The organism is Micromonospora vulcania (assembly GCF_042658605.1).
GTDB classification, from domain to species: domain Bacteria; phylum Actinomycetota; class Actinomycetes; order Mycobacteriales; family Micromonosporaceae; genus Micromonospora; species Micromonospora vulcania.
Genome location: NZ_JBHSQS010000009.1, coordinates 55,019 through 109,418, shown reverse-complemented (window position 1 = coordinate 109,418; position 54,400 = coordinate 55,019). Strand labels below are relative to the sequence as shown.

At 69.5% G+C, this 54,400-nt stretch carries 58 protein-coding genes (2 of these 58 cut by a window edge); 34 read left to right on the top strand and 24 right to left on the bottom strand.

The genetic code is table 11. The annotated features are described in order from the left end of the window. Positions 1–1,725, top strand: partial view of a malto-oligosyltrehalose trehalohydrolase gene (treZ, locus tag ACFQGL_RS17010; protein WP_377512828.1) — the 3' portion only. 6 nt of this gene lie to the left of the window's left edge; 1,725 of the gene's 1,731 nt are visible here — the last part of the coding sequence; its start codon lies off the left edge, out of view; the stop codon is at positions 1,723–1,725. Positions 1,726–1,795: 70 nt separating this feature from the next. Here the strand turns inward: treZ and ACFQGL_RS17005 are convergent, their stop codons facing one another. The 4 genes from ACFQGL_RS17005 to ACFQGL_RS16990 all read right to left on the bottom strand — a co-directional run bounded on the left by ACFQGL_RS17005 (position 1,796) and on the right by ACFQGL_RS16990 (position 7,033). Continuing rightward, positions 1,796–3,046 (bottom strand): hypothetical protein, encoded by a 1,251-nt coding sequence (locus ACFQGL_RS17005; protein WP_377512826.1) that lies wholly within the window; start codon positions 3,044–3,046, stop codon positions 1,796–1,798. 327 nt (positions 3,047–3,373) lie between these two features. Continuing rightward, the gene (locus tag ACFQGL_RS17000) at positions 3,374–3,985 is read right to left on the bottom strand and encodes a hypothetical protein (protein WP_377512824.1); all 612 of its coding nucleotides are present in this window, start codon (positions 3,983–3,985) and stop codon (positions 3,374–3,376) included. A gap of 1,118 nt (positions 3,986–5,103) precedes the next feature. Next, complete coding sequence (locus ACFQGL_RS16995) at positions 5,104–5,634, bottom strand: NUDIX domain-containing protein (protein WP_377512822.1); 531 nt, start codon at positions 5,632–5,634, stop codon at positions 5,104–5,106. Positions 5,635–5,674: 40 nt separating this feature from the next. Continuing rightward, entirely contained in the window at positions 5,675–7,033 is a 1,359-nt protein-coding gene (locus ACFQGL_RS16990; protein ID WP_377512820.1) for a hypothetical protein, read from the bottom strand. 187 nt (positions 7,034–7,220) lie between these two features. On the opposite strand from ACFQGL_RS16990, the gene ACFQGL_RS16985 reads away from it, so the two are divergent. The 9 genes from ACFQGL_RS16985 to ACFQGL_RS16945 all read left to right on the top strand — a co-directional run bounded on the left by ACFQGL_RS16985 (position 7,221) and on the right by ACFQGL_RS16945 (position 13,720). Further along, positions 7,221–7,415 carry a hypothetical protein gene (locus ACFQGL_RS16985; RefSeq protein ID WP_377512818.1) on the top strand — a complete coding sequence of 65 codons (195 nt, stop codon included), beginning with the start codon at positions 7,221–7,223 and terminating at the stop codon, positions 7,413–7,415. Further along, positions 7,405–8,568, top strand: a complete 1,164-nt coding sequence (locus ACFQGL_RS16980) for a helix-turn-helix domain-containing protein (protein ID WP_377512816.1) — start codon at positions 7,405–7,407, stop codon at positions 8,566–8,568. The genes ACFQGL_RS16985 and ACFQGL_RS16980 overlap by 11 nt, the downstream gene beginning before the upstream one ends. Positions 8,569–8,807: 239 nt before the next feature. After that, entirely contained in the window at positions 8,808–9,506 is a 699-nt protein-coding gene (locus ACFQGL_RS16975) for a DUF6218 family protein (protein WP_377512814.1), read from the top strand. 17 nt (positions 9,507–9,523) lie between these two features. Then, positions 9,524–10,747, top strand: coding sequence for an exonuclease domain-containing protein (locus ACFQGL_RS16970; RefSeq protein ID WP_377512812.1), 1,224 nt, complete (start codon positions 9,524–9,526; stop codon positions 10,745–10,747). A gap of 14 nt (positions 10,748–10,761) precedes the next feature. Continuing rightward, complete coding sequence (locus ACFQGL_RS16965) at positions 10,762–11,310, top strand: hypothetical protein (protein WP_377512810.1); 549 nt, start codon at positions 10,762–10,764, stop codon at positions 11,308–11,310. A gap of 80 nt (positions 11,311–11,390) precedes the next feature. Beyond that, positions 11,391–11,561, top strand: coding sequence for a hypothetical protein (locus ACFQGL_RS16960; RefSeq protein ID WP_377512808.1), 171 nt, complete (start codon positions 11,391–11,393; stop codon positions 11,559–11,561). Positions 11,562–11,775: 214 nt separating this feature from the next. Continuing rightward, on the top strand, positions 11,776–12,255 hold the full coding sequence (locus ACFQGL_RS16955; protein ID WP_377512806.1) for a MarR family winged helix-turn-helix transcriptional regulator: 480 nt from the start codon (positions 11,776–11,778) through the stop codon (positions 12,253–12,255). A 110-nt stretch (positions 12,256–12,365) separates the two neighbouring features. Continuing rightward, on the top strand, positions 12,366–13,286 hold the full coding sequence (locus ACFQGL_RS16950) for an LLM class flavin-dependent oxidoreductase (protein WP_377513154.1): 921 nt from the start codon (positions 12,366–12,368) through the stop codon (positions 13,284–13,286). A 92-nt stretch (positions 13,287–13,378) separates the two neighbouring features. Beyond that, on the top strand, positions 13,379–13,720 hold the full coding sequence (locus tag ACFQGL_RS16945) for a GlsB/YeaQ/YmgE family stress response membrane protein (protein ID WP_377512804.1): 342 nt from the start codon (positions 13,379–13,381) through the stop codon (positions 13,718–13,720). A gap of 15 nt (positions 13,721–13,735) precedes the next feature. Here ACFQGL_RS16945 and ACFQGL_RS16940 read toward each other — a convergent pair whose 3' ends face one another. Continuing rightward, on the bottom strand, positions 13,736–14,125 hold the full coding sequence (locus tag ACFQGL_RS16940; RefSeq protein ID WP_377512802.1) for a hypothetical protein: 390 nt from the start codon (positions 14,123–14,125) through the stop codon (positions 13,736–13,738). Positions 14,126–14,404: 279 nt separating this feature from the next. Between ACFQGL_RS16940 and ACFQGL_RS16935 the strand changes: the two genes are divergently transcribed. Together ACFQGL_RS16935 and ACFQGL_RS16930 are read left to right on the top strand one after the other, a co-directional pair. After that, the gene (locus ACFQGL_RS16935) at positions 14,405–15,589 is read left to right on the top strand and encodes a low temperature requirement protein A (protein WP_377512800.1); all 1,185 of its coding nucleotides are present in this window, start codon (positions 14,405–14,407) and stop codon (positions 15,587–15,589) included. 49 nt (positions 15,590–15,638) lie between these two features. Then, positions 15,639–16,022, top strand: coding sequence for a VOC family protein (locus ACFQGL_RS16930; protein ID WP_377512798.1), 384 nt, complete (start codon positions 15,639–15,641; stop codon positions 16,020–16,022). Positions 16,023–16,052: 30 nt separating this feature from the next. Here the strand turns inward: ACFQGL_RS16930 and ACFQGL_RS16925 are convergent, their stop codons facing one another. Further along, positions 16,053–16,697 (bottom strand): dihydrofolate reductase family protein, encoded by a 645-nt coding sequence (locus ACFQGL_RS16925; protein ID WP_377512796.1) that lies wholly within the window; start codon positions 16,695–16,697, stop codon positions 16,053–16,055. A gap of 317 nt (positions 16,698–17,014) precedes the next feature. Between ACFQGL_RS16925 and ACFQGL_RS16920 the strand changes: the two genes are divergently transcribed. Beyond that, a complete protein-coding gene (locus tag ACFQGL_RS16920) occupies positions 17,015–17,341 on the top strand; it encodes a hypothetical protein (RefSeq protein ID WP_377512794.1) in 327 nt (108 codons plus the stop codon). A gap of 66 nt (positions 17,342–17,407) precedes the next feature. Here the strand turns inward: ACFQGL_RS16920 and ACFQGL_RS16915 are convergent, their stop codons facing one another. Beyond that, positions 17,408–18,469 carry a glycoside hydrolase family 43 protein gene (locus ACFQGL_RS16915; protein WP_377512792.1) on the bottom strand — a complete coding sequence of 354 codons (1,062 nt, stop codon included), beginning with the start codon at positions 18,467–18,469 and terminating at the stop codon, positions 17,408–17,410. A 124-nt stretch (positions 18,470–18,593) separates the two neighbouring features. On the opposite strand from ACFQGL_RS16915, the gene ACFQGL_RS16910 reads away from it, so the two are divergent. After that, positions 18,594–19,052: a GNAT family N-acetyltransferase gene (locus ACFQGL_RS16910; protein ID WP_377512790.1), complete on the top strand. Its 459-nt coding sequence runs from the start codon at positions 18,594–18,596 to the stop codon at positions 19,050–19,052. 91 nt (positions 19,053–19,143) lie between these two features. Beyond that, the gene (locus ACFQGL_RS16905; protein ID WP_377512788.1) at positions 19,144–19,467 is read left to right on the top strand and encodes a hypothetical protein; all 324 of its coding nucleotides are present in this window, start codon (positions 19,144–19,146) and stop codon (positions 19,465–19,467) included. Here ACFQGL_RS16905 and ACFQGL_RS16900 read toward each other — a convergent pair. Further along, positions 19,464–20,522, bottom strand: coding sequence for an IS630 family transposase (locus ACFQGL_RS16900; protein ID WP_377512786.1), 1,059 nt, complete (start codon positions 20,520–20,522; stop codon positions 19,464–19,466). The genes ACFQGL_RS16905 and ACFQGL_RS16900 overlap by 4 nt on opposite strands. A gap of 60 nt (positions 20,523–20,582) precedes the next feature. After that, positions 20,583–21,209 carry an RICIN domain-containing protein gene (locus ACFQGL_RS16895; protein WP_377512784.1) on the bottom strand — a complete coding sequence of 209 codons (627 nt, stop codon included), beginning with the start codon at positions 21,207–21,209 and terminating at the stop codon, positions 20,583–20,585. Between the two features lie 493 nt (positions 21,210–21,702). Here ACFQGL_RS16895 and ACFQGL_RS16890 point away from each other — a divergent pair, with 493 nt between their 5' ends. Then, positions 21,703–22,089 carry a hypothetical protein gene (locus tag ACFQGL_RS16890; RefSeq protein ID WP_377512782.1) on the top strand — a complete coding sequence of 129 codons (387 nt, stop codon included), beginning with the start codon at positions 21,703–21,705 and terminating at the stop codon, positions 22,087–22,089. A 23-nt stretch (positions 22,090–22,112) separates the two neighbouring features. Here the strand turns inward: ACFQGL_RS16890 and ACFQGL_RS16885 are convergent, their stop codons facing one another. The 9 genes from ACFQGL_RS16885 to ACFQGL_RS16845 form a co-directional block, all read right to left on the bottom strand. Beyond that, positions 22,113–22,553, bottom strand: coding sequence for a GNAT family N-acetyltransferase (locus ACFQGL_RS16885; protein WP_377512780.1), 441 nt, complete (start codon positions 22,551–22,553; stop codon positions 22,113–22,115). A 43-nt stretch (positions 22,554–22,596) separates the two neighbouring features. Further along, positions 22,597–23,850: an RNA polymerase sigma factor gene (locus ACFQGL_RS16880; protein ID WP_377512778.1), complete on the bottom strand. Its 1,254-nt coding sequence runs from the start codon at positions 23,848–23,850 to the stop codon at positions 22,597–22,599. Between the two features lie 37 nt (positions 23,851–23,887). Continuing rightward, entirely contained in the window at positions 23,888–24,259 is a 372-nt protein-coding gene (locus tag ACFQGL_RS16875; RefSeq protein ID WP_377512776.1) for a YciI family protein, read from the bottom strand. Between the two features lie 70 nt (positions 24,260–24,329). Continuing rightward, positions 24,330–25,022: a DUF998 domain-containing protein gene (locus ACFQGL_RS16870; RefSeq protein WP_377512774.1), complete on the bottom strand. Its 693-nt coding sequence runs from the start codon at positions 25,020–25,022 to the stop codon at positions 24,330–24,332. Between the two features lie 373 nt (positions 25,023–25,395). Next, a complete protein-coding gene (locus ACFQGL_RS16865; protein WP_377512772.1) occupies positions 25,396–26,661 on the bottom strand; it encodes a WD40/YVTN/BNR-like repeat-containing protein in 1,266 nt (421 codons plus the stop codon). Further along, positions 26,648–27,169: a sigma-70 family RNA polymerase sigma factor gene (locus ACFQGL_RS16860; RefSeq protein ID WP_377512769.1), complete on the bottom strand. Its 522-nt coding sequence runs from the start codon at positions 27,167–27,169 to the stop codon at positions 26,648–26,650. The genes ACFQGL_RS16865 and ACFQGL_RS16860 overlap by 14 nt, the downstream gene beginning before the upstream one ends. Before the next feature lie 162 nt (positions 27,170–27,331). Then, positions 27,332–27,772 (bottom strand): VOC family protein, encoded by a 441-nt coding sequence (locus tag ACFQGL_RS16855; protein WP_377512766.1) that lies wholly within the window; start codon positions 27,770–27,772, stop codon positions 27,332–27,334. Between the two features lie 11 nt (positions 27,773–27,783). Beyond that, positions 27,784–29,280, bottom strand: coding sequence for a peptidase M16 family protein (locus ACFQGL_RS16850; RefSeq protein ID WP_377512763.1), 1,497 nt, complete (start codon positions 29,278–29,280; stop codon positions 27,784–27,786). A gap of 100 nt (positions 29,281–29,380) precedes the next feature. After that, positions 29,381–30,106 (bottom strand): SDR family oxidoreductase, encoded by a 726-nt coding sequence (locus tag ACFQGL_RS16845; protein ID WP_377512760.1) that lies wholly within the window; start codon positions 30,104–30,106, stop codon positions 29,381–29,383. Positions 30,107–30,202: 96 nt separating this feature from the next. Here ACFQGL_RS16845 and ACFQGL_RS16840 point away from each other — a divergent pair, with 96 nt between their 5' ends. After that, the gene (locus tag ACFQGL_RS16840) at positions 30,203–31,042 is read left to right on the top strand and encodes a LysR family transcriptional regulator (RefSeq protein WP_377512757.1); all 840 of its coding nucleotides are present in this window, start codon (positions 30,203–30,205) and stop codon (positions 31,040–31,042) included. 53 nt (positions 31,043–31,095) lie between these two features. On the opposite strand, the gene ACFQGL_RS16835 is transcribed toward ACFQGL_RS16840, so the two are convergent. Beyond that, positions 31,096–31,809, bottom strand: coding sequence for a GntR family transcriptional regulator (locus ACFQGL_RS16835; RefSeq protein WP_377512753.1), 714 nt, complete (start codon positions 31,807–31,809; stop codon positions 31,096–31,098). A gap of 134 nt (positions 31,810–31,943) precedes the next feature. Here ACFQGL_RS16835 and ACFQGL_RS16830 point away from each other — a divergent pair, with 134 nt between their 5' ends. Genes ACFQGL_RS16830 through ACFQGL_RS16785 form a run of 10 tightly spaced genes read left to right on the top strand, consistent with a single transcriptional unit; the run spans position 31,944 to position 42,378 of the window. Next, on the top strand, positions 31,944–32,993 hold the full coding sequence (locus ACFQGL_RS16830; RefSeq protein WP_377512750.1) for a sugar ABC transporter substrate-binding protein: 1,050 nt from the start codon (positions 31,944–31,946) through the stop codon (positions 32,991–32,993). After that, positions 32,993–34,081: a mandelate racemase/muconate lactonizing enzyme family protein gene (locus ACFQGL_RS16825; RefSeq protein WP_377512747.1), complete on the top strand. Its 1,089-nt coding sequence runs from the start codon at positions 32,993–32,995 to the stop codon at positions 34,079–34,081. Before ACFQGL_RS16830 ends, ACFQGL_RS16825 begins: the two co-directional genes overlap by 1 nt. Continuing rightward, positions 34,078–35,151 (top strand): ABC transporter permease, encoded by a 1,074-nt coding sequence (locus ACFQGL_RS16820; RefSeq protein WP_377512744.1) that lies wholly within the window; start codon positions 34,078–34,080, stop codon positions 35,149–35,151. The genes ACFQGL_RS16825 and ACFQGL_RS16820 overlap by 4 nt, the downstream gene beginning before the upstream one ends. Beyond that, positions 35,148–36,098 (top strand): ABC transporter permease, encoded by a 951-nt coding sequence (locus ACFQGL_RS16815; protein ID WP_377512741.1) that lies wholly within the window; start codon positions 35,148–35,150, stop codon positions 36,096–36,098. Before ACFQGL_RS16820 ends, ACFQGL_RS16815 begins: the two co-directional genes overlap by 4 nt. Further along, a complete protein-coding gene (locus ACFQGL_RS16810; protein ID WP_377512737.1) occupies positions 36,095–37,627 on the top strand; it encodes a sugar ABC transporter ATP-binding protein in 1,533 nt (510 codons plus the stop codon). The genes ACFQGL_RS16815 and ACFQGL_RS16810 overlap by 4 nt, the downstream gene beginning before the upstream one ends. Then, on the top strand, positions 37,624–38,601 hold the full coding sequence (locus ACFQGL_RS16805; RefSeq protein ID WP_377512735.1) for an aldo/keto reductase: 978 nt from the start codon (positions 37,624–37,626) through the stop codon (positions 38,599–38,601). Before ACFQGL_RS16810 ends, ACFQGL_RS16805 begins: the two co-directional genes overlap by 4 nt. After that, positions 38,598–39,446 (top strand): amidohydrolase family protein, encoded by an 849-nt coding sequence (locus ACFQGL_RS16800; RefSeq protein WP_377512732.1) that lies wholly within the window; start codon positions 38,598–38,600, stop codon positions 39,444–39,446. The genes ACFQGL_RS16805 and ACFQGL_RS16800 overlap by 4 nt, the downstream gene beginning before the upstream one ends. Further along, positions 39,443–40,282, top strand: a complete 840-nt coding sequence (locus ACFQGL_RS16795; protein ID WP_377512729.1) for a fumarylacetoacetate hydrolase family protein — start codon at positions 39,443–39,445, stop codon at positions 40,280–40,282. Before ACFQGL_RS16800 ends, ACFQGL_RS16795 begins: the two co-directional genes overlap by 4 nt. Beyond that, positions 40,282–41,586 carry an enolase C-terminal domain-like protein gene (locus ACFQGL_RS16790; protein ID WP_377512726.1) on the top strand — a complete coding sequence of 435 codons (1,305 nt, stop codon included), beginning with the start codon at positions 40,282–40,284 and terminating at the stop codon, positions 41,584–41,586. The genes ACFQGL_RS16795 and ACFQGL_RS16790 overlap by 1 nt, the downstream gene beginning before the upstream one ends. A 36-nt stretch (positions 41,587–41,622) precedes the next feature. After that, positions 41,623–42,378: an SDR family NAD(P)-dependent oxidoreductase gene (locus ACFQGL_RS16785; protein WP_377512723.1), complete on the top strand. Its 756-nt coding sequence runs from the start codon at positions 41,623–41,625 to the stop codon at positions 42,376–42,378. Positions 42,379–42,404: 26 nt separating this feature from the next. Here ACFQGL_RS16785 and ACFQGL_RS16780 read toward each other — a convergent pair whose 3' ends face one another. Further along, the gene (locus ACFQGL_RS16780) at positions 42,405–43,418 is read right to left on the bottom strand and encodes a S66 peptidase family protein (protein WP_377512720.1); all 1,014 of its coding nucleotides are present in this window, start codon (positions 43,416–43,418) and stop codon (positions 42,405–42,407) included. Between the two features lie 214 nt (positions 43,419–43,632). On the opposite strand from ACFQGL_RS16780, the gene ACFQGL_RS16775 reads away from it, so the two are divergent. Beyond that, a complete protein-coding gene (locus tag ACFQGL_RS16775; protein ID WP_377512718.1) occupies positions 43,633–44,214 on the top strand; it encodes a GNAT family N-acetyltransferase in 582 nt (193 codons plus the stop codon). A gap of 10 nt (positions 44,215–44,224) precedes the next feature. On the opposite strand, the gene ACFQGL_RS16770 is transcribed toward ACFQGL_RS16775, so the two are convergent. Continuing rightward, a complete protein-coding gene (locus ACFQGL_RS16770; RefSeq protein WP_377512716.1) occupies positions 44,225–45,703 on the bottom strand; it encodes a glutamate-cysteine ligase family protein in 1,479 nt (492 codons plus the stop codon). 134 nt (positions 45,704–45,837) lie between these two features. Here ACFQGL_RS16770 and ACFQGL_RS16765 point away from each other — a divergent pair, with 134 nt between their 5' ends. Further along, complete coding sequence (locus tag ACFQGL_RS16765; RefSeq protein WP_377513152.1) at positions 45,838–46,176, top strand: DUF3817 domain-containing protein; 339 nt, start codon at positions 45,838–45,840, stop codon at positions 46,174–46,176. Positions 46,177–46,188: 12 nt separating this feature from the next. On the opposite strand, the gene ACFQGL_RS16760 is transcribed toward ACFQGL_RS16765, so the two are convergent. Beyond that, positions 46,189–46,728: a hypothetical protein gene (locus ACFQGL_RS16760; RefSeq protein WP_377512713.1), complete on the bottom strand. Its 540-nt coding sequence runs from the start codon at positions 46,726–46,728 to the stop codon at positions 46,189–46,191. Between the two features lie 152 nt (positions 46,729–46,880). Between ACFQGL_RS16760 and ACFQGL_RS16755 the strand changes: the two genes are divergently transcribed. Genes ACFQGL_RS16755 through ACFQGL_RS16745 form a run of 3 tightly spaced genes read left to right on the top strand, consistent with a single transcriptional unit; the run spans position 46,881 to position 50,882 of the window. Beyond that, positions 46,881–48,005 carry a baeRF2 domain-containing protein gene (locus tag ACFQGL_RS16755; RefSeq protein WP_377512710.1) on the top strand — a complete coding sequence of 375 codons (1,125 nt, stop codon included), beginning with the start codon at positions 46,881–46,883 and terminating at the stop codon, positions 48,003–48,005. Then, entirely contained in the window at positions 47,998–49,752 is a 1,755-nt protein-coding gene (locus ACFQGL_RS16750; RefSeq protein WP_377512708.1) for a thiamine pyrophosphate-binding protein, read from the top strand. Before ACFQGL_RS16755 ends, ACFQGL_RS16750 begins: the two co-directional genes overlap by 8 nt. A gap of 50 nt (positions 49,753–49,802) precedes the next feature. Beyond that, a complete protein-coding gene (locus tag ACFQGL_RS16745) occupies positions 49,803–50,882 on the top strand; it encodes an iron-containing redox enzyme family protein (protein WP_377512705.1) in 1,080 nt (359 codons plus the stop codon). Positions 50,883–50,891: 9 nt separating this feature from the next. Here the strand turns inward: ACFQGL_RS16745 and ACFQGL_RS16740 are convergent, their stop codons facing one another. Further along, positions 50,892–51,122: a CDGSH iron-sulfur domain-containing protein gene (locus ACFQGL_RS16740; protein WP_377512702.1), complete on the bottom strand. Its 231-nt coding sequence runs from the start codon at positions 51,120–51,122 to the stop codon at positions 50,892–50,894. Positions 51,123–51,241: 119 nt separating this feature from the next. Here ACFQGL_RS16740 and ACFQGL_RS16735 point away from each other — a divergent pair, with 119 nt between their 5' ends. Together ACFQGL_RS16735 and ACFQGL_RS16730 are read left to right on the top strand one after the other, a co-directional pair. After that, positions 51,242–52,654: a hypothetical protein gene (locus tag ACFQGL_RS16735; protein WP_377512699.1), complete on the top strand. Its 1,413-nt coding sequence runs from the start codon at positions 51,242–51,244 to the stop codon at positions 52,652–52,654. 226 nt (positions 52,655–52,880) lie between these two features. Beyond that, complete coding sequence (locus ACFQGL_RS16730; RefSeq protein WP_377512696.1) at positions 52,881–54,017, top strand: SigB/SigF/SigG family RNA polymerase sigma factor; 1,137 nt, start codon at positions 52,881–52,883, stop codon at positions 54,015–54,017. Between the two features lie 84 nt (positions 54,018–54,101). Here ACFQGL_RS16730 and ctaD read toward each other — a convergent pair whose 3' ends face one another. Continuing rightward, positions 54,102–54,400, bottom strand: partial view of an aa3-type cytochrome oxidase subunit I gene (gene ctaD, locus ACFQGL_RS16725; protein WP_377512693.1) — the 3' end only. The gene runs 1,693 nt beyond the window's last position; only the last 299 of its 1,992 coding nucleotides appear in the window; its start codon lies beyond the right edge, outside the window — the gene reads right to left on this strand; the stop codon is at positions 54,102–54,104.

Below are 54,400 nucleotides of genomic sequence, written 5' to 3'. Positions count from 1 at the left end.
GAATTCACGGTGTGGGCGCCGGACGCCACCCGGGTGCGACTGCACCTACCCGGCGCCACCGACCACGAGATGCGCGCCGGCACGGACGGCTGGTGGCGGGTCGACGTCCCGGACGCCGGCCCCGGCACCGACTACTCCTTTCTGCTGAACGACGACGAAACCCCACTGCCCGACCCCCGCTCACCGTGGCAACCTGCTGGAGTGCACGGGCCCAGCCGCCGCTATGACCACGCCGCCTTCGAATGGACCGACGGCTCGTGGACCGGCCGGCAACTGCCCGGCGGCATCCTCTACGAGCTGCACATCGGCACGTTCACCCCGGAGGGCACCTTCGACGCGGCCATCGACCGCCTCGACCACCTGGTGGCGCTCGGCGTCGACTTCATCGAGCTGCTGCCGGTCAACGCCTTCAACGGCGAACACAACTGGGGGTACGACGGGGTCTGCTGGTATGCGCCACACCAGCCCTACGGCGGCCCGGACGGGCTGAAACGCCTCGTCGACGCCGCCCACGCCAAGGGCCTGGGGGTGATCCTCGACGTCGTCTACAACCATTTCGGGCCCTCCGGGGCCTACGCGCCGCGGTTCGGGCCGTACCTCGCCGAGCAGAGCAACACGTGGGGCCGCTCGGTCAATCTGGACGGCCCGCACTCCGACGAGGTCCGCAGCTACATCATCGACAGCGTGCTCATGTGGCTTCGCGACTACCACGTCGACGGGCTACGCCTGGACGCCGTACACGCCCTGCCCGACTCGCGGGCTGTTCCTCTGCTCGAAGAACTGGCCGTCTCGGTGGAGTCGCTGTCGACCCACCTGGGTCGGCCGCTGTCGCTGATCGCCGAGTCGGACCTCAACGATCCACGGCTCATCACCCCTCGCGAGGCTGGTGGGTTCGGGCTGCACGCGCAGTGGAACGACGACGCCCACCACGCGCTGCACACGCTGCTGACGGGGGAGCGGCAGGGCTACTACAGCGACTTCGGCTCGCTGGAGACCCTCGCCGACGTGCTGACCGGCGGGTTCTTCCACGCCGGCACCTGGTCGAGTTTCCGCAACCGGCATCACGGACGGGCCCTGGACCCGCGCGTACCCGGGCACCGGCTGGTCGCCTACTTGCAGAACCACGACCAGATCGGCAACCGGGCTACCGGTGATCGGATCTCGGCTTCCCTGTCGCCCTCGCTGCTCCGCGTTGGGGCTACGTTGCTGTTGACCGCGCCGTTCACTCCCATGCTGTTCATGGGGGAGGAGTGGGCGGCTTCCACGCCATGGCAGTTCTTCACGTCGCACCCGGAGCCTGAACTGGCTACCGCCGTGGCTGACGGTCGACGGCGCGAGTTCGCGGCGCACGGGTGGCCGGAGGGGGACGTTCCCGATCCGCAGGATCCGCAGACGTTCGTACGGTCGCGGTTGGACTGGGCGGAGCTGGACAAGCCGGAGCATCGGGAGATGTTGGCGTTCTACCAGCGGTTGATCGGGCTGCGTCGGTCGCTTCCTGACCTGTCGGATCCTCGGATGCACGCGGTGTCGGTGCAGCACGGCGACCAGTTTCTGCTGATGCGGCGGGGGGAGACGCTGGTCGTGGCGAACCTGGCTGGGCGGGGGCAGGGGGTGTCGCTGCCGGGGGTGGTGCGGCGGGTGCTGTTGGCGTCGGGGGAGGGCGTCACGGTGATGCGGGACCGGATCCAACTGCCGGCCGAGACTGCGGCGATTGTGGCGCTCTGAGGCACGCGAACTCGCGTTGTAGGAACGTCGCTTGGGGTGGGCCGGCATTCACAACCTTTCGCGTTTTAGTTCAGCCTGGGTAGTCCTCAACGGTGAAGATCGCTTCTTCCGGATTGTCTATAGCGGACCTAATGTTCTCTGCGATCTTATCTATCAGTTTGGTTCCCCAAAACGGATCGTTTATGTCGTAGTAAATCACTCTAATGTGGTGCAAGTCAAAAGGTGTCTCGTCCGAACCCGAGGAGACGAGCACGACCGGCTTCCCGAGCGCGTGAGCTAGCCCAAGCTCGTAGAATACGTTCGGATTGCGAGTTGTCAGTTCTGCGACCAACACTCTGGCGGCTCTGATCCCTCGCCATACCTGGTCCATGATCTTTCCGGAGCCAAAAATGTTCTCGTCGGCGCGGACCGGCCGCAAGCCCGATTTTTCGATCGCCGGTTTGAAAAGACTATCGTAGTAGCCGCCGTGATGGCCCGAGAAGGGCTGCATGACGAAACACGTTTCACCTACCGTCGCTATTTCCTTAGAAGGCGATCGGCGGTTCGGTGATGCAGGCGCAGAGGGGGGCCGAGCACCTTCTTCTCTGCCCACATCGACGATTCTGACGCGATCGTTGTCCTTGACTATTAGGCCGACCGCGCCTAATGACTCAGAGAATATGTCCAGGAATTCGGGAACCTTATTTGCTGGAATCCCAAACTGCTCGACTAGTGCGTTTTTAAGGAAGCGGTCGTCGGGCAGATACTCGCCGCGATAATGCGAGTACACATCGGATATTTCAGGTGCACTGAATACCGCTTCCCGTAGGGCGTCGCCCTCATCGGTGTCGCTGCGCGGCCTTAATGCCTGCTTTGCTCGACTAGTAACTACTAGCTTCCCGCTCTGAGACTCAAGGAAGCCGTACTTCTTTGCGGAGCTTATTTCGACGCCAAACTCGCCCGAGTGTGCCACGCCCAGGAATGCCGCAGTCTCGGTGGGAGTCGAAGGGTGTCCAGCATTTTGATCGAGGATGGCTTGCGGAATTCGAAGAGCTCGGCGGACACCGTGGCGAGGATACTTAGGCTGCGGGATGCTCTGGAACGGAATGTTGCTAGCGCCGTTTGTCTTCTTAGCTGGGATCTTTTTCGCTGCAGCCTTTTTGGTGGCTGATGACTTGGTATCCGTCCTGCCCTTACTCGTTGCTCTCGGCTTGGCGGCCGCTTTCTTCGTTGGTTGTGCTGCTCTAGCAGCCGCGCCGTTGATCGCAGTATTAGTTATTGGATCATCTGGGTGCCTGAAGGCTTCGATCGTCTGTTCTAAATTCTGGTCCGGTTGCGCCATCAGGTGTCCATCTCGACGGTCGGCATGGGTCCGAATCGTAAATTCAAATCAGCTCGTAAGCTAGGAGCGGCGCCATGGAAAACATGTCAGATTACGGACACAGGGAATTTTGTGCTGCGACCGTCACTGGCACGGTCCACCCAGCCGTTTCAGCTCGAATCATCATCCTGGCCCTAGCACTTGCGCCCGAATTGCAGGGCCGACCTTCTGTCCTGTCTGTTGCCCCTACGAAGCACGGATAGTTCAATAGGCTCATTGGTGCTGGATCTGTAGTCACCACTCTGGGTTGGCTCGGTAGGCGGTGATAGTCGATGGCGGTTCCTGTTGCTAGAAGGTGCAGTTGAACCTTGGGTAGGGGTTGACTTCTTGACACATCATGGTTACGAACTCTAGTCGCACGGCCCATATTGGGTCGTGTAGACCCAGTTTGTTGTACTCGCCGCTCAGGGTCTGTAGAGGGAGGGGCCTTTTTTGTTTGATCATGTAGTTCAGGCCTTTGCCCATCGTGTCAACTGTCCCGTTCGCTAGCCCCCAGGCTCGTTCGCTTCCGTGGATAGCGATCCTGTCTCGGGCCGAATTTTCATAGTTCTTGAACCTCTGTGCCGTCTGGGATGAGACCGAATCACACTGCGTGGTTGGCTTAGGGTTTTCGGCAAAGCACAAACTTAAATCTTGCAAGGCGAGCCTTGTTAAGTCGGACTCCTGGAGGAACTCTTTGTAGGCGTCGATGCGCAATTCCCGCTGTCTTTCCAGCCTCTGCTCTAGTTGCTGGTTGTAGTTTGCCTCGCGTTGGGCAGCGATTCCATCATTGGCAGTCTGGGCCGTGACATAACCACCAACTAATGCGCCGAAGATCCCTGACAATGCACCCAGGATGGCGGGGAATGCCACGGACCAGCGCCGGAATCTTTCGCCATTTGATCGTGCTTCAGTCGCCATCCCTCGATCCTTGCAAATAGCGCGAAGTGGGCGGCATCACCTATAAGGACAGACAGTAAGGGCTGATCTGTCAGTGCGTCCAGTCCCGCGAGTCCAGCGTCGTAACCGTCCGACAACATAGTGCTAGCCGTGTCGCTCATGACGGCAATGCCTTATTCCGTCAACGATCAGGAGACTCTGGGCGTCTGCGAGGGTATCGGTTGACTTGGGCGCGGGGTAAATGTGATCTTCGAGGGTTGCCGGGCGCGGATCTCACGCCTGGCTGACCCTCGCCCGGCCAGGAGGTACGGCTGGTGATCGGGTTGCTGCGAGTGTCATCGCGGCAGGGTCGGATCGGGCAGGCCGCGGCGAGAAGCTCAAAAGGGTGAGCCTTGCGGGACGCCCGGACAAGGCTGCGTGACGCGCGAACTTCGTCGGGTCGCGTCTCTATGCTCGCTTGTAGGGCAGGGCGACTGTGGGGGTCGGGATCGTCTGCGTTCACGAGAGACAGAAACCGGACACTGCCCCCATGCCCACGTCGCTTACGGTGATTGCTTCCCCACTCGCAGTTCATGACGGGCGGTGCAATCTGTGGCGAGTAGAACGAAGCGTTTGATCCCAAAGCGGTACAAGGCGGGGGCTACCCTGCTTACGCTCCCAGCGGCGATCGTTTTCGTGCCGATCTCCGTGATTCAGCGGGATTGGCCGATGTTCGGATGGTCGCTGTCTGCGGCTATTGCCGTTCCGTCCTGGCTCCTAGCGTTCGAGGCGCCTACTATGTGTGGCTTCCCGACGCAGCGCGGCACTCCCTGTCGCAACTTCACGACCGGACTCCTTTTCGGGTGTGGTAGCGCGCCTGGGCATTGCTGGGGAAAAGCTTTTGCTTGGTTCGGATGGCATAGGGCCGCGACGCCTGTCGCCAGGACGTTGCACCGCGATGATTACCTGGGCCGTGACGGGCTTGCGCAGGATTCGCTGCAAGCCGAGCCCGTCTTGGTGAAAATACAGGAAGGCAGGGGCAGCCGGATTGCCATCATGCTTGCCACATTGTCGGCGGCGTGTGCCATGGTCTCTGCCGGGGCGGACATCGCGGGCATTTAGTCACCCAAACGCCGCTCGCTTAGGAGAGCAGGTATATCCTATAAAGCTTCGGGCATGGTTCGATAATCTGGCGCACCATCACGAGGTGGTGGGTTACCGATACCTCCTGCGAGATAGATCGAGGACTGGCTGCTTCGCGAGTTAATCGCCGAGCGGACTCGCGGAGCAACATTGATGGGAAGGTGCCGTTCGGCTTCCTCTGGTGAGAAGAAGGCGGCATCCTCCAGTTCCTGCCCGGGCAACTCGAATCTGTCGACTGCGCAGTTCATCTGGCAATCGAACGTGAAGCTGATGATCGCGCGTGGCCTCTGACCGGCCGGCGGTGCCCAGTCCACCACTAGTAGGTCGCCTACCACAGCAACAACACCCAACTCCTCTCGGACCTCTCGCGCGCAGGCATCATGCGGGTACTCGCCCTCATCGACATAGCCGCCGGGGAAAACCCAGTGGTCCCGATACGTCGGCTTGACGAGCAGCACGTTTCCGGCCGGGTCAGTGATGAAGGCCGCGGCGGCAGCGTAGAAGGAGGCCAGGTTGGCGTACCAGGTGGCGGGCTCCGTCCAGGTCACCCCGGTGACGCTAGCGGATGTGTCTAGGCCTGCATCCGGGTCACGTAGGGGATGGCTCAGTTGCGAGCGCCCGTAGGACTTCGTTGACCTGGGGCAGCTCCTGTTGTGGGCTGAGCGCAGTGGTCAGCTCGCGGACGCGCTGGTCAACACGCGCCGACCGGACGCCTGCGACGTGCTGCGCCAGCTTCAGGCCCCACTCGCAGGCGGCATCAGTGTTCCCGGCGCGGGCATGAGTCATCGCGATTAGAGCGGTGTGGAGGGCTCGCGTCCGGGTGTTCTGGCTCGTGAGGGCGAGTGCGTCGGGGGCGTGTCGCAGGGCCTGCCTGTAGAGCCGCAGGTCTCCTAGACACCGGAGGGCGGCCCCCGCGTGGTGGGCAGCGCTGAAGTAGTCGACCCAGCGCGGCCCCGCGACTGTGCCCGTACGGCCGAGAGCGCGCTCGGCCTTGCTAAGCGCGATCTGGCAGGCCCGTCGTTCGCCCGACTGCCCGTACGCAGTGGCTGCGGTGGTGTAAAGCCGCGCGAGGACGGCGGCGGGTGCGCGGCCCGCGCCGTCGATGGCCGCTTCGACGAGTCGGGCCGCATCCTGAGCGTGCCCCAGGAACACGGCCTGGGTGGCGAGGTTGGCCAGCAGGTGAGCACCGTACAAGCGGTCGTCGGCGGCCTTGGCGAGCCGTAGGGCGATGGTCACGTGGTGCTGGGCGGTGACGTGGTCGCCTGCGTCGTAGGACATGAAGGCGAGTTGGCCGGAAAGCATCGCGGCTGCTCGCATGAGGTCGCGCCCTACGGCGTCGCTGTAGGTGCCGCGCAGCATGACGGTAACCTGACGTACGAGGAAGTCGGCCATGAGCGCTCGGGCTCGCGGCGCCCCGCTGCCGTGACGTCGGTCGAGATCGCTGAAGTGGCCCGCCAGCGCATACAGCGATTGGACATCGCTGGAGGTGACCGGCTGCCGTCCAACTCGGCTGACCGTCTCGTCGGGCAGGTCATACCGCCACCCGAGCGCCGCTTGTAGGGCCTTCCCGCTGTCGAAACTCTCACTAACCCGTGAGTCGAGCGGATTAGAGTTCGTCGTCCAGAGCTGCTCGGCAGCGTCGAGAGCCCCACCGATGGTTGCGGGGTAGGCGCAGGTTCCGATGCCTTCGGTTGCGCTGAACCCCAGCTCCGTGATGACGAGCGCACGACCGAGCTTGCGGGTCAGCGCCTCGGCCATGGCGGCTTGCACAACCTCGCCGGGGCGGCGACCACGTAGCCACCAATAGACGCTGGCGGCGTCGTAGCGCCAGGTGCCGTGCCGGCGGCCGGCGTGGTTGAGCTGGCGGGCAAAGGCCGCGTGGGCGTTGCCGTAGCCGGCGGCCTGGAGCAGTGCGTCGAACGCCGCGTTCGTTACCGGCCGCGCCATGGTTCGGCCTCCAGCCATCGGGTGACTACCAACAGTGACCAGCCTATGGGTTGCTGCGCTCCGATAAAGACCCGCGCAACCCCGCGCAACCTAAGTCCTGAACAGCGCAATGGGGCGCATCGCTCGCCATCTGGTCGGTTCGATGAGCAGCGACTTCGCTGATCCCAGAAGTCCAGAGGTGACGGCAATGCCCTTTGCCGTGCACCGGTTGACGGAGGTGGGGATGCACGGCGACAAGTCGGAGAGCCGAGGCGAGCAGTCCGAGGCGGCAGAGCGGGAGGCTGCCAGACAGCGCCTCATCGCCCAGGCCGAGGCGGAGCGCGTACCCGTGGAGGACACGACCCGCGCGGTCCCGGACCGGCGGTGGAAGCGTGACCGGTGACGAGCTGCCGATTGGTCGGCGGGTGGCGCGGTGGCGGGTCCGGCGGTCGATGACGCAGCAGATGCTCGCCGACCGGGTGCGTAGGTCGAAGAGCTGGGTGGACAAGGTGGAGCGGGGTGTGCGCACCCTGGACCGGTACTCGGTGATCCAGGAGTTGGCCGCGGTGCTGCGGGTCGATCCGGAGGTGCTGCTCGGTCCGGACCGGCCGCCACCATCGGCGACCGCCGGCCCGCTGGATGGGGTGGACGGGATCCGAGCCGCTCTCGCCCGTTACGACATCCCGCAGGCCCCGGCCCAGGAGGTGGACGAGCTGCGCCGGCAGGTCGGGCACGCCTGGTTGACCTATCAGCACGCGCACTACGCGCAGCTCGTGCGGGTGTTGCCGGGTCTGCTCGACGCCGCCCAGGGCGCGCGGTCACCGGAGCTGTTGGTGCAGGCGTACCGGATCTGCTCGTCGGTGTTGGTGAAGCTCGGCGAGCCGGACCTCGGGTGGTTGGCCGCGGATCGGGCGATGGCGGTGGCGGGCGACGATCCGGTCCTCGCCGCGACGGCGGCCGTGTCGGTGGGGCAGGCGTTGCGAGGGCTGGGCCGGGACCGGTTGGCGCTCGCCGTGACGGCCGCCGCCGCCGACCGCATGGTGAATGCGCTGCGGCGGCCGGTGGGGGAGTTGGCCGTCGGGGGCACGCTGCTGCTCCAGGCCGCCCTGGCCGCTGCCGGCTGCGGCGAGGGCGGCCGGGCCGAGGCGTTGACCGTCCGGGCAGCCGGGGTCGCCGAGGTTTTCAAGGGGTACGACGATCCGCACCGGAACTGCTTCGGGCCGGTCGCCGTGGAGTTGGCGCGGGTGGTGGTGGCCGTCGAGCTGGGGGACGGTCGGGAGGCGGTGCAGCGGCACGTGGCGATGCTGCGGCGGGAGGCGTGGCGGCGGTTGCCGGCCGAGTATCGGGGCGCGTACCTGGTGGATGCCGCGCGGGCGTACCTCCAGGTCGGTGACCTGCGTGGGGCCGCGCGGGCGCTCGTCGACGCGGACAGTGCCGCGCCGGCCGAGGTCCGGTGCCGGCCGTTGGCGCGTACCGTCATCGCCGAAGTCGCCCGGGGCCACCCGGCGCCGGCCGGCGTGGCGCGACTGGCCACGCTGGTCGGCCTCACCCGTTAGCCGGACCGTCTCGACCCGGCGGACGTACGACCGACCTCGCCGTCCTCTTTCCGTGGATGGCCGCAACAGACTGATGTCTTCCTTTCGTGACCGATCGGACGGCAAGCGACAGTAGAGCGTGGACAGCTGGTGTGGTTTTCCTGTGCGACCTGGGCAAAAGAACAACCCAAATAGTTGACCTCGAATCCCACCGGAACTCATTAAGGTGATCATCTCGCTGTCGACTATTGAGGATATGCATGAGTATCGGCTTGGAGGCACCCGAGAACGAGTTGTCCACACCAGTCGAGTACGTGCACGGTGCGCGCGGCCACACAGTTCTGGCTGTCGGCTCCGACAGCGCCGGTAGCGAAGCCTTGGCGGTGTGGCGCCTTGGCCCGACCGGATTGGCTGGCGGAGCATGGGTGCTCGCGATCGACGAGATCGAACGGGATCCAGAGCAGCTGCGCCGAATCATGTGGAATGTGCAAGACCGATGCCTCGTCGACTGGAACCGTCAGACTCCTGTCTCGGTCCTGGCGAGGATCGCCGACGTCGTCTCGGCCGAGTTGCTCTCCAGGCTTGCGGACACCATCCTCACCATCCCTGAACTTCTCGAAGAAGTCCGCACACATAGGTCCATCTACTCTGCTGCCGTGGAGCAGCACCGGGCGCGCGTCAAATCGAAGACCACGCCGCTCACCTGGCCCACGTCAGTGCCGGAGCAGGAGCGCCTTGATGCCTGGGCGATCAAGGAGCGGTTCGCCTCTGCCTCTCCGGTCGCCGCGGCGGCGCTCACGTTGACTGCCGCAGTCGCAAGAACCGTGCAGCTATGGCAGGACACCGAGCAGGCGCGCTACCGCCGCACCTACTTGCGATCGATAGGCGAGCCGCAACCGCTGCCGCCGCTGTGGTTATCGCAGTTGCGCAAAGCCGCCCTTAGCAACTTCCCAGCATAGGTGTAGGAGGCCCGCCCATGTACGCAGTTATCGACCTCGAAACCACCGGCCTTCGTACTAGTTGGCACGATCGGATTGTCGAAGTGGCCGTCGTGCACCTTGACGAGGACGGTCGGACTACCGACGAATGGTGCAGTCTGGTTAACCCGAACCGTGACCTCGGGCCACAGCACATCCACGGCATCACGGCCGAGGAGGCGCGAGCCGCACCGGGCTTTGACCAGGTTGCCGGGCACCTCGCCAGGCTGCTGCGCGGCCGAGTCCTGGTAGCGCACAATCTGAACTTTGACGCCCGGTTCCTGCATGCCGAATACCAGCGTGTTGGAATCAGTGCGCCGATCCACCAGGCACCCGGCCTCTGCACCATGCAGCTTGCCTCGCATTTTCTACCGTCAGCCAGCCGCAGTCTCGGTGACTGCTGTCGCCTCGCCGGGCTGCCGCCGCACCAAGCGCACTCGGCCCTGCACGACGCCCGCGCCTCTGCCCAACTGCTGAACTACTACCTTCGCGCGTCCGGTAGCCCGCCCCCGTGGGCTGCCACCGCAACCGCAGCTGTCGGACTTCGGTGGCCCACGATCTCCACCGGCCCTGTTGTGCCTGTCCACCGCCGCAAAGCCGGCCATCGGCAACAGCATTTCCTCGCGCGGTTGGTCGACCGCCTGCCACGGTTGCGCGAGCTTAAAGGCGACGCCTACCTTGCCCTGCTCGATCAGGTGCTCCTCGACCGACACATTTCGGCGACAGAAGCTGATGCGCTCGTCGCCACGGCGGAGACCCTCGGGCTCGCCCGCGTCGACGTGGACCACCTCCACCGGGGCTACTTGGCGAGCCTGGCGGGAGTGGCGCTGGAAGACGGTGTCCTGACCACAGCCGAACGGCACGACCTGGACGACGTGGCCGAACTGCTCGGCCTGCATGGATCAGATGTCGAGAAGGCGCTAGCCGTTGCAGCTACCGATGTTCCAGGAAGGCGCCGCTCGAACGAGTGGCGGCTACAGCCGGGTGATCGGGTCGTCTTCACCGGTGCCATGGATCCCCCGCGCAGTGAGTGGCAGGAGGAGGCACGAGCGGCGGGCCTCGTCGCGGGCGACACCGTCACCAAGAAGACGCGGCTTCTCGTCGCGGCGGACCCGGACACCATGTCAGGTAAGGCCGCGGTCGCTCGCAAATACGGCATCCCGATCGTGCACCCCGCCGCCTACCAGAACATGCTGGCCGGGCTCGCCGTCATCGCATCTTAGAGCGTGGAGGGGCGATGCCTTCGGCACATCAGTTTGAAAATGACGGCACGGGAGGAACGATTACCAGGGAGTTCGTCCAGTACTGGAGTCATCGATACCAGTTGCGGCCGCTGGAAGTCGACGTGCTCGATGTGGTTGGACCCGCGGTCGCCAAGCGGGGGTATTACAAACGCGGTGAGCTACAGAAAGTTGTCCGCTGGAAGAGCCCTCGGTCAATCACGTACATCGACCGCAACAGCGACAGCGATATCGAGCACCTGACACGAATCGCACTTGCAGCACCGGAGCGGCTGCGCCACCGAATTCTCTGCCTGCTCGACGGTGTCGGTGTGCCGATCGCGAGCGCACTCATCACCGCCTGCGAACCATCGGTCTTCACGGTCATCGACTACCGGGCGATTGAGACGCTACGAGCCCACAGTGAGTTGAGCCAGCAGCCGAACTGCACGTCCTACCTGCAGGTATGCAGGGACCTGGCCAACCGCGTAGAGACCGACCTGCGGACCTTGGACAGGGCTCTGTGGCAGTGGAGCAAGGCAAGGCCGCCGGGTAGCCGCGGCTAGGTACTCTCGCCGCTGTCGATCTAAGAAGGGCTACGAACGGCGCCGGCATGGGGATCTCCGAGGGGATCGGAGGATCTGTAGTGCCTGCTGCCAGCAGCGTTGCGCGGGCGCTCGTCGACGCGGACAGCGTCGCGCCGGCCGAGGTCCGGTGCCGGCCGTTGGCGCGTACCGTCATCGCCGAAACCGCCCGCTTCCACCCGGCACCGGCCGGCGTGGCGCGACTGGCGACGCTCGTCGGCTTCACCCGATGACGGCTACCAGATCCGGGCGGAGGCACGCGGGCGGCGACGGTGGCCGGGCCCACGGTGTTCGCCGGCCTTAGGCGGCGGCGTTCAGTCCGTAATGAAAGGTACGAAGGGGTCGGCCATGCGGAGCGCAGGGGGACCTGTCCAGCCGAATTGGGATGCACAACTACCTAAAGTTCGCAGCGCGAACTTTAGGTAGCCCGGATGTTACCGTGGCCGGGTGGGTAAGGATGATGACCAGATCGGGGTCGTGGCCGCGCTGGTGCGGTCTACGTTCCTGGTGAATGCCGTTTACGCCGAGTCGGGCCGGGAGCACGGCCTGACCTCGCAGCAGGGGCAATTGCTGTGCGTGCTGATGGCGCAGCCGTACGGCATGGGTGAATTGGGAGCGATGCTGGGGCTGGCCAAGTCCAGCCTTACCGGCCTGGTGAATCGCACCGAGCGCAACGGGCTGGTCCGACGTGAACCAGACCCACGGGACTCGCGTGCCGTGCGGGTCGCGCTCACCGCGGAGGGCGGCAGTCTCGCAGAGGAGTTCTATGCCGAGACCTGCCGGCGGGTTGAGCAGCTGACCGCGGGTCTCCGTGCCCCCGAACGCGACACGCTCGCCGGCCTACTCGGGCGCGTTGTGCTGGACAACAAGGTTCCGGCGGTCTTCCTGGAGCCGGACGAAGGAGCCTCCGCCGATCGCAGTCGCTAGATGAGCGATGCCACGCCCACGAGATCGTGTTTACGGTTCGTGCCACGAACTATATAGTTCGTGGCACGAACTCAGGCTTCTCTGGGAGCCTGTGATCATGAGTGAAGGGGATGGCAATGTCTGTAGCACAAGTCACCTTCGGCTTCGGCGCGCACAGCGGCATCGACGATGGGCCGGAACTGCTGCGCATGGCTCAGCAGGCCGACCGTGACGGGCTCGACCTCTTCTCACTGTCGGACCATCCCTACCTGGGCGGGCGCCTGGACGCGTACGCCACCATCGGATTCGTCCTCGGGTGTACGCAACGCCTCTCGGGCTTTGCCAACGTCACCAACCTGCCCACCCGGCCCGCTCCCATGCTGGCGCGGATGGTGACGTCGCTGTCGGCGCTCTCCGGCGGGCGCGTCGTGCTCGGCATGGGCGCGGGCGGGCTCTGGGATCGAATCTCCGACATGGGAGTGCCGCGGCTGTCACCAGCCAACGCGGTGGACGCCTTCGAGGAGGCGATCAGCCTGGTCAAGATGCTGTCGGGTGGCGGTCCGCCCGTCACCTACCGCGGCCGTTACTACCAGGTGGACCAGATCGAGCCCGCTCCCGTGGCCGCGCCTCCTGTATGGACCGGATCGGTCGGCCCGAAATCGCTGGCCGCCACCGGTCGGGTGGCCGACGGCTGGATCCCCGGCCACGCGGCGGACTGGCTCAGCGAGCGATACCGGACGTCGCGGCCGATCATCGACGAAGCGGCGGCGGCTGCCGGCCGCGATCCGCGCGAGATCCGCACGGTCTTCAACTTCCCCGGACGCATCACCGACCGGCCGCTGGCCGCGACGCGTGCCGACGACGGCCGCTGGATCGGCGGTTCCGTCGACCAGTGGGTCGAGGAGCTGACCGGGGCCGTGGTCGAGCACGGTGCGTCGGGCTTCACGCTCTTCTCGCCGAACGGTGGAACGCAGGACGTTGTCTCCCTCGGCCGCTGGGCCAGCGAGATCGTCCCGGCCGTACGCGAAGCGATCGTCAAGGAGCACGGCTAGTTACGGGGCCTTCGGCGAACGGCTGGGGCGGGGTTTCCGGGAACGTGAGATTCGGGCATGTACCTCGGCACTGCTGGAGGGGAGAGACGGCAATGCTGGTAACTGGTTATCTCGGCGCGGTGCTCATTGGTGCCCTCGTCGGCCTGCTCGGCCGACTCATCCTGCCGGGGAGGCAGCGGATCGGCTTCTTCGCCACGTTCGTCATCGGCGTCGGCTCGGCCGTGCTGGGGACCGTGGTCGCCAGGGCGCTCAATGTCGACGACGGAGCCAGTGTGCGGATGTGGGTGCTGCGCTGGGACTGGGTCGTGCTCGCGATCCAGGTCGGCTTCGCGATCATCGTCGTGGCGCTGGCGAACATGCTCACCTTCACCCGGCTGGCCGGCGGCGACGACACCCCCCGTCGGCGGGTCCGTCGCAAGCAGGCCAAGAGCTGAAGTGGATTGTGTTGGTCAAGGAGCTGTCGTCCGAGCCCTACGCCGGGCGAGGGTGTCGCGGATGGCGAGAACGACGAGCGAGAGCGGCACGAAGACCCAGAGCTGAAGCACCGTGTAGCGGCGTAGCTCCCGGTCGGTGTCGACGCCGGCCAGTTCGGCATCGAGGGCACCGTGCCGCATCAGCGCGATCGCGTACATCGACAGCGGTGCGTAGTTGAGACCTGCCCCGGCCAACCACAGGCCGATCACTCGGGTGCCGAGACCGCTCGACGACGCCAGCAGCCAGATGCCCCACGTCACCATGAGGGACACGCCGACGAGGAACTCGGCCAGGATGATCCACCGCCGACGGGTGGTCCCGCGGCTGCCGTACATGTCGACGGCCGCCAAACGACGAACGTTCATCCGAACGATGGTGCCACTGGCGGACAACCTCCGGGCTTGCGGCGGTACAGGCAGCACGACCTGACGATCGGTGCGGCGGGCTGAGGCGTGCGAGTTGGCCGTTGCGGAACCGGCTCCCCGGTGGCCCAGGGTCCGATATCGTGCACTTTGGCCATTGGAGAGGCGGGTTCGCCGCTACGGAATGCAGAACCACCGGGCGCCGCTGGCGAGCGGGTTCCAGGAGGAGTCGTCGGGTGTTGTCCACGCCGATCCGCCGAGCCTCTCCCGCCGGGCCGTGAGATGAACGCTCCGCTCCCTGCGGTGCTGCGTCGGCAGGAGTCTCCGAAGCAGCCGGCGTTTCTGGAGCTCTTCTTCGACCTGGTATATGTCTTCGCGATCACCCAGGTGACCCATCTGCTGGTCAGGAACATCAGTTGGCGAAGCGCGTTCGAGGCGTTCGTGTTGTTCCTCGCGCTGTGGTGGATCTGGGTCCTGACGGCGTGGCTGACCGATCAGTTCGATCCTCAACACTTCCTCGTGCAGTTCCACGTCATCCTGGTCATGCTGGCGATCCTGCTGATGGCCATCATGGTGCCGCACGCGTTCGTCGGGCACGGCCTGTTCTTCGCCGTCGCCTACCTCGTGATCAACTTCGGTCGGGTCGCCTTCATCATGGCCACCGCCCGAGGTACGCCATTGCCGGGCTGGGCCAAGCGCGCCGCGTTCTGGTTCGCGATCGCCGGCGTCATGTGGATCGCCGGCACGTTCACCGGCGGTTGGGCCCGAGGAGGCATCTGGCTGTTGGCGTTGGCGGTGGACTACACGTCGGCTGCGTTCCGCTGGCCGGTTCCCTGGGGTGGCACCCCGGAGTGGCAACCACTGATCTCCGAGTACCACCTTGCCGAGCGGTACCGGCAGGTGGTCATCGTCGCCTTCGGGGAGGTCATCCTCACCATCGGGATGACCGTGGCCGACACCGGTGCGGAGGGGATCACGCCCAGTCGGCTCGGCGTACTCGTGCTCTCGTTCGCCAGCACCGCGCTGATGTGGCGCCTCTACATCTACCGGGCCGGCGAGCAGCTTGCTCCGGCCATCGCGGTCGCCGCGAACCCTCATCGGCTCAGCAGGTGGTCGTCGTACCTGCATTTGGTCATGGTGGAGGGCATCATCCTGACCGCGGTGGGGTTCACGCTGCTCATTGAGAATCCGACGGGAGAGCCGAGCCCGGGGTGGATCGCCGGGATCACCGGCGGGCCGGCGTTGTTCCTTGTCGCCCGCTCCGCCTTCGAGTACCTCATCTTCGGCGAGTTCGACCGTACCCGTCTGATCGGGGTCTTCGCCCTGGTCGGCATCGCGGTGGCGGTGGTGTTCGTGTCGCCGGTGGTCACCTCCATCGCGGCGACCCTCGTCCTGGCCGGGATCGCCATATCGGACGCGGTACGAGGCCGCCATCGAAGATCCGGCCAGCCGGCGCCGCTCATCTGACGCGTAATGCGGTTGGCGTCTGGAGGGCCGGTCGGGGAGGCTGGAGCGCATGGTTTCGGTCTTGCAGAACGTGGCGATTGACTGTGCGGATGCCTACGAGCTGGCCCGGTTCTGGAGCAGGGTGACCGGCCAGCCGCTGCACCCGGAGGACGAGCCCGGTGATCGGGAGACTCAGGTGCTGCTGCCCGAGGGCCCGGTGCTGTACTTCAACCAGGTGCCCGAGCCCAAGCAGGTCAAGAACCGGGTCCATCTGTGTCTGCGCCCGGAGACCTCGCGTGAGCAGGAGGTGGAACGGCTACTGGGGATCGGTGCCACCCTCGTCGGCGACCACCGGAATCCCGATGGCTCCGGCTGGGCGATCCTCGCCGATCCCGAGGGCAACGAGTTCTGCGTACTGCGCAGCGAGTCCGACCGGGCCGCGATGAAGTCCTGAGGTGACCCGGCGCTTGTCGGCCGGATGGTGTCAGTCGTCGCGTCCGGCGCCGCGATCGGGTGCGGCCATGTCTCCCGTGGTGGGCGTGCCGTCGGCGAGGCCGTAGCGCAGGTACACGGTGCCCTTCGAGTTGGCCACCGGCGGTTCGAGGAGCGTGAGGTTCGCGGGCACCGCGCCACCGTCGAACACCTTCTTGCCGACGCCGAGCACGATCGGGTGCACCCAGAGGTCGAGACGGTCGAAGAGCTTCTCGCGCAGGAGGCTCTGCACCAGGTTCAAGCTGCCGACGACCTTCACGTGCTTGTGCCGGTCCCGGATCTCGCGCACCGCGCCGGCCAGATCCGGGCCGAGCTGGCTGGACCCGGCCCAGGAGAGGTCGGGCCTGCCACGGGAGGCCACGTACTTCGGGATGCTGTTGAAGAGCGCGGCGATCTCGTTGTCCTGGCCGCCCTCCTGGTGGGGCCAGTAGGCGGCGAAGATGTCGTACGTCCGCCGGCCGAGCAGGAGGGCGTCGGTGCCCTCGTACGCGGCGAGGACCTGCGCGCCGGCGACCTCGTCCAGCAGGGGCGCCTGCCAGCCGCCGAACGAGAACCCAGCCGGGTCCTCGTCGGGGCCGCCGGGCGACTGCGCGACGAGGTCGAGGGTGGCGAACAGTTCGATGTGGATGAGGCCCATGCCCTACTCCCGGTGAGTTGGTTGTCCCGCTCGGGAGAGTAGACCGGCGAGCGCCGACAACCTCAGCGCTACGCCGGGGCCATGCAGATTAGTTCACACGAATTGATCATTGTCGGGGGTGTCGGCTAACGTGCCCGTTCGTGAAGCGCTCTCGTATTGCCTCTGCCCTGTTGATCCTCGCCGCCACGACGGCTCTCGCCGCGTGTGGCGACGGAGACTCGGCGACGACGGCCGGATCCACGCCGTCCGCCTCCGCGCCCGTCGCCGCAACCTCGGCGGCTGCCCCCACGCCGACCGCGTCAGCCGCGACGGCCGCCGTGAGCGACAAGGAACTGTGCGAGTCGGCGAAGAAGGCCAACGACGAGATGCGGGCTGCCCTCGTCGAGGCCGCGAAGTCGTCCGCTGAAATGACGCCGGCGGATTTCAAGAAGATCCTGCTTGAGCTGGACCAGAAGGTGACCGCGGTGGCGTCGACCGGCGGTGACGGCAAGCTGGCCGCCGCCCTGCGGGAGTTCGGCGTCCTGTCGGCCAAGGCGGCAGCGGCGGCGGACCCGGCGGCGGCCGCGGACAACCCGGCCTACCTCAAGGCCGGCGCGGACATCACCGCCGCGTGCAAGGCGGTCGGAGTCAACGTCATCTTCTGACCATCGTGGTTCACCCGAGGCCGACCAGCGTGGCGCTGGTCGGCCTCGGCCGTTGCGGCGCGCGGCTTACTCGAAGAACTTGATGCTGAACCCGGTGTCGGTCGTCGGGCCGGGCACGTTGGCGCGGCGGTAGGTGGTGTTGCCCCACCAGCAGAAGGTGCCGGTGTACCAGTAGCGGTTCGCCCAGGAGTACGGGGTGCCCTTGGGCACCGCGTGGAACATCAACGGGAACCTCGGCCCGGCCGGAGGGCTCGTCGCGATGTCGCCGTTGAGCAGGACGAAGCTGTGGTGGCCGGGGCCGTTGACGTGCAGGGTGGCATCCCAGCCGGCCATCATGGTCGCCGGATTCGAGCCGAACAGGCAGCCGTTCGACTTGTACCAGTCCCACACGTAGGTCGGGTCGCCGCCGGCCCGCAGTCGCAGGTCGGCGAGGCAGTACTGGTCACTCCAACTGCCGTTGGCGGAGTAGACGATGTGGAGTTGCCCGTTCGGGTCCCTGATCGCCTCGGGTGCCTCGTTGATGTACGGGTTGCCGACGACACGTTCCCAGCCCTCCCGCGGCTGCGAGATGATGAATCGGCTGCCCGTCGGGGTGAGCGGATCGCTCATCCGGCTGAGATAGATGTTCTGCTCGACGTTGGTGTCGCCGGCCCACCCGGACCAGACGAACCATCGTTGCCCGTTGAAGGTGAACAGGCTGCCGTCGATCGCCCACTTGCCGCCCGGCAGGGCGAGTTGCCGCTCGGCCGTGTAACCGCTTGCCGGAGCCGTCGAGCTGATCGCGTACATCCGGTGTGCGGCGCCGCGTCCGGCCGAGAAGTAGATGTAGTAGCGGCCACCGTCGATGACGATCTCCGGAGCCCAGACCTCGCCCAGGTTGCGGGAGTCGGTCCACACCTGACGCGCGGTGGCGGCGGCCAGCGCGTCGGTCGATGCCGCCTGCCGGACGGCGATCCCGCCGTTGGCCGACTGCACGGAGATGTAGGTGCCGCCGACGCGGATCACGCTCGGGTCGGCAGCCCGCAGGCTGGTCTGCCCGGCGACAGCCGGCCTGGGATGTGGTACGGACAGCCCGGTGGCGACCACGGCCGCCAGCAGGATGGACAGGAGTCGGTTACCGGCATTCACGATCGGAATCCCTTCTGCCCCCCGCCCACACGTTGCCACAACCTGGTCCGAAAGGCTCCCCGGACCAGAGAGGTGCCCGTCGATCGAAGAAGATTCTCGCGGTACGCACGACGGGGGAGAGCGGATGCGGATGACGGTACGGGCGGCGACGGCGGCCGACGCGGCGGTGTTGGGTGGCCTGCGCTGGCGGCGGTTGACCGAGGAACGCGGCTACACCGGGACCGACCGGGCCGATTTCCTGGCGATGTTCTCGGCCTGGGTCACCGCCCACCTGTCGACCCACCTGCCCTTCCTCGCCGAAGCCGACGATGAGGCGGTGGGGATGGCCTGGCTGATGGTCGCCGACCGGGTACCGACCCCGGTCCATCGGGTTCGTCGAAGCGGGGACGTCCAGTCGGTGTACGTGGTGCCGGAGCTACGCGACGGCGGGATCGGCGCGGCCCTGCTGGAGGCCGTGTTGGCCGAGGCGCGCAAGCTCGACCTGGAGCACGTGACCGTCCACTCCAGCGTACGGGCGGTGCCGTTCTATCAGCGGGTTGGCTTCCAGCACGACCAGACCTGGCTCCGCTGGCAGCCGGAGTGAAGTTCGCGAAGATGCGGACCAGCGCGGCGCTCCTCGCCCCGCTGGTCCTATTGTCGCGTGTCTGATTTTATTTGACGTTAGGATCGTCGTCGTGAGCAGTGACTTCGCGTTCTGGAAGGTCGGCGAGGGCGATCCGGGTGAGATCTACGATGGCTTGGCTGAAGGGGTCACTGACGGGATCGGGGCGTGCTCCGAGGTCTCATGGTTCCGCGACGAGCTGTTGTCACGCTGGCCTGACCTGGTGGACGTCCTTGAGCCGACCGAGTACGACCTTCGTGACGCGCCTGAGGATGCCGCGAAGTATGTGCTGCTCACTCTGCCGGTGAGCATGCTCGGCCATCTTGACGGGATCTTCGAACTGGCTCGGCAGTACGAGTTGCGCGGTTACAGCGGCGTGGCCGGCGAAGCGTTCTAGGTGGCCTTGGCCAGGATCTGGTCGGCGGTTCTGGTCCAGCAGAACGGTTGGCAGCGCTGGTTGTAGCCGTCGATGAACGCGCGGATCGCGCCGATGAGATCGGGGACGCTGGTGAAGCTGCCGCGTCGGATGGCCTGACGGGTGATGATCCCGAAGAAGATCTCGACCATGTTCATCCAGGACGCGCTGGTCGGGGTGAAGTGCATGGTGATCCGTGGATGCTTCGTGAGCCAGGCCTTGACGTTCGGGTGGTTGTGGGTGGCGTAGTTGTCGGCCACCACGTGCAGCTTGACCCGTGGATGCGCTTTGGCGACCTGCTTGAGGAAGGCGAGGAACTCGGTGTTGCGGTGCCGGTCGTAGCAGGCGTCAGCCGTGATCTTCCCGGTCGCCACCTCCAACGCGGCGAACAGTGTCGTGGTGCCGTGCCGCCGGTAATCGTGGGTGCGGCGTTCTGCCTGCTCGAACCGCATCGGTAACAGCGGCGCCGTCCGGTCGAGGGCCTGGATCTGCGACTTCTCATCGACGCAGACCACGACGGCGTTCGCGGGAGGATCGAGATACAACCCGACGACGTCGCGGATCTTCGCCTCGAGGTGGGGATCGGTGGAGAACTTGAACGTCTCGACCCGATGCGGTTGCAGGTCCCAGGCTCGCCAGATCCGGGCGACCTCGGCGAAACTGACTGGCATCCCGGCCCTGCTCAGATGCTCGGCGAGCAGCCGTGCCGACCAGTGCGTTACCGCTAGTTCCGCCGGTGGCGGATTCAGCGTGGACACGATCACCGCCGGCTCGTCGATCACCGGTGGACGACCCGAGCGAGGCAGGTCAGCCAAAGCGTCGATTCCGCCGGCCTCGTATCGGACGCGCCACGCGATCACCGTCTGCCGGGTCATCCCTACCCGCCGTGCGATCTCGGTGTTCGGTAAACCTTCCGCAGCCAGCAGCACCATCCGAGCCCGCTGCACATGCCCCGCGGGCGCGGTCGACGAACGCGTCAACTCCCGCAGCCGGGCACCGTCACCAGGACGCAGAACCAACGCGGCAGCAACAGACATGCCTCATTGTCCCGCACCAACAACGTCAAATCACTTCAGACACGCGACACTATGTCCTTATTAGCCATTAACAGGAATCGTAAACCAGATTTGGTTGGTCTGGGACAAACCTTGGCACTGGTACTGCTGAACTGGGACGCCGTTCCCCGTCGCGGCCGGGCCGCCTCGCACATCCAGGCACTTATCGTTGGCGTGCGCGGGGTGGATCTGGTAGGTAGGCCACAAGACGCCGTTGAGGTACCTTTCGCCCCCGTCCGTAAAAAACCAGCGCTGGTTGGTCTGAGTAGCGCCGAGGCAGGTGAACTGGTGGACTCGGACACCGTTGTTGGTCGCCCCCACGCCACCGATCACGTCCAGGCACCGGTCGTAGAAGAGGGCATGGTACGGCTTGAGCAGCCAATTGCCGTTGCTCTCGTATACCAGATACCAAAGCTGGTTGGTCTGTGCAGCTCCCAAACAGTCGAATTGCTGAATCAGGATGCCGTTGCCCGTCGCGGCAGGGCCGCCCATCACGTCCAAGCACTTCTGGCTGTGTGCCGCGCGGATGTTGAAGGGCCCCAAGACCTGTGCCACACCGAAACCACCACCCACCGCAACCGCTGTCGGCCGGACGGCGTCAGGCTGTGCTGTGGTCGATGTGCTGCTCGCCGCATTGGCGACTCCGGCTGGCGTCAATGCCATGACCATCGTCGTCAGTGCAAGGCAGAGAGCCAGAACTCTCCACGCTGCGCGTCCATCCGTGCGGAGGTCAGCCCACCCCGCAGTCGGTAGATTCCTTTGAGCCATGAACAATCCCCTCGCCTCCCGATTCGTTCTCGCACCGTCCAATTCGGATGACTCGCCGGAATAGCTCATCAATGCCGGAGGTGATCGAGCGAGTCCTGGGGTAGACGTGATCGCTCACCCCGATAACACGAATGCTATTACGCCGGTCTATGTGTCTGGGTGCCCGTCGGTTTGCCGGGTCCTTGATCCGACACAGTGAGTCGCAGGCGCCGCCCCGCGTACTCGAACTTGTTCTACGCACCATGGCGGGCCGCAGCGCAGCCACGGTCATCTCAACCGACTGGTTGCACTAAGCTCGCGTCCCATGAGCGGTGGGCTGGCTGGTCCTGGTGGGCGAGACACGGGTCTGCTGTGGGGCCTCGTCGCCGGGACGTGTATCGCCATGGTCCTGCCAATGTGGCTCGGACCGTCCAAGGACGACGGTCAGCCGGTGTTGGGTCCGGCGGTCTCGCTGACGGTGCTGGTCCTGTCCCTAGTACTCACCGCCATCGCGGCGGTGCTCTCGGTGGTGATCTGGTACGGCACGAGAGAGTGGTCGCGTGGGCGTCGCTGGGCCGTCGCCGGGCCGCTTGTCGTCGTCGCGGTCGGGGTGGCCGTGTTGGGCGTCGGCAGCCTGTTCCCGGCCCGGTGGGCTGGCGACGTGATGCTGGGTTGCCTGTTGCTGATCGCGGCGGCGGCGATGGCTGCGGTGTCCGCGCAGGTGGTACGGGTGCGGCCCAGCGCCGCTCGCGACCGACTGCGCAAGCGGTTCGAGGAGTTGCGAAAGGACCGTCCGCGGTGAGCTGAAGGATCGACAGTTACTGGTCAGGCCGGTCGGCGCACCATGAACACGTCGACCGGCTCCTCGATATCGACCGTGAAGCCGTGCCTCTCATAGAGTCGCTGGGCCGCGCTGCCCCGCAGCACCTGTAGCCGGATGAGGGTGCCGTCGCGGTCGCACTGCTCCAGCAGCCCGCGCAGCACGGCCGTGCCGATACCGCTGCCCTGCAGGTGCGGGGACAGATAGAAGTGCTCCAGCCAGTGCGCGTCCTCGGCCGGCCGCAGGGCCACGCAGCCGGCGAACGCGCCGCCCACCTCGATCATCCAGGTGTGCGCCGGCACGAACCGGTCCCGCAGCCGCTGCCGTACCCGCTGCTCGTCGTACCGTCCGAGCCGCTCCAGATCCGCCCGCAGCACCACGGCCCGCAACTCGGCCACCGCCTCGACGTCCGCCGCCGACGCCGGTCGAAGCTCCCAATCCGCCATGATCACCAAACTACCGGGCCGACTCCGATCGCATTCGGCCTGGTCAGCCCTCCGCCTTGCGTCGGAAGATCTCCCGCTCCGATGCGTTGCGGGTCAGCGCGGCGGCCCGCGCGTACTCCCGCTGGGCCTCCGCCGTCCGGCCGAGCCGCGCCAGGAGATCGGCCCGTACGGCGGGGAGCTGCGGATACTGGTCCAACGCGCCACCGGCCTGCACCTTGTCGACGATCTCCATCCCGTCGGCCGGGCCCTGGGCCATGCCCACGGCGACCGCCCGGTTCAGCTCGGCGACCGGCGACGGCCAGACGTGGGTCAGCACCAGATAGAGCGCCGCGAGTCGCGACCAGTCGGTCTCGGCCGTAGATCGGGCACGGGCGTGACAGGCCGCGATCTCGGCCTGCAACACGAACGGTCCGAGCACGCCGCCGATCTCCTGGGCCCGCGCCAGGGCGGCGAGGCCGCGCCGGATCAACAGCCGGTCCCAGCGGGCCCGGTCCTGGTCGCCGAGCAGAATCGCCGCGCCACCTCCATCGGTACGCGCCCAGGTCCGCGACGACTGAATCTCCATGAGCGCGACCAGCCCGTGTACCTCGGCCTGATCCGGCATCAGCCCGGCCAGCACCCGGCCGAGCCGCAACGCCTCCCGGCACAGGTCGGGCCGCATCCAGTCCTCGCCAGCGGTGGCCGAGTAACCCTCGTTGAAGATCAGATAGAGCACCTCCAGGACCGAGGCCAGCCGTTGGGGGAGCTGATCCGGTGGTGGAAGCTCGAACGGCACCCGCTTGGCGGCCAGGGTGCGCTTGGCCCGCACGATCCGTTGGCCGACGGTCGGCTCGGCGACGAGGAAGGCCCGGGCGATCTCCTCGGTGCTCAGGCCGCCGACCACCCGCAGGGTGAGCGCGGTACGCGCCTCGGTGGACAGCACCGGATGGCAGGCGATGAAGATCAGCCGCAGCAGGTCGTCGCCAACGTGATCGTCCAGCGCGTCGTCCACGGCGTCCTGCTCGTCCACCGGCGCGATCTCCAGGTCCCGGCCGATCTCGGCGAGCTTCTCGCCGTACCGGATGCGGCGCCGGACCAGGTCGATGGCCCGGTGCTTGGCGGTGGCCATCAGCCACGGCCCCGGATCTCGCGGTATGCCCTGCGTCGGCCACTGCTCCAGGGCGAGGACGAGGGTGTCCTGGGCGATCTCCTCGGCCAGACCGACGTCCCGCACGATCCTGGTCAGCCGGGCGATGAGTTGGGCGGCCTCGATGCGCCAGGCCGCCTCGACAACGCGATGAGGATCGGTAGCCGTCATGGCTACCGATCCAACCACCGTTGGCGTGCCCGCCAGCTCATCCCTGGGGTGCGAAGTCCTCCGGCCCGAAGACCCGCGAGATCTCGGCCTCACCCTCCCAGCCCTGCCACAGGTCGCGGTGCAGCCGCATGAACCGGCCGGCCCACTCGACGGCCTCCTCCTTGGAGCGGACCTCGTACACCACGTAGCTGATCAGCTCCTTCGCCTCGGCGAAGGGCCCGTCGACGACATTGAGCCCGTCGGCGGTGACCGCGATCCGCGCGCTGTTCGCGGTGGGAGCCAGCCCGCCCATGTCGAGCATCACGCCGGCGTTCGTCGCGTCCATCCCGAGCTTCGCGATGGCCTCCATCAACTCGGCGGGCGGCGGGCTGTCGGGCTGAGCGGCCTTGAGAATCACCAGATAACGCATCGTCTTCTCCTTGAGGTTTCCAGCATTTTCGGGGTACGTCAGAACGAGTCTCCATCGAGAGTGCTCAGGGTCAGTGCCGCGACGCGCGCCGGTAGCGGTCGAGCGCCACGGCCGACTGCCAGCCGCAGACCAGCACCACGGCACCGGTGAAGGCGAGCAGGCTCCAGGCGGCGCCGGCACCCGCCATCAGGCCGAGGAATCCGAGGCCGAACAGAACGCCGACGGCGCGGGACGACCGCGCCCAACCGGTGGCGCCCTCGGCGGCGAACCGCCGGGCCAGCACGAAACACGCCGCGATCAGGCAACTGAACCCGATGGCACCGGCGGCGAAGTGCCCGTAGCCGTGCCAACTGATCGCGCCGGGGCCCTGCGGGGTGCCGACCGGGAAACCCAACCCCGGGTCGGCGCGCAGCAGACCGGCGGCGACCAGGCTCACGCCGTACGCCCCGAGCAGCCGCGGCGCCCAGCGCGACCCGACCCCGGTGCCCAGCGCCCGACGCATCCCGACCGCGAACGCGATGGTCATCAGGCCGCTCAGCAGGAAGTTCGTGATGTGGATCCAGCCCCGGTCGCCGTTGCTGAGCATGCTCCATGCGTGCCGCGTCGGGTCGAACCCGGACCGGGTGAACACCTCGACCAGCGACACGGTGACGTACAGCGGGCCGGCGATGACGCCGTACGCCAGCAAGGACTTCGTGACGCGGACCGCCGGGTCGCAGGTCTTCGCGGCCGTCGTGGTGGTGCTGGTGATCTGCTCGGTCATGGTCGTTGCCCTTCGCGGTGGGCCGGCTCGTCCGGCCCTTCACCCATTCCCTCGAACGACCGGACCCGACTTCGACAACCCACCCCAAGATTTTTTGTGGACGCTGACTCAGCCGGGTTTAGGGTGTCGCAGTGCATGATCACGACGCCGGGGCCCCGGACCACTCGGATGGCCACGAGATGTTCCGGTACCTGCCCTTTCCCTTTCCCGACGGCCAGTTCCCCGACAACCTCGGGGCAGCGGTGCAGCACACGGTCCTGGTGGGCCGGGGTGGCGCAGCTCGCCAACCTGCCGCTCGGCCAGTGCGCCTTCCGGACCGGTCCCGGCGAGCCGTGGGTGATCGAGCCGCACGTCTGGGCAGCGGACTGATGTCTCAGGGTGACAGTGTGAAACGGGTCCAGGTGGTCGCGTCGGTGGTGAGCAGGAAGTGGTCCGGTTCGCCGGTCGACCCGTCCCGGCCGAAGAGCCAGGCGTAGCCGGGCGCGACGCTGGCCGCCCCGACCACCGGCCCGTACTCCCGGACCACCGTGAAGTGACGCCCGTCGTCCCGGCTGACCAGCAGCCGCGCGAGACGGTCCGGGTCCGTGCCCTCGGCCGGTGTGATCGCCAGCAGAGACCCGTCGGACCCGACCGTCAGGTCCCAGTGCGACGAGGTTGGCAGGTTCGCGCCGGTGTTCGTCCAGCTCTTTCCTCCGTCCGTGGTCCTCAGTAGCCGCATCGAAGGTTCCACTGCCGTCGGCTCGGCCAGCAGGTACCCCTCCCGATCGTCGAGCCCGACCACCGTCAACGCGTTCGAGTCGGGCCCCAACTCCCACGTGGTCCAGCTCCGACCTCGGTCGGCGCTGCGGGCGACGGCCGTCGCCGAGGTGCCGATCTCCATCAGGTTCGTCCGGTACGTCGCCCAGATCGTCCCGTCCGGGCTGGCATAGAGGCTGAACAGCGGTAGCGGCGAGGGTGGGCTGCCGGCGAGTCGGTACACGGTCCCGCTCGACGGGTCGACCGCCAGCGGCTCCCGCAGCGCCCCGCAGCCGAAGGCGCAGAAGACCGGCCGAGCCGTCACGGGGATCGTGGCGACGGCCACGATCGCCTCGTCCCCGTTCCGCCAGGTGCGGCCGTAGTCGATCGAGAGCCGGAGCGTGCCCGCGTCGCTGACCAGGTAGGACCGGTCACTGAGCACGGAAAAATAGAGAACCCTCTCGGGCGACAGGGAACTGGCCTGACATCTGGCGCCCTCGAACCGGGCGGCGTCCCAGTCCGACCAGCTCCGGCCACGGTCGCCGGTGTACGAGAAGTTCAGCACGCAACCGTTCCGTCGCACGTCGACACCGGAGTCGGGGCCGGTCAGGGTGAAGTCGCTGGAGCCGGCAGGCCCGGGTGACGGCTTCGGCGGCCCGGCCGGATCGGTCCGCTGTGGCCTCGCCGGGTCGGTCCGCTCGGGCCCCGCCAGGTCGGTCCGCTCCGGCTTCGCCAGCGAAGGTACGACGGCCACGCCGGCCAGTGCGACCAGCGCGGTCGCCAGCACCGCGACCGACCGGTGTCGGCGGGAACGTGCCCTGGAGCGGAGCTGGTCGAGGGGCGGCTGCCGGACGGCCTCGGTGAGAGTGGCGACGTCGAATCCGGAGAACTCACGATCGGACATTGATCCTCCCAGCTTCCATCGAGTCGGTGGCGTCGGAGTCGACGAGCAGCGCCGCCAGGGCTTGCCGGCCCCGGGACAACCGCGACTTCACCGTCCCGGCCGAAACACCCAACGTGGCCGCGATCTCGTCCACCGGCAGGTCCACGAGGTAGTGCAGGGCCAGGGCCTGCCGCTGTCCCTCCGGCAGCCCGCGCAGGGCCGCGAGCAGGGCGAGGTGCTCGGGAGCCTTGTCGGCGACGACCGGCGGCGGGCCGATCCGTCGCAACAGCCCATCGAGTACGCGCCGACGCCGGTACCGGCTGCGGGCCACGTTCACCGCGACGCGGCGCAGCCACGCCTCCGGATTGTCGAGGGCGCCAATGCGCCGGGGCATGCCCAGCGCCCGGGTGAACGCCTCCTGGACCGCCTCCTGCGCCTCGCTCATGTCGCCCGTCACCGCGTAAAGCTGGACCACCAGCCGTCGGAAACACCCGGCGTAGAGCTCGGCGATGAGATCACCGTCAGACACTGTCACCCCCCATTCCCACCACTTCCACCAACGGGGTGGGCAGAAGGTTCCCGCCTGATCGCGTTCGATCCTGGAAGCAGTGGCCTCGGGGTGACGTCGAGACCACTACAACCAGGATCGAGCGCGCGGATGCCGCACGCGGGGGCTCCCGCGGCGGGCGGATCAGGTGAGCTGCTCGGCCAGGGCGACGATGATGCCCGCGGGGCCGCGGACGTAGCAGAGCAGGTAGATGTCCTCGTACTGCGCGATCTCGCCGACGAGCTCGGCACCATGGGTGCGTAGGCGGGCGACGACGTCCTCGATGTCGTCGACGGCGAACATGATGCGACGGATGCCCAGCGTGTTGGCCGGCGCGTTCGCCGGCTCGGCACCGATCGCGGCCGGCGTGTGGAACTTCGTCAGCTCAAGCCGGCTGTGGCCGTCGGGGGTCCGCATCATGGCGACGTCGACCCGGACGTCGTCGAGCCCGATGACCCGTTCCACCCAGCGGCCCTCGACCGGCTGCGAGCCCTCCAGCTCCAGACCAAGCTCGACGAAGAACGCGGTGGCGGCCTCCAGGTCGTCGACCACGATCCCGACGTTGTCCATCCGCTGAAGCGTCATGCCCCCGAGCATTACACCCTGGTACTCAGCCGGCTGGCGGCTCGCCGGAACCGGCGTGGCGGCAGGACGGACCGGAGCTTGTCGGCGGCGTCCGCGAAGTCCGAGATGTTGGTGACGCAGCCGTGGCCGATGTGGGCGAGCCAGATCCCTCCGTACCGCTCGGCCACCAGCGCCTCGGACAGCGGGACGGTGTGCACGTTGCCGTCGCCGTCCACGGTGGAGATGGCGTCGGTGCCGATGACCAACGAGCCCTTGTTGCCGAACCGCTTCCGGAAGGTCGGCCTGACCACCTCACCTGCCGGCACGAAGCGGGTGCTGGGGCAGGGCTTTTCGGTCGCGCCGGGAAGATTCGGCGTCGACTCGTACGGCACGACGATCATGGCGGAGGAGAGCCAGCCGGACAGCACGTCCCGCGCCGCTGCCGGAGAGAGTTCAGCCAGCTCGGCGGGCGAATCCGAGAGGCGGTGTTCGCCCGTACCGAACAGCTCCCGGTGGATCACCGGTTCGAGTTGCTGGATCGGCCGCATCCAGTCCGTACGCTCAAAGATGGGTTCCAGGGCCGCGGGTGTCTCCACGTCTTCGGTCGGGAGCAGGTCGGCTATCTCCGCCCGATCGAGCCCGTCATCGACGAGCCGTCGCAGCTCGGCCCAGAGCAGCTCCGCCGCGACCGCCGCGTCGAAGTTCTTGCCCTTCCTGCCGTGCTCCGGGACGACCCGCAGCCCGAGCTCGTGCCGCGTGCTGTCGACGATCGCGGAGACGAACTCGGTGTGCTCGGCGATCCCGGCCGCGAAGACCGCCTCGACAACTCGCTTCCGAAGCGCCCACATCAGCAGGACCGCTTCCGCGCTGGGTTCGGCACCGACCGCCAACGCGACGCCCCGGACCTGGTCGGCGTACCAGATCGGCCCGATCTGATGGTTGACCAGCGGTGTGCCGCGGGTGACCCGCGGGCCGGCGGGCAAGCGGAGTCGCATCGACCCGGGGGCCTCGGCGGTCATGGCGAGCACGGCGTTGCCGGTGGTGAAGAACCGCTGCACGTGTCGTCGGATCTCGTCGGCGGTGAAGAGGCCGTAGTCCATCGCGGGCCACCGCGACAGGCCATGTCCGTGCGGCCCGTACCGTCGCGATAGCAGCGATCCCCACGGGTCGAGCAGCCCTTCGTCGATGTTCTCGACGTACCGGCTGTCCGGCTTGAGGGCGGCGACGGCATCGGCCAGATCGTCCGGCGGAAGATCGCTGACCGCCGCGCAGATGTCGGTGAGGCGTTCCGCGACCTGCTCCGGTGGGCCGGCCGCGAGAAATGCGGTCTCGTTCGTCCAGGTGTCGTCCGAGTACTCGTCCGGGACGCGGAGCTCGGCCCAGTCCACCAGGTGCAGCACCAGATGGTTCAGGCCGATGGAGTCGATCTCTTCGTCACGGGCACCGCAGCCGAACGTCAACGATGCGGCCGACATGCCGGGCTGATGTCGTTGGACGACCTGAACTCCGTCGATCTCCTCGCGGTCCATGCGCGGAGCGTAGGGTGACCGGTCAAGCCGTGCTCTCCCGTCACGTGGTGGCCTCGGCCTCCGGCTCGGTCGGCCGTCGAGAACGCGGTGCCGCCCGACCTCACCAGGGCACCACTCCGGCGTCGTCGAAGAAGCCACCCGTCGGGCCGTCGTCGGGCAGGGTCGCGAGCCTGATGGCGATCGCGGCGCCCTGCTCGGCGGTGCGTACGCCCCGGAAGTTGTTGAGGTCGGTCGCGGTGAAGCCGGGGCAGGCCGCGTTGATCAGGATGTTCGTGCCGCTCAGCTCCTTGGCGTACTGGACGGTGACGGCGTTGAGGAACGACTTCGACGGCGCGTACGCGACCGACAGTGGGCCGCTGTTCTCCTCGGGATCGAGCTGGCGGGCGAAGGAGCCGACGCTGCTGGACATGTTGACGATGCGCGGCGCGGTCGAGCGGCGCAGCAGCGGCAGCATCGCACTGGTGACCCGGATGACGCCGATGACGTTGGTCTCGAACGCGGTCCGCACGATCGAGAGGTCGGCGTTGGTGGGCTCCTGTGGCATGCCGCCGGTCACGCCGGCGTTGTTGACCAGCGCGTCGAGCCGGCCGGCGCGCTCCTCGAACAGCCGCACCGCGGCGTCCACGCTGTCGTCGTCGGTCACGTCCAGCGGTACGTGGAAGGCGTCGACGCCGGCCGCGCGCAGCTTCTCCACGGCGGCCTCCCCGCGCCGCCCGTCGCGGGCGCCGACGCCGACGCTCCAGCCGAGGGCGCCCAGGCCGGCGGCGATCTCGTACCCGATTCCCTTGTTCGCGCCGGTGACCAGCGCAATCTTCGACTCGCTCATGCCGTCGATCCTGTCCGCGCCACGCTGTGGTCTCCAAGACCGATTGGGTGGGCAGGAATACCCTGCGGGTATCGATCCGGGGGTACCGTGGCAGAGATGGAGACGCGGGAGCTGCGCTACTTCGTGGCCGTCGCTGAGGAGCTGCACTTCGGGCGGGCCGCACAACGGCTGGGCATCGCGCAGCCGCCGCTGTCCCGGGCGATCCAGCAGCTCGAACGGCGGCTCGGCGTGACACTGTTCGACCGCGGTAACCGTGCCGTGGCGTTGACCGCGGCCGGGTCGGTGCTGCTGCGCGAGGGCCGGGCAGCGCTCGACGCGGTCGCCGCCGCCGAACGCCGTACCCGCCGGGCCGCGACCGGCCGCTCCGGCCTGGTCCTCGTCGCGAAGGCCGGGGCCTCCGCGGAGCTGGTGTCGAAGCTGCTCGACGCGTACGCCGCCGAGCCCGATTCGGTCCCCGTCGAGATGTTGCTGTGCGGCGTCGGCGAACAGGAGCGCCTGCTGCGGGACGGGCGGGCCGACGTGGCGCTGCTGCACCTGCCGTTCGACTCGACGGCCGGGTTCGACACCGAGGAGTTGCGTACGGAGAGGCAGGTCGTGCTCCTGCCGGCCGGGCACCCGCTGGCGAACCGAGCACACCTGACGCTCGCCGAGGTCGACGCGCTGCCCGGCCTGCCGCAGCCGCGCTGGCCCGGCCCCGACGGCAGCTATCCCGAGGGCCCCGGCCCGGAGGTACGCGAGCACGCCCAGTTGTTCCAACTCGTCGCGCTGGGCAGGACCGCGGTGATCCTGCCGGAGTCGGTCCGGGCCGACCTGCGTCGCGACCTGGCCGCCGTACCGGTGCCGGACGCCCCGACGGTAACAACGGTTATCGCGTGGCCGCCGCACAGCCGTTCGCAGGCGCTGGCCGGGCTGGTCCGTACGGCGACCCGCCTCTGAGGTGTAAGGAAGGGACCCTTCCTATACACCAGGCGTTAATAAGGTGCCCTTCCTTACACCTCAGAGGCGGGGGCGGGGGGTGGTGGGTCGAAGGCGGGCAGGTGGCGTACCTGGGCGGCGGTCAGGTGGGCACGCATCGCCTCGCTGGCGCCCGGGGCGTCACCGGCGGCGATGGCGGCGGCGATGCGCTGGTGCTCGGTGTTGGTGTCCGGGGCGCCGGCGGTCGGAAAGTACAGCCGGTGCAGGTGCAGGTGCGAGTGCAGCCGGGTGACCGTGTCGCGCAGCAACGGGCTGCCGGAGACCTCGGCGATCAGGTCGTGGAACCTGGCGTCCAACGCGGTGAAGGCCGCGTGCCGGCGGTAGCCGTCGCCGGCCTCCACGTCGACGGTCGCCGCGGCCTCGGCGCTGATCCGCCGTCGGTCCTCGGTGGACGCCTGCGTGGCGGCCCGGCCGGCGGTGGCGCACTCCAGCAGCAGACGGACGTCGAACAGGTCGTCGAACTCGGCGCGGCTGAGCAGCGGTGTGGTGGTGTAGCCGGAGAGTGGGCGTTTGCGGACCAGGCCGTCGGCTTCGAGACGGGCGAGCGCCTCGCGTACCGGGGTGGGGGAGACGTCGAGCTCCCGCGCGAGGGCGTCGATGTTGACCCGTTCGCCCGGCGGAAGGACGTGGTCCATGACCAGCGCTTTTATCGACTCGTAGACGTCCTCGGCGAGGGTGAGTCGGCGGGCGGGGCGGAGTCGACCCTCGTGCGCTGGCTGCTGCGCCATCTCGTCTCCTAGGACCCCTTGACTGTGCCGGTGTGAGGGAGTACACACTAGCAAAGCAACATCCTATAGGAAATAGGCTTCTGCTCCGCGCGTCCCACCCCCACCGCCACCTCCCCACCACCGAGGAGACGTTCATGCCGCGCAGCATGCTGTCCCGCATTGGCTCCAGCCTCGCCGTCCTGGCCCTCGCCAGCACCACCTTCGCCTGCACGAAGAAGAGCGACGGCACCGACACCGAAGCCGGCGGTCGGGAGCCGGCACAGGTCAAGGTCGCGCTCGTACCCGGCGGCTCGCACCCCTACTTCCAGCCCTGGAAGGACGCCGGCGCCAAGGCTAAGACCGACTACTCCCTCGGCGACGTCACCTTCAACGAGACCGCCGGCTGGGACCAGACCAAGCAGAACGACGTGCTCAAGTCCCTGGCCGCACAGGGCTACAACGCCTTCGGGATCTTCGGCGTCTCGCCGGACAACATCAACTCCACCTTCGAGGACCTCAAGCGGCAGGGCTTCCCCGTCGGTTCGCTCGCGTCCTGCCCGGCCGGGGCCAACAAGGCCGACTTCTGCCTCTCCACCGACGTGGAACTCGCCGCGTACAAGGGCGCCAAGGCGGCCATCGACGCGATGGGCGGTCAGGGCAACCTGGTGCACCTGACCGGCAACAAGGTCGACTCCAACACCCAGCGCCGGATCAAGGGCGTGGAGAAGGCGGTCGGCGAGACCGGCGGCAAGGTGGTGCTGATCCAGAGCGTCACCGACATCGACAAGGACCTGCAGAGCGCCCAGAAGGCCGTCGCCGACCTGCTCGCCGCCAAGGGCCGGCAGATCCAGGCGATCGTGAACACCGCCTACAACCCGGCGGTCGCCTCCGCCGAGGGCGTACGCCAGTCGAAGCTGCCCATCAAGGTCATCGCCATCGACGACGACCAGGTGGTCCTCGACGGACTGCGCGGCGGATCGGTGGCCGCCACCGTCCTGCAGAACCCGGTCGGCCAGGCCAGCGTCGGCTCGTACGCCCTGATGAAGCTGGCCGGTGGCTGCACGATGACCGAGCCCGGCGTCACCATCGACTCCGGCTCGTTCGTGGTGACCAAGGACAACCTGGGCAGCTACGAGACCGACCGCACCGCCACCACCGGCGAGCTGAAGAAGAAGTTCGACAGCGACCTGCTCAAGTGCAGCTGATGCCGACGATCACACACGCCGAGGCGTACCTCGTCGACATTCCCGTCGAGACCGTCCGAACCGACGCCGTCCAGGCGTTCCTCAAGCAGGAGACGGTGTTCGTCGAGCTGACGACCGCCGACGGTGGGCAGGGCACCGGGTACTCGTACACCATCGGGACCGGCGGCACCGCGGTGCTCGCGCTGGTGCGCGACTACCTGCTGCCCCACCTGATCGGCCGCGACGCGTCCCGGATCGAGGCGATCTGGCGTGACCTGCACGCCGCGACCCGCGCCACCGCGGTCGGCGCGATCACCTCGTTGGCCCTGGCCGCGGTCGACACCGCGCTCTGGGACCTGCGCGCCCGTGCCGCCGGCCTGCCCCTGTGGGTGCTCGCCGGCGGTGCCAAGGAGCGGATTCCGCTCTACGACACCGAAGGTGGCTGGCTGCACCTCACCGAGGACGAGCTGGTCGCCGGGGCGAAAGAGTCCCAGGCGGCCGGCTGGCCCGGCGTCAAACTCAAGGTGGGCAAGCCCAACCCGGCCGAGGACGCCGAGCGGATCGGCGCGGTCCGGGCCGCGCTCGGCGACCGCTTCGACGTGATGGTCGACGCCAACCAGTCGCTGACCGCCGCCGAGGCGATCAGCCGGGCCCGACTGCTCGAACCGCACCGGCTCGCCTGGTTCGAGGAGCCGCTGCCCGCCGACGACGTCGCCGGGCACGAGCTGCTCGCCCGCGCGACCAGCATCCCGGTCGCGGTGGGGGAGTCGATGTACTCGATCGGCCAGTTCGCCGAGTACCTGCGCCGGCAGGCCGCCGGCATCGTCCAGGTCGACGTGGCGCGCATCGGGGGGATCACCCCGTGGCTCAAGGTCGCCCACCTGGCCGAGGCCTGCAACGTGCAGGTCTGCCCGCACTTCCTGATGGAACTGCACGTGAGCCTCTGCGCGGCCGTGCCGAACAGCCGGTACGTCGAACACATCCCGCAACTACGCGCGATCACCCGGACCGAGATCCCCATCGTCGACGGCCACGCGCTCGCCCCGGCCGGACCCGGCCTCGGCATCGACTGGGACCGCGACGCGATCGAGGACAGGAGGGTGGCGTGAAGACCGAGACCCCACCGGCGGCGCCCGCCGCGCCGCCGGCCGCGGAGCCCGGGCCGCCGACCCGGGCCCTGCCGGTCTGGGCGAACCCCCGGCTCGGCCTGCTCATCGTCATCGCCGTACTGGTCACCGTCTTCTCGTCGCTGACCCCCGCGTTCCTCGACCCCCGCCTCACGCTCGCACCACTGCAGGCCGACATCAGCGTGTACGTCGTGGTCGGGCTCGCCCAACTCGCCGTGCTCTCCCTCGGGCACATGAACGTGGCCGTCGGCCGGATGGCCGCGCTCTCCACCTTCGCGATGGGCCTGGCGTACGACCGGCTCGGCGTACCCCTGCTGGTCGGGTTGCTCGTCGGCCTCGCCGTCGGTGCGGGCATCGGCGCGCTCGCCGGCCTGCTGATCGCCAAGACCGGGGTGAACTCCTTCGTGGTGACCCTCGCGCTCGACTTCGGGCTGCTCGGCCTGGTCACCATCCTCTACACCTGGGCGACCGGTGGGGTGTCGTTCGCGGTGCAGCCGAGCGGGCTGGCCGCGCTGCGCTTCGACACCTTCGCCGACTACTGCATGGGTGACGTCTGCGGACCCCGGATCCCGCTGGTCGTGCCGATCGCGGTGGTCGCGGCGCTCGGCGTCGGGCTGCTCTTCCGGTACGCCCGGCTGGGCCGGGAGATCCTGATGACCGGCTCCAACGCGGTCGCCGCCGAGCTGTCCGGCATCCCCACCCACCGGCGGATCGTCGCCGCGCACGGGCTGAGCGGCCTGCTCGCCGCACTGGCCGGCTTCCTGCTCGCCGCCAACAACGGCGCCTTCTCGGCCAACATCGGCGAGTCGTTCCTGCTGCCGTCGTTCCTGGCCCCGGTGCTCGGTGGCACCCTGCTCGCCGGTGGCGCGGTCAGCGTCCTCGGCACCGCGCTCGGCGCGACCCTCACCCAGGTGATCTACAAGGGCCTCAACCTGCTCCAGTTCTCCCTGGAGGAGCTGAAGCTCTATATCGGACTGGTCCTGCTCGCGGCGTTGTCGCTGGACCGGCTGCGGGCCGTGATCGCCGAGCGCAGGGCGGTGTCGACGTCATGAAGAGCCTGATCCGCACCAACGAGTTCACCCTCGCGGTGATCGCCGCCATCGGCTTCGCCGCGCTCGCCGTGGCCACCGACTTCAACCTGCTCACCGCCGGCACCCTGGACGCCTTCCTGCGCTTCCTCGCCCTGCCGATCGTCATCGGTCTGGCCCAGATGGTGGTGCTCGCCGTCGGTCAGATGAACCTCTCGGTGGGCGTGCTCACCGGATTCTGCGCGATGGCCTCGGCCTGGCTGATGATCGACGCGGGACTGCCCGCCCCGGTCGCGGTGCTCGCCGCGCTGGCCCTCGGCGCGGCCGTCGGCCTGGTCAACGGGCTGCTGGTGGTCTTCACCCGGATCAACGGGTTCATCGTCACCCTCGCCACCATGACGATCCTGGAAGGACTCCGGTACGGGGTGAACGGCACCGGCACCTATCAGGGCTACTCGCCCGGTCTGCGGGAGTTCGGCCAGGCGTCGGTGGCCGGCGTACCCGTGGTGTTCCTGCTGGCGGTGGCGATCGCGGTCGCCACGGCCCTGTTCTTCCGGCGTACCGTGCCGGGTCGGCACCTGCTCGCCTCCGGCGGCAACCCGTTCGCCGCGCGGCTGTCGGGCGTCTCCAACGACCGCGCGTTGGTGCTGGCCCACACCCTGTCCGGGCTGCTGGCCGGGTTCGCCGCCGTGATCGTGGTGGCCGCCCTCGGTTCGGTCAACGCCTCGATCGGCGACGACCTGCTGCTGCCCAGCTTCGCCGCGCCGATCATCGGCGGGGTCGCCCTGGCCGGCGGCATGATCAGCGTGACCGGCACGGTGCTCGCGGCATTCCTGGTCCGGCTGGTCGACGTGAGCCAGTCGCAGTTCGACATCAACCGGCGCTGGGTGGACCTCATCATCGGCGCGGTCGTCCTCGGCGCGGTGCTGCTCGGCCAGTTCCGCGACAAGCTCTCCGGAGGTACCCGATGAGCGTCGTACTGGCCGCGGAGAACCTGGTCAAGACGTTCCCCGGGGTGCGGGCCCTGGACGAGGCGACGCTGACACTGAGCGCCGGCAGCGTGCACGCGCTGCTCGGCGAGAACGGCGCCGGCAAGAGCACCCTGATCAAGGTCCTCACCGGGGTGTACCGGCCGGACAGTGGGCAACTGCGGCTGCCCGGCCCGGACGGACAACTCCGTACCGTGCAGCTCGGCAGCCCGCAGGACGCCCAGCGGGCCGGCATCGGCGTGGTGCACCAGGAGCGGAACCTGATCCCGGCGTTCAGCGTCGCGGAGAACATCTGCCTGCAACACCTGCCCCGACGCGCCGGCCTGCTCGACCGGGCCGCGCTGCGTACCGAGGCCCGCCGCTGCCTCGACCTGCTCGACCTCGACCTCGACCCCGACCTGCCGGTGTCGCGGCTGTCGGTGGCCCAGATGCAGCTCGTGGAGATCGCCAAGGCGCTGTCGGCCGAATCGACGGTGCTGCTGCTCGACGAGCCGACCGCGTCGCTGACCAACGACGAGGCCGACCGGCTGTACGCGATCGTGCGCCGGCTCGCCGAGCGGGGCCACTCCACCGTGCTGGTCAGCCACAAGCTGGAGGAGGTCTTCGCGGTCGCCGACACGGTGACCGTGCTGCGCGACGGCCGCAGCGTGGCCGAGGCCGAACCCCTCGCCGAGCACAGCCGGGACCAGATCGTCGACCTGATGGTCGGCCGGGCGTACCAGCAGGTGCACCTCGCCGCCCGGACCGTTCCGGCGGACGCCGAACCGGCGCTCGCACTCGATCACGTGGCCACCGCCGCCGGGCACCACGACGTCAGCCTCACCGTTCGCCTCGGTGAGATCGTCGGCCTGTACGGGCTGGTCGGCGCGGGCCGCAGCGAGCTGGCCAAGGCGCTGCTCGGCCTGGACCGGATCACCGCCGGCGAGGTACGGGTGCACGGCCGCCCGGCCCGGATCCGGGACGTGGGCGACGCCCTGCACCGGCACCGCATCGGGTACGTCACCGAGAACCGCAAGGAGGAGGGCCTCTTTCTCGACCAGACGGTTGCCCGCAACACCGCGGTGACGGTGTGGCGACGACTCGCCCGGCTGGGGCTGGTCCGCGACCGGGCCGAGCGGGCGCTGGTCGCCGACTACACCGACCGGCTGGGCATCCGCCTGGCCTCGCCCGACCAGTTCGCCGGTCAGCTCTCCGGTGGCAACCAGCAGAAGGTCAGCCTGGCCAAGTGGCTCGCGGCCGACTGCGACATCCTCATCATCGACGAGCCCACCGTCGGCATCGACATCCGCACCAAGGCCGCGTTCCACGAGCTGATCGCCGGCCTCGCCGAGCGGGGCATGGCCATCCTGCTGATCTCGTCGGACCTGCCGGAGATGGTCACCCTCGCCGACCGGATCACGGTGATGCGCGAGTTCGCCGTCGTCGGCGAGCTGGACAACGACCACGACTACGACAGGATGAGCCAGTCGGTGATCCGGCTCATCCACGACGACCAGCGGGTCGCCGGGTGAGGGCCACGGAACGGGTGACGCTGGGGCGTACCGACGTGCCGGTGACCCGGCTCGGGCTCGGCCTCGCCCCGATCGGTGGGCTCTTCGCCGTCGTGGGCGACGAGGTCGCCCACGCCACCGTCGAGGCGGCGTGGCAGCTCGGACTGCGCTACTTCGACACCGCCCCGCTCTACGGCAGCGGCCTGTCCGAGCGGCGGGCCGGCGCGGTCCTCGCCGGCAAACCACGCCACGAGTTCACCCTCTCCACCAAGGTCGGCCGGCTGCTGGTCCCCGGCGGAGACGACGGGCAGGAGTTCTGGGCCGAGCCGACGGACCTCGCCCCACAGTTCGACTTCTCCGCCGCCGGGGTACGCCGCTCGCACGCCGAGAGCCTGGCCCGGCTGGGGTTGGACCGGATCGACATCGCGCACATCCACGACCCGGACGACCACCTCGCCGAGGCGGTCACCGGGGCGTACCCGGCGCTGGCGCAGCTGCGGTCGGCCGGCGAGATCGGCGCGGTCAGCGCCGGTATGAACCAGGCGCCGGCGCTGGTCGAGCTGGCCCGCGCCGGCGACTTCGACTGCCTCATGCTCGCCGGCCGGTACACCCTGCTCGACCAGTCCGGCCTGGACGAGTTGCTACCGCTGTGCCAGCAGCGGGGGATCTCGGTCCTCGCCGCCGGGGTCTACAACTCCGGTCTGCTCGCCGACCCGAAGCCGGGCGCCCCCTACGACTACACCCCGGCCGACCAGACGCTGCTCGACCGGGCCACGGCGATCCGGTCGGTGTGCGACCGGTACGACGTGCCACTGCGGGCCGCGGCGATCCAGTTCCCGTTCGGCCACCCGGCGGTCGCCAGCGTGGTGGTCGGCGCCCGCGACCCGGAGCAGATCGCCGACAACGTGGCGATGGTCGAGTGGGATATCCCCGGTGCGCTCTGGGCCGCACTGAAGACCGAGGGCCTGCTACCGAGGGAGGTGCCGACCCCGTGATCGTGGACGCGCACCACCACCTGTGGACCGCCGACTACGCCTGGCTCGCCGCGCCGGAGCTGACGCCGATCCGTCGTGACTACACCGTCGCCGACCTGATACCCCGGTTGGACGAGGCCGGGGTGACGGCGACCGTGCTGGTCGAGGCGGGCCGCTGCGACGCCGACGAGACCGCCGAATTCCTGGCCCTCGCCGCCGGCACCTCCCGGATCGCCGGTGTGGTCGGCTGGGCGTCACTCACCGATCCCGCCCTGCCGGCCACCCTCGCCGGCTACCGCGAGCTGCCCGGCGCGGCGAAGCTAATCGGCATCCGGGACCAGGTGCAGGGGGTCACCGACCCGGGGCACCTGGCCCGCTCCGAGGTGCGGGCCGCCCTCGCGACGATCGGCGCGGCCGGGCTCACCTTCGACCTGGTCGTGCACGTCGGGCAGTTGCCGGCCTGCGCCGACGCGGTCCGGGCCACCCCGGGCACCACGTTCGTCCTGGACCACCTCGGCAAGCCCCGGGTGGCGGCCGGCGCCGCCGGCCTCGCCGAGTGGCGTCGGGCCGTACGGCCGCTGGCGGGCTGCGACAACGTCGTCGCGAAGCTGTCCGGACTGCTCACCGAGGCCGGCCCCGGGTGGACGGTGGACGACATCCGGCCGTACGTCGACGCCGCGCTGGAGCTGTTCGGCCCGTACCGGCTGCTGGCCGGCTCGGACTGGCCGGTATGTGACCTCGTCGGCTCGTACCCGCGGGCGTGGGCGGCGTTGGACGCCTGCCTGGGGGAGCTGTCGCCGGACGAGCGGGCCGCCGTCACGGCCGGCACCGCGATTCGTACCTATGCACTGGAGGTTGGTTCGTGAGATTTCTGCGCGTCGGACCGGCGGGGCGGGAACGGCCCGTGCTGCACGTCGATGGCCGGCACTTCGACCTCTCGGCGCTCACCGCCGACATCGACGGGGCGTTCCTGGCCGGCGACGGGATCCAGCGGGCCCGCGCGGCCACCGACCTGCCCGAGATCGACATCACCGGTCAGCGGATCGGCGCCCCGATCGCCCGACCCGGGGTGATCCTCTGCGTCGGGCAGAACTACGCCGCGCACGCCGCTGAGTCCGGCGCCGAGCCACCGACCGACCCGATCGTCTTCTACAAGGCGCCCAACACGGTCGTCGGACCCTACGACGACGTGCTGATCCCCCGCGGATCGACGAAGACCGACTGGGAGGTGGAGCTGGCGGTGGTGATCGGCCGCCGGGCCCGCTACCTCGACTCGCCGGCCGACGCCCGGGCGCACATCGCCGGGTACGTGCTCTCCAACGACGTCTCCGAACGGGACTTCCAGCTCGCCGTCTCCGGTGGGCAGTGGTCCAAGGGCAAGTCCTGCGAGACGTTCCAACCACTCGGGCCGTGGCTGGTCACCGCCGACGAGATCGACGACCCGCAGGCGCTGCGGCTGCGCTCCTTCGTCAACGGCGAGCCCCGCCAGGACTCCAGCACCAAGGACATGATCTTCGACGTGGCGTACCTGATCTGGCACCTGTCCCAGTACACCGTCCTGGACCCCGGCGACGTCATCAACACCGGCACCCCGCAGGGCGTGGCGCTCTCCGGCCGCTTCCCGTACCTGGCCGACGGGGACGTGATGGCGGTCGAGATCGACGGTCTCGGCGCACAACGCAGCACCCTCAAGAGCGCCTGATGGCAGTGATCACCTCCGTCGACACGTACGACATCCGGTTCCCCACCTCGCGGCAGCTCGACGGCTCCGACGCGATGAACCCCGACCCGGACTACTCGGCCGCGTACCTGGTGCTGCACACCGACGACGGGCCGGACGGGCACGGGTTCACCTTCACCATCGGGCGCGGCAACGACGTCTGCCGGGCCGCGATCGACGCGCTGGTGCCGTACGTGCTCGGCCTCGACCCGGACACCGTCGACCTCGGCGAGTTCGCCCGCTCGCTCACCCACGACTCGCAGTTGCGCTGGCTCGGCCCGGAGAAGGGCGTGGTGCACCTGGCCGCCGCAGCGATGATCAACGCGATGTGGGACCTGGTCGCCAAACGGGCCGGCAAACCGGTCTGGCGGTACCTGGCCGACCTGACACCCGAGCAGATCGTGGACCTGGTCGACTGGCGGTACCTCACCGACGCCCTGACCCCCGACGAGGCGCTGGAGCTGCTGCGCGCCGCCGTACCGGGCCGGGCCGAGCGGATCGCCCTGCTGACCGAGCGCGGCTACCCCGCGTACACCACCTCGCCCGGCTGGCTCGGCTATCCCGACGACAAGGTGCTCCGGCTGGCCAAGCAGGCCGTCGCCGACGGGTTCACCCAGATCAAGCTGAAGGTGGGCGCGGACCCGGCCGACGACGTACGCCGCTTCCAGGTCGCCCGCGACGCGGTCGGCCCCACCATCCGGATCGCCGTCGACGCCAACCAGCGCTGGGACGTCGCCGACGCGGTGGCCCGGATGCGGGAGCTGGCGCCGTACGACCCGTGGTGGATCGAGGAGCCGACCAGCCCCGACGACGTGCTCGGTCACGCGGCGATCCGTGCCGCCCTGGCGACCAGCGCACCGGACGGCGGGCCGATCCGGGTCGCCACCGGCGAGCACGTGGCGAACCGGGTGGTGTTCAAACAGCTGCTCCAGGCCGGCGCGGTCGACATCGTGCAGATCGACGCGTGCCGGGTCGGCGGCGTCAACGAGAACGTCGCCATCCTGTTGCTGGCGGCGAAGTACGGGGTGCCGGTCTGCCCACACGCCGGCGGGGTCGGCCTCTGTGAGCTGGTCCAGCACCTGTCCATGTTCGACTTCGTGGCGGTGACCGGCTCGACGCGGGACCGGGTCGTCGAGTACGTCGACCACCTGCACGAGCACTTCGTCGACCCGGTGGTGATCCACGACGGGCACTACGTGACGCCCACGGCTCCCGGGTTCTCCGCCGAGATGCGCCCGGAGAGCATCGCCGCCTACACGTATCCGGACGGCCCGGCATGGGCCTGACCGACCGCGACGGGACCCTCGGATGGGGAGTGGACCATGCAGTGTGACGGCCTGGTGGCGGTGGTGACCGGGGGCGGCTCGGGGATCGGCCTCGCCTGCGTACGGGCGTTCCTGGCCGCCGGCGCCCGGGTGGGCGTGCTCGACCTGGAGCTGTCCGGCCTGCCGGATGATCCGCGGGTGCACGGCGTACGCGCCGACGTGGCGGACCGGTCCACCCTCGCCGCTGCCGTCGCCGCGGTCGCCGAGCGCTTCGGAGGGATCGACATTCTGGTCAACAACGCCGGCATCTCCGCGGTCGGCGCGGTGCAGGAGAACGACGACGAGCAGTGGACCCGGGTGCTGGACGTCAACGTGGTCGGTGTGGCCCGGACGACCGCCGTCGCCCTGCCGTACCTGCGCCGCTCCTCGGCCGCCGCCATCGTCAACGTCTCCTCGATCGCGGCGACCGTCGGCCTGCCCCGACGCGCCCTGTACTCGGCGTCCAAGGGCGCCGTGCACGCGCTCACCCTCGCCATGGCGGCCGACCTGGTCGCCGACGGGATCCGGGTCAACTGCGTCGCGCCGGGAACCGTGGACACGCCCTGGGTGGCCCGGCTGCTCTCCGCCGCCCCGGATCCGGAGGCGGAGAAGCGGCAGCTCGCCGCCCGCCAGCCCACCGGCCGCCTGGTCAGCGCCGACGAGGTCGCCGCCGCCGTCGTCTATCTCGCCTCGGCCGGAGACGGGTCGGTGACCGGCTCGTCCCTGGCGGTGGACGGCGGCATGTCCGGCCTGCGGCTACCCGCTCGGCGCTGACGCGCCGAGCGGGGGCGCCACGAGCGTCAGCGTGGACGGACTCCGGGCTCCACCGTCAGCGTTCCCGCTTCGGCGTCGATCGTGGCCCGCGAGCCGAGCGGAACGGTGAGCTGCCCGTTGCCATGGCCGAGTCGCAGCCCGCCCAGCACCGGCACGCCAAGGTCGTAGAGGCGGTCCTTGAGCATCGCGACCGCGTCCCACTCGTCGGGTGCACCGACGCTGTTGGTGATCTGGCCGACGACCACGCCGGCGACCCGGGACAGCACACCCACCCGGCGCAGCTCGGTCAGCATCATGTCGATGCTGTACGGCGCCTCGTCGACGTCCTCGAAGAACAGAATGGCGTTGTCGAACGCCGGGGCGTCACCGGCGCCCAGTGAGGTGGAGATCAGCGTCAGGCACCCGCCGAGCAGGGGACCCGTCGCCCGTCCCGGCACCAGCACGGGAGCCGCCGTCTCGGCCGGATCCCTGGTGATGACGACGGGTGCGGTGGTCATCACCGCCCGACGAAGCGCCTCGGCCGACTCCGGGCCGGTACGACTGTCACTCCAGTTGACCATCGGGCCGTAGAAGGTGACCAGCCCGGCGTCGCGCCAGAGCTTGCCGTGGATGCTGGTGATGTCGCTGAACCCGACGACCACCCGGGGGTCGCGACGGACGCCGGCCACGTTGATCCGGTCGACGATCCGCTGGGTGCCGTAACCGCCACGGGCGGCGAAGACGGCACGGACACCGGGGTCGTTGAGCGCGGCGTTCAGGTCGGCCAGCCGCTGGTCGTCGGTGCCGGCCAGGTAGCCGTACTTGGCGTAGACGTGCTCGCCCAGCTCGACCTCCAGGCCCCAGCCGCGCAGGATCTCGATGCCGCGGGCCATGCTCGCCGGGTTGGGGGTGCTTCCGGGTGAGACGACCCGGACCCGGTCTCCGGGTGCCAACGCCGGAGCCCGCAGCACCCGCCTCGGGCGACCCGGGGCCGCGTGTGCCGCCGTGGCCGTACCGGCCAGCAGTGTGCTGCCGGCGGCCGTCGCCCCGGCGAGCAGCATGTGTCGTCGAGACAGGGCTCCACCCGCGGATCTCGGGGCCGGAGCGTGGTCTCGTTCGGGGGTGTCCATGGGCATCCCTTCGTCGTCACCGCAACGATGTCCGAGCCGGGTCAGCCTATGACACGCATCGATGAGCGGCATGGTCTACAGGGGACACCCGATCCGGCTCGGTGCCGGGGTCGCCGGGGCGGTGCCCAGCGGCTACCGTGTCGACATGCGGAGCGGGCAGACCGTCGTGCCCGGTGTAGCGCACGACGATGGTGAGCTGACGGTCCGACTGCGGGCGGTCGACGAGGTCGACCTGGAGATGTTCCGCCGGTTCAGCACCGAGCCGGGGCTGATCGGGTTGGACTGGGCCGGCTTTCGCGACTCGGGCGCGCCCGCGCGGCGCTTCGACGTCGACGGCTGGCTCGGCACGGACGACGGGCGGCTCATCGTGGAGGTCGAGCCGGAGGGGGCGGCCGCCGGCTTCGTCGGCTACCGCTCCGGCAGCTACGGCAGTGCGGGGACGCACTGGGAGATCGGAATCGCGTTGCTACCGGCCTGGCGTGGCCGGGGCATCGGGTGGCGGGCTCAGGCGCTGCTCTGCGACTACCTCTTCCTGCACAGCCCTGCACAGCGCATCCAGGCCGGCACCCAACCGGAGAACGTCGCCGAGCAGCGGTCGTTGCAGAAGGCCGGCTTCCAGCTCGAAGGCGTGGTGCGCGCCTGCGAGTTCCGTGCCGGTCGCTGGCGCGACGGGCACCTCTACAGCCGGCTGCGCGACGACCCGTCCCCCTGGGACTGGTTGGCCTGAGTCGGCCCGGTCAGGGAATGGGCCACTCGTGCACCGGTCGGTTGCTGTGCATCAGGTCCACGTAGTGCCGGACCACCTCACGCAGCGCCGCCGGCCGGTCGAGGTGATCGGTGGACTCCAGTCGGTGCAGCGTCTCCACCTGCCAACTCGCCCCGTTACGGCCGATCAGGCAGCGCTGCTCGATGATGCCGAGCAGCCGGTCGCGCTCGCTCGGAGCCAGACCCCACCGGTCCAGACCGTGGTGGGCCAGCGGCAGCAGCCGGCGCAGCACCAGCTCGGTCACCGGCAGATAGCCGAGGCCGGGCCAGAAGACCTGCGCGTCGATGCCGTACCGGGCGCAACTGGTGAAGTTCTCCTCGGCGGCGCTGAACGACATCTGTGACCACAGTGGCCGGTCCGATTCGGCCAGGGCGCGTACCAGCCCGAAGTAGAAGGCGCCGTTGGCGATGGTGTCCAGCACGGTCGGCCCGGCGGGCAGCACCCGATTCTCCACGCGCAGGTGCGGTCGGCCGCGCGACACGTCGTACACCGGGCGGTTCCAGCGGTAGACCGTGCCGTTGTGCAGCCGCAGCTCGGCCAGGCTCGGCACCTCGCCGGCCGCGAGAGCCTGCGCCGGGTCCTCCGGGTCGCAGACCGGCAGCAGCGCCGGGAAGTAGCGCACGTTCTCCTCGAACAGATCGAAGACGCTGGTGATCCAGCGTTCGCCGAACCAGACCCGCGGGCGTACGCCCTGGGCCTTGATCTCCTCCGACCGGGTGTCGGTGGCCTGCTGGAACAGCGGGATGCGGGTCTCGCGCCACAGCTCCCGGCCGAAGAACAACGGCGCGTTGGCACCCACCGCCACCTGGATGCCGGCGACCGCCTGGGCGGCGTTCCAGTAGTCGGCGAACTGGGCCGGGCTGACCTGGAGGTGGAACTGGGTGCTGGTGCAGGCCGCCTCCGGGGTGATCGTGTCGGCGGTGACCGCCAACCGCTCCACCCCGCTGATGGCGATCGGCAGGTCCTCGCCCCGGGCGGCGAAGATCTGCTCGTTGAGCAGCTTGTAACGCGGGTTGGCCGAGAGGGTGTCGGCGGTCAGGTGCTCCGGGCGCAGCGTCGGCAGGATGCCGATCATGACCATGTGCGCGCCGATCTCACGGGCCTTCTGCTCGGCGGCGTTGAGGCTGGCCCGTACGTGTTCCTCGAAGTCGGCGGTGCCGGTGCCGGTGAGCCGCCGTGGCGGCACGTTGATCTCGACGTTGAACTGGCCCAGCTCGGTCTGGAAGAGCGGGTCGGCGATGGCCGCCAGCACGTCGGCGTTGCGCATCGCCGGCATCGAGTGCTCGTCGACCAGGTTGAGCTCGATCTCCACCCCGGTCATCGGCCGGTCGATGTCGAACCGCGACTCGCGCAGCATCTCGGCGAAGACGTCCAGGCAGCGGCGGACCTTCTCGCGGTAGCGGGCCCGGTCCTCCCGGCTGAAGGTCCGTACGCCGACATCCTCGCCCATGGTCACCACCCTGTCACCGCTGGTCCCCCTAACCTCGCACGTGTCAGACGGGCGGGGGAAGACCCGATGCTCCTTTCCTACCCACCCGGTCGGTCCCGCTACCATTGCCGCCCGAGAGGTGGTGGCGGGTGGATATGCGCGAGAAGGTGACCAGGCTCTTCGTCGCGGCGGCGATCGCCGAGGCGTGCTCCTGGCTGGCCCTGCTGGTCGGGATGGCGGTCAAGTACGGGCCGCCGGGCAACGAGGTGGGCGTCAAGATCTTCGGCCCGATCCACGGCGGCCTGTTCATCGCGTACGTCCTGCTGGTGCTCGCGGTGGCCCGACTGCGCCGGTGGAGCCTGCTCGCCACGGTGGTGGCGCTGGCCTGCGCGGTGCCGCCGTTCGCCACCCTGGCCTACGAGCGGTGGGCCCGCCGCCGGGGGATGCTCGGCACCGACCAGCGACCGGCCCGCGAGCCCGCCCCGGTCGGCTGACCAGCCCGGCGGTCAGGTCAGCGCGGACCAGGCCACCACGCCGACGAGCAGCAGCGCGCCCAGCATCGCCTGGAGCAGCAGCGGCGGGCCGAGGTGCGACCAGAGCGTCGCCGTACGCGGGGTGAGCAGCTGCCCGGTGGTGAGGTTGACGATCCGCTCGATGCGGGGCGGCAGCTCCGGATCGCGCTGCGGGCGCAGGGTGAGCTGGACGTGGTCCGCCGGGTGCAGGGCGCTCTGCGGCAGGTGACCGTGCAGCTCCACCTCGCAGAGCTGGCCGGCGCCGTTACGGAGCCGGACGGGTGTGACCAGGTATTCCGGCCCCTTCTTCAGCTCCTTCCAGCGCCGTCGGCTGGCACCGCCGCCGAAGGAGAACAGCGCGCGCAAAAGCAGGGCGGGCAGCCGGGCGACCCCGGCCGCGGCGAGCACCCCGACCAGCACCGGTTGACCGATGCGCACCTCGCGGGTGTAGCCGTCGAGCAGGCGGACGAGCCGCCCGGTGACGATCCGCTCCGTCGGGTGTGTGATGCGTCGGGTTTCGAGGCCGCTGTCCATTTACCACCACCGAGAGTTCGCAAGTGTTGACTGATCGTATCGACACCCTCGGTTGAACGACGTGAATGAAACCTGGTCACGGGCTCACGGCCGCGAGGTGACATCCCGGATGACCCGGGTAAGCGGGGGGCCGAGCTGGAAAGGGGTCGAGCATGCAGCTGTCCTTCCTGCGCCCGCTCTACGACCGACCCGGGCCGTGGTGCTCGGTGTACCTGGACGCCTCCGCCGACACGGAGGACGCCAAGCCCGCGCTGGACCTGCGCTGGCGTGCCCTGCAGAGTCGGCTCACCGAACAGGGGGCGGACGAGGCGAGCATCGCCGCGCTGGACCGGGTGATCCGTGGGCACGACCCGATGGTCGGTGACTACGGCCTGGCGGTCTTCGCCAGCCACGGCCGGGTGGTGCTCTCCGAGTACCTCTCCGCGCCCCCGCTGCGCGACCTGGCCAGTTTCGGGCCGCTGCCGCACGTGATGCCGCTGCTCGCCCAGCGTGGCGAGCAGGTGGCCTGGGTGCGGGTGGTGGCCGACCGGATCGGCGCCGACGCGATGGCGGTCAGCGCCGGTGGGGTGCCCCGACGGGCGCACGTCGCCGGCCGGGACGAATTCCCGCTGCGCCGGGTGAACCAGGGCGGCTGGTCCCAGTCGCGCTACCAGCGCGCCGCCATGGAGGCGTGGCACCAGAACGCCGGTGACGTGACCGCGGCAACCGTGGAACTGGCCGACCGGGTCGGCGCGGACGTGGTGGTCGTTGCCGGCGACGTCCGGGCCACCGGGATGATCGCCGCACAGATGCCGGAACGCTGGCAGGACCTCGTGGTCCGCACCGACGCCGGGTCACGGGCCGGCGGCGCGGACCAGAGCCTGCTGGACGACCTCACCGTGCAGACCATCGCGGAGGTCGCCGACCAGCGGATCACCGCCGCGCTGAACCGGTTCGGCGTGCAGGAGGACGTGGGCGCCGGGCTCGACGCGGTGGTTTCCGCCCTGCAACGCAACCAGGTGGACACCATGCTGATCGTGGACGATCCGTCCGCCAACGGTGAGCTGTGGATCGGCCCGGAGCCGACCGAGATCGCCGTCGACCCGGAGCAGTTGGCCGCCATGTCGGTGGCCGACCCGCAGCGGGTACGCGCCGACGCGGCGCTGGTGCGGGCGCTGGTCGGCACCGACGCGGCGCTGACCGTACTCGGCGCGGACGAGGCGCCCCAGCTCGCCGACGGTGTGGGCGCGGTGCTGCGGTACGTCGACCCGAGCACACCGGGACGCGGCAATGGCTGAGCGTTACGTGGCCGACCTGGTGGTGGAACGGCTCCGGGCCTGGCGGGTACCACGCGCCTTCGGCTACCCGGGTGAGGCGATCACCCCGATCATCGAGGCGCTGGACCGCTCGGGCGGCGACCCGGCGTTCATCCCGGCCCGACACGAGGAGACCGCCTCGTACATGGCCACCGGGCACGCCAAGTTCACCGGCGGCATCGGGGTCTGCCTGGCCACCCAGGGGCCCAGTGCGGTGCAACTGCTCAACGGCCTCTACGACGCCAAGCTGGACAGCAAGCCGGTGGTGGCGATCGTGGGCGAGGACATTTCGGGGCCGCTCGGCGGCGCACACCAGGAGATCGGGCTGAGCCGGCTCTTCGGCGACGTGTGCAACCAGTTCGTCCGGTACGGCCGCAGCCCCGAGCACGTACCGGCGCTGCTGGACCAGGCGTTCCGTACGGCGGCGGCGACCCGCAGCCCGACCTGCGTGGTGCTGCCGAGGCAGTTGCAGGAGGCGCTGGTGCCCGACCTGCAACCGCACGCGATCGGGGTGATCTCGGCGACGCCCGGTGAGCCGCTGGCCCGCGTACTGCCGCACGAGGTGGACCTGGCCGCGGCCGCGCAACTGCTCGGCGGCGGCCAGCGCACCGCGATCCTGGTGGGCCAGGGCGGCCGGGGCGCGGCCAGGGAGATCATCGCGTTGGCCGACCGGCTCGGCGCCGGGGTGGCCACGTCGTTGCTGGGCAAGCCCGTGCTCGACGAGCGGCTGCCGTTTCACACCGGGGTGCTCGGCGAGGTCGGCACCCCGGCCGCGGCGGAGCTGATGGGCGGCTGCGACACGCTGCTGATGGTCGGCACCAACGATCCGTGGACCGACTACTTCCCGATGCCCGGGCAGGCCCGCACGGTGCAGATCGACATCGACGGCCGGCGGATCGGCACCCGGTACCCGGCGGACGTGCCACTGGTCGGCGACGCCGCCGAGACGCTGCGGGCGCTGCTGGACCGGGTGCCCGATCGGCCCAACCGGCAGTGGCGGGCCACCGTGGAGGGCTCGGTGGACCGGTGGCGGATGGTCGCCGCCGAAAGGGCCGCCGCGCCGGCCGATCCGATCAACCCGCAGCTCGTGCTCCAGGAACTGTCCGCCCGGGTGCCGCCCGAGGGGTCGGTCGCGGTCGACGTCGGCTCGGTCATGTACTGGTACGCCCGGCACCTCGTCCTGCCGCCCGGGGTGAACGCGCAGCTGTGCGGCACCCTCGGCTCGATGGGCTGCGCCCTGCCGTACGCGGTGGCCGCGAAGCTCGCCGCACCCGACCAGCCGGTGATCGCGCTGATGGGCGACGGCGCCATGCAGCTCAACGGGCTCGCCGAACTGATCACCGTCTCGCACCACTGGCAGGAGTGGCGCGATCCGCGACTCGTGGTGCTGGTGCTCAACAACCGGGACCACTCCGGCACGGGTGGCGGGCGGGAGCCGACGTCCGAGGTGACCAATCGCCGCCCTGACGTCCCGTACGCCGGTTGGGCCCGGCTGCTCGGGATGCACGGCGTCCGGGTGGACCGCCCGGAGCTGGTGGGCGCGGCCTGGGACGAGGCGCTCGCCGCCGACCGTCCGTGCGTTCTGGAGGCGGTCGTCGACGCCGAGGTGCCGCTGGCGCCGCCGGACCCGGCCTTCGCCGATCTGCGGGACCTGTACGCCGACGGCGCCCCGGCCCGCAAGGTCCGCGAGCAGGTGGAGGTTTCCGCCACCGCGGACGACCTCGTTTAACCGCGTCCCGCCAGGGCATCTGAGTGCGCCCCGACGACGCTGGAGGTCACATGGAGCCCACCGACCGCCGGTACGGTCCCGCGCCCCTGCCGCAGCCGCGCGGCCCGCTCTCCGCGGCCGTGGCCGGTGCCCTGCGGCACGCGCCGCACGACCTGCCGGCCTACCTCGGCGCCGATCTCGACCCGGCGGATCCGCTCACCGACGAGGATCTGCAGCTGACCCTGTTCCTCTGTTACGAGCTGCACTACCGCGGCTGGCGTGGGGTGGACGAGGGCTGGGAGTGGGAGCCGACGCTGCTGGCGTTGCGGGCCCGCGCCGAGCGGCCCTTCGAGGCGGCTCTGCGCCGCCTGGCGGGCCCGGTGTCGGTGCCGGCCGCCGGGGTGCCGTCCGGGCTGGTCGAGCTGGTCGCGGCCGACGACGGGCCGCCCCTGGCCGCCACCCTGCAGCGACGGGCCGACCTGGCCCAGTTCCGCGAATTCGTCACCCACCGCTCGATCTACCACCTGCGCGAGGCGGACCCGCACAGCTGGGCGCTGCCCCGACTCGGCGGCCCGGCCAAGGCCGCCCTCGTGGAGATCCAGACCGACGAGTACGGCAACGGCCGGCTGGACCGGATGCACGCCGAGCTGTTCCGCCGCACACTTGAGCGGCTCGGCCTGGACACCGGCTACGGCGCGTACCTGGACGTGGTGCCGGCGGTGACGCTGGCGACGAACAACCTGATGTCGCTGTTCGGGCTGCACCGGCGGCTGCGCGGGGCGCTGCTCGGGCACCTGGCCGCCTTCGAGATGACCTCCTCGGCGCCGAACCGCCGGTACGGCAACGGGCTGCGCCGGCTCGGCCTGGACGAGGTGGCCACCCGCTTCTACGACGAGCACGTGGAAGCCGACGCGGTGCACGAGCAGATCGCCGCTCACGACCTGTGTGGCGGCCTGGTCCGTACCGAACCCGCGCTGGCCGGGGACGTGCTCTTCGGCGCGGCAGCCGCGCTCGCGGTGGACCGGCTGTTCGCCGCGCACCTGCTGGACAACTGGGCCGCCGGGGCCAGCTCGCTGCGCTCGTGCGCCCCGCCGACCGTCGCACTGCCCGCGGCGGCGTCCGCGGCCCGGGCGCAGCCCGTGATCGCCTGACCGGTCCGGTCAGCCCTCCCGGGCGGTGCCCGCGCGGAAGTTGACCGCCTTGTGGGTGCCGTCGCAGAACGGCTTGAGCGCCGACTTGCCGCACCGGCACAGCGCCACCGTGCCCCGGCGGGCGTCGATCCGCTCGCCGTCCGGGGTGACCAGTTCGAAGTCGCCCCGTACCAGCAGCGGCCCGTCCTGGTACGGGGTGATCGTGGCGGCGGCGGGCTCGCTGGTGTCCTCGGTGCGCATAGGCCCCGAAGTGCCCGCCCAGCCCCCGGCGAAACCCGAACGTCGGCGATGACCCGTTTGAACCCCATCGGGACGGGAAGCCGGGCCGCGTGGTGAGCGAACGAGGCAAGGTGGGGCCGGTGCACAAGGTGCACAAGGGGCTCACGGCCGATGGCGCCGGTCTGGCCGGCGACCGGGTCGTGGCCGCCGGCAGCGCCGCCCGGGTGCTGGTCGCCGCCACCGCTCGGGCGCTACGCGGGGTGGACTGCGCCGACCTGGGCCACACCGGGCCGGTCTCGCGGTTCCCCAGCGCCCCGGAGCCGATCCGCCGGGCCGCGGTCACCCGGGCCGCCGGCCGGGTCGCGCTCACCGTCGCCCAGGTCGACGAGGTGGACGCCGCCCGGGTGGCGCGCTGGTTCGTCGACCAGTACCCCCGCCGCCGCTACCCCGGGGTGCTGCTCGGCTCACCCCACGGCGCGGCGGCGCACCTCGCGGTGGCCCTCGGCGTGCCGTGGCTGCCCGCCGGCTTCGAGATGAGCGTGCACTGGAGCGACGGCGCGGTGGACCGCCCCGGCGCGGCCCGGGAGCACGGCGCGGCGCTCGCCGCCCGGCTGCTCGTCGGCAACCCCGACCTGCACCTGCGCCAGGTGCACTGCCCGGCCAGCCGCGGCCCGCTGACCGGCGCGACCGTGGCGCTGGCCGCCCGTTGGCGGGCCCTGCCGGCGGCGTACGCGCAGTTCCTGGCCGACCGGCTGTCCCCGGGTGCCCCGGTGCTGCTGGTGCGGGACGCGCGCACCTGGCCGGTGCTGGAGGGTGCCGAGGGGCACAGCTTCCAGATCGGCTGCCCGGCCAGCGGGCTGGACCCGGTGGACTTCCACCCGGACAGTCACGCGTTGCGGCAGGTGCTGCGTTCCGCCGGCGGGGACGCCGCGCGGTGGGAGCCGCCGGAGATGTCCGCGCTGTCCGGGTACGCCGAGCACGGCACGGACTCGGGCTTCGAGCTGACCACGCGGGACTGGGCGGCCCGCCGGCAGCACCCGCTGCACCGGGTGCTGGTGCCCCGGCCCGGGGCGCTGAGCGCGGCGGTGGCCGACCTCTACCGACGCTGGCTGCGCGGCGCTGGCAAGACCGGTGACCGGTTGGTGGTGGAGTGCGGCCGGCTGCTCGATCCGTGGCAGGTGGTGCGGGCGGGGCTGGTGCCGTACTGGTGCGAGAACGCCACCCGGCGCAGCGTCGACGAGGCCGAGTGGTGGCTGGCCGGCAGTGAGGCGTTCAGCTCGGTGGACGTGCTGCCCGAGCCGCCCGGCGTGCGCTCGCCCGCCCTGGCCGGGCTGCCGCAGTGGCTGGCGGTGGCCGGGTTCGGTCGTCGCCGCCGGGCGCTGGACCGGACCGCCGCCCGGGGCTACCCGGTCACCTCCGTGCCCACCCGCCGGGCCACCGAGGTGTTGCGCGCCCAGCCGTACGACCTGCCCGCGCCGCCCCCGCTGGGTACCGCCGAGGCTCTGGCCGTGCTCAGCGACAGTGGCGGCCACCAGGGGCTGCTGGTCTCCTGAGGGCAGCCCGGCGAAACATCCTCGCGAAGCCGGGGTCCCGTGATTGAGTACCTACGGAGCGGGAACATCGCTGGCTGCGACGGCTTGATTGCGCAGCGTAGAGGCGTTGTCGCCCGCTGGCATCCCAGTCACTTCACTGACCCACTTTCCGGCCCGGTGCGTGGCTCGACCACGCGCACGACCGGTTTCCCGATCCGGGCGGGGGACCTTCCTGAGGGAGGCGCGGATGTTCGGACAGACGAGCACGACCACACCACCACCCACCGATCGAGGTCTGGAAGACCTCGATGCGGCAGCACTGGCGTACGCGGCCCGAATCGAGGGACTGCCGCCCGAGCGGCGCGGGGAGGCACGGGACGACCTGGTCCGCTTCGCGCTGCCGTTCGCCGGCCGGCTGGCTCGGCGGTACCGGGGGCGCGGCGAGCCGCTGGAGGATCTGGAGCAGGTGGCCCGGCTCGGCCTGGTGAACGCCGTCGACCGGTACGACCCGGAACGGGGCTCGTTCACCGCGTACGCGGCGATCACCATCGTCGGGGAGATCAAACGGCATTTCCGGGACCGCACCTGGGGCGTACACGTGCCCCGGCGGCTGCGCGATCTGATCCTCGAGGTGGGTCAGGCCACCGCCGCGCTGACCAGCGAGCTGTCCCGCGCGCCGTCGGTCGCCGAGTTGTCGGCCCGATTGGAGACGCCGCAGGAGGAGATCCTCGCCGCGCTGGAGTCCGCGGCCGGCTACAGCCCGGCCTCGCTCAACGCGCCGGTGGGCGGCGAGAGCTCCGCGGAGTTCGGTGACCTGGTCGGCGAGTCGGACAACGCGCTGGAATCGGTCGACGACCGGGTGACCGTGAGCGGCCTGCTGCACCGGCTGCCCTGGCGCGAGCGGCGGATCCTGGCGATGCGCTTCTACGGCAACCAGACCCAGGCGGAGATCGCCGCCCGGTTCGGCATCTCGCAGATGCACGTGTCCCGGCTGCTGTCGCGGGCGCTGACCTGGCTGCGTCAGGCGATGCTGGCCGACGCGCCGCCGCCCTGGCAGAACGGCGCCGCAGAACCGGACCCGGGCAAGACCCGGATCTCGGTGAAGCAGAACGGTGACCGGGTGGTGGTCGAGGTCGGCGGCGAGGTCGACCGGGACGGCGCGGACCAGCTGCGCCGGGCGATGCTGGAGGCGGTCACCGGCCAACCGAGCGAGGTCGTCGTCGACCTCGTCGGCGCGGGCGGCTTCGACGCCGGTGGCATCGCCGCGCTGATGGCCGGTCGGGACGCGGCGGCCCGGACCGGGGTGCCGCTGCGGCTGACCCGCGTCCAGCCCGCGGTACGCCGTTCGCTCACCGCCGCCGGCCTGGCGCCCGCCCGGGACTGAGCGGGCCGACCCGGCCGAGGTCGGGCACCGTACGCGCCGAGGCCCGGCACCTGTGGGTGCCGGGCCTCGTGGTGCGCGTACCCCTCAGCGCTCCTCGGTCTCACCGTCGCTGTGCGGATGCCGCCACCGCTCGTGCGGCTTCGGCGCGTCGTCGCTGTCCTTGGGCGCGTCGCTCTGCTCGAAGCTCGGCCGGCGTACGCCCTCGGGTTCCGGCACGTCCACCGGCCGGGCACCGGACTGCGGCGCCGGCTGGAACGCGACCGCGTCGCGCGCGCCGTGCGCGCCCTCGGCGGCGGGCGACTCCGGCGTGTGGTGCTCCATGCGCAGCTCCTCGGCGAAGTGCTGCGGCGGTTTGGTGGTGCGCTGCGGCAGGTCACGGCCCA

What these genes read in the sequence shown, in the direction of transcription:
- ACFQGL_RS17005 (WP_377512826.1), bottom strand. Translation starts at nt 3,046, where the DNA reads ATGGCGCAACCGGACCAGAATTTAGAACAGACGATCGAAGCCTTCAGG.
- ACFQGL_RS17000 (WP_377512824.1), bottom strand. Translation starts at nt 3,985, where the DNA reads ATGGCGACTGAAGCACGATCAAATGGCGAAAGATTCCGGCGCTGGTCC.
- ACFQGL_RS16990 (WP_377512820.1), bottom strand. Translation starts at nt 7,033, where the DNA reads ATGGCGCGGCCGGTAACGAACGCGGCGTTCGACGCACTGCTCCAGGCC.
- ACFQGL_RS16985 (WP_377512818.1), top strand. Translation starts at nt 7,221, where the DNA reads ATGCCCTTTGCCGTGCACCGGTTGACGGAGGTGGGGATGCACGGCGAC.
- ACFQGL_RS16975 (WP_377512814.1), top strand. Translation starts at nt 8,808, where the DNA reads ATGAGTATCGGCTTGGAGGCACCCGAGAACGAGTTGTCCACACCAGTC.
- ACFQGL_RS16970 (WP_377512812.1), top strand. Translation starts at nt 9,524, where the DNA reads ATGTACGCAGTTATCGACCTCGAAACCACCGGCCTTCGTACTAGTTGG.
- ACFQGL_RS16965 (WP_377512810.1), top strand. Translation starts at nt 10,762, where the DNA reads ATGCCTTCGGCACATCAGTTTGAAAATGACGGCACGGGAGGAACGATT.
- ACFQGL_RS16950 (WP_377513154.1), top strand. Translation starts at nt 12,366, where the DNA reads ATGGCAATGTCTGTAGCACAAGTCACCTTCGGCTTCGGCGCGCACAGC.
- ACFQGL_RS16945 (WP_377512804.1), top strand. Translation starts at nt 13,379, where the DNA reads ATGCTGGTAACTGGTTATCTCGGCGCGGTGCTCATTGGTGCCCTCGTC.
- ACFQGL_RS16940 (WP_377512802.1), bottom strand. Translation starts at nt 14,125, where the DNA reads ATGAACGTTCGTCGTTTGGCGGCCGTCGACATGTACGGCAGCCGCGGG.
- ACFQGL_RS16935 (WP_377512800.1), top strand. Translation starts at nt 14,405, where the DNA reads ATGAACGCTCCGCTCCCTGCGGTGCTGCGTCGGCAGGAGTCTCCGAAG.
- ACFQGL_RS16930 (WP_377512798.1), top strand. Translation starts at nt 15,639, where the DNA reads ATGGTTTCGGTCTTGCAGAACGTGGCGATTGACTGTGCGGATGCCTAC.
- ACFQGL_RS16925 (WP_377512796.1), bottom strand. Translation starts at nt 16,697, where the DNA reads ATGGGCCTCATCCACATCGAACTGTTCGCCACCCTCGACCTCGTCGCG.
- ACFQGL_RS16910 (WP_377512790.1), top strand. Translation starts at nt 18,594, where the DNA reads ATGCGGATGACGGTACGGGCGGCGACGGCGGCCGACGCGGCGGTGTTG.
- ACFQGL_RS16900 (WP_377512786.1), bottom strand. Translation starts at nt 20,522, where the DNA reads ATGTCTGTTGCTGCCGCGTTGGTTCTGCGTCCTGGTGACGGTGCCCGG.
- ACFQGL_RS16895 (WP_377512784.1), bottom strand. Translation starts at nt 21,209, where the DNA reads ATGGTCATGGCATTGACGCCAGCCGGAGTCGCCAATGCGGCGAGCAGC.
- ACFQGL_RS16890 (WP_377512782.1), top strand. Translation starts at nt 21,703, where the DNA reads ATGTGGCTCGGACCGTCCAAGGACGACGGTCAGCCGGTGTTGGGTCCG.
- ACFQGL_RS16885 (WP_377512780.1), bottom strand. Translation starts at nt 22,553, where the DNA reads ATGGCGGATTGGGAGCTTCGACCGGCGTCGGCGGCGGACGTCGAGGCG.
- ACFQGL_RS16880 (WP_377512778.1), bottom strand. Translation starts at nt 23,850, where the DNA reads ATGACGGCTACCGATCCTCATCGCGTTGTCGAGGCGGCCTGGCGCATC.
- ACFQGL_RS16875 (WP_377512776.1), bottom strand. Translation starts at nt 24,259, where the DNA reads ATGCGTTATCTGGTGATTCTCAAGGCCGCTCAGCCCGACAGCCCGCCG.
- ACFQGL_RS16870 (WP_377512774.1), bottom strand. Translation starts at nt 25,022, where the DNA reads ATGACCGAGCAGATCACCAGCACCACCACGACGGCCGCGAAGACCTGC.
- ACFQGL_RS16865 (WP_377512772.1), bottom strand. Translation starts at nt 26,661, where the DNA reads ATGTCCGATCGTGAGTTCTCCGGATTCGACGTCGCCACTCTCACCGAG.
- ACFQGL_RS16855 (WP_377512766.1), bottom strand. Translation starts at nt 27,772, where the DNA reads ATGACGCTTCAGCGGATGGACAACGTCGGGATCGTGGTCGACGACCTG.
- ACFQGL_RS16850 (WP_377512763.1), bottom strand. Translation starts at nt 29,280, where the DNA reads ATGGACCGCGAGGAGATCGACGGAGTTCAGGTCGTCCAACGACATCAG.
- ACFQGL_RS16845 (WP_377512760.1), bottom strand. Translation starts at nt 30,106, where the DNA reads ATGAGCGAGTCGAAGATTGCGCTGGTCACCGGCGCGAACAAGGGAATC.
- ACFQGL_RS16840 (WP_377512757.1), top strand. Translation starts at nt 30,203, where the DNA reads ATGGAGACGCGGGAGCTGCGCTACTTCGTGGCCGTCGCTGAGGAGCTG.
- ACFQGL_RS16835 (WP_377512753.1), bottom strand. Translation starts at nt 31,809, where the DNA reads ATGGCGCAGCAGCCAGCGCACGAGGGTCGACTCCGCCCCGCCCGCCGA.
- ACFQGL_RS16830 (WP_377512750.1), top strand. Translation starts at nt 31,944, where the DNA reads ATGCCGCGCAGCATGCTGTCCCGCATTGGCTCCAGCCTCGCCGTCCTG.
- ACFQGL_RS16825 (WP_377512747.1), top strand. Translation starts at nt 32,993, where the DNA reads ATGCCGACGATCACACACGCCGAGGCGTACCTCGTCGACATTCCCGTC.
- ACFQGL_RS16815 (WP_377512741.1), top strand. Translation starts at nt 35,148, where the DNA reads ATGAAGAGCCTGATCCGCACCAACGAGTTCACCCTCGCGGTGATCGCC.
- ACFQGL_RS16810 (WP_377512737.1), top strand. Translation starts at nt 36,095, where the DNA reads ATGAGCGTCGTACTGGCCGCGGAGAACCTGGTCAAGACGTTCCCCGGG.
- ACFQGL_RS16790 (WP_377512726.1), top strand. Translation starts at nt 40,282, where the DNA reads ATGGCAGTGATCACCTCCGTCGACACGTACGACATCCGGTTCCCCACC.
- ACFQGL_RS16785 (WP_377512723.1), top strand. Translation starts at nt 41,623, where the DNA reads ATGCAGTGTGACGGCCTGGTGGCGGTGGTGACCGGGGGCGGCTCGGGG.
- ACFQGL_RS16780 (WP_377512720.1), bottom strand. Translation starts at nt 43,418, where the DNA reads ATGCTGCTCGCCGGGGCGACGGCCGCCGGCAGCACACTGCTGGCCGGT.
- ACFQGL_RS16775 (WP_377512718.1), top strand. Translation starts at nt 43,633, where the DNA reads ATGCGGAGCGGGCAGACCGTCGTGCCCGGTGTAGCGCACGACGATGGT.
- ACFQGL_RS16770 (WP_377512716.1), bottom strand. Translation starts at nt 45,703, where the DNA reads ATGGGCGAGGATGTCGGCGTACGGACCTTCAGCCGGGAGGACCGGGCC.
- ACFQGL_RS16765 (WP_377513152.1), top strand. Translation starts at nt 45,838, where the DNA reads ATGCGCGAGAAGGTGACCAGGCTCTTCGTCGCGGCGGCGATCGCCGAG.
- ACFQGL_RS16760 (WP_377512713.1), bottom strand. Translation starts at nt 46,728, where the DNA reads ATGGACAGCGGCCTCGAAACCCGACGCATCACACACCCGACGGAGCGG.
- ACFQGL_RS16755 (WP_377512710.1), top strand. Translation starts at nt 46,881, where the DNA reads ATGCAGCTGTCCTTCCTGCGCCCGCTCTACGACCGACCCGGGCCGTGG.
- ACFQGL_RS16750 (WP_377512708.1), top strand. Translation starts at nt 47,998, where the DNA reads ATGGCTGAGCGTTACGTGGCCGACCTGGTGGTGGAACGGCTCCGGGCC.
- ACFQGL_RS16745 (WP_377512705.1), top strand. Translation starts at nt 49,803, where the DNA reads ATGGAGCCCACCGACCGCCGGTACGGTCCCGCGCCCCTGCCGCAGCCG.
- ACFQGL_RS16740 (WP_377512702.1), bottom strand. Translation starts at nt 51,122, where the DNA reads ATGCGCACCGAGGACACCAGCGAGCCCGCCGCCGCCACGATCACCCCG.
- ACFQGL_RS16730 (WP_377512696.1), top strand. Translation starts at nt 52,881, where the DNA reads ATGTTCGGACAGACGAGCACGACCACACCACCACCCACCGATCGAGGT.